Annotated in this window: 45 protein-coding genes, 1 tRNA gene and 2 pseudogenes; 20 read left to right on the forward strand and 28 right to left on the reverse strand. The window is 60.4% G+C overall.

The genetic code is table 11. The features are described 5' to 3' along the window. Positions 1 to 105 precede the first annotated feature (105 nt). Both IE093_RS19905 and IE093_RS19910 read right to left on the reverse strand, forming a co-directional pair. The gene (locus IE093_RS19905; protein WP_189472304.1) at positions 106 to 351 is read right to left on the reverse strand and encodes a hypothetical protein; all 246 of its coding nucleotides are present in this window, start codon (positions 349 to 351) and stop codon (positions 106 to 108) included. Then, positions 348 to 1,577 carry a M16 family metallopeptidase gene (locus IE093_RS19910; protein WP_229803798.1) on the reverse strand — a complete coding sequence of 410 codons (1,230 nt, stop codon included), beginning with the start codon at positions 1,575 to 1,577 and terminating at the stop codon, positions 348 to 350. The genes IE093_RS19905 and IE093_RS19910 overlap by 4 nt, the downstream gene beginning before the upstream one ends. On the opposite strand from IE093_RS19910, the gene IE093_RS22540 reads away from it, so the two are divergent. Beyond that, positions 1,464 to 1,964, forward strand: coding sequence for a hypothetical protein (locus tag IE093_RS22540; protein WP_229803801.1), 501 nt, complete (start codon positions 1,464 to 1,466; stop codon positions 1,962 to 1,964). The genes IE093_RS19910 and IE093_RS22540 overlap by 114 nt on opposite strands. A gap of 412 nt (positions 1,965 to 2,376) precedes the next feature. On the opposite strand, the gene IE093_RS19915 is transcribed toward IE093_RS22540, so the two are convergent. Both IE093_RS19915 and IE093_RS19920 read right to left on the reverse strand, forming a co-directional pair. After that, on the reverse strand, positions 2,377 to 2,829 hold the full coding sequence (locus IE093_RS19915) for a toxin-activating lysine-acyltransferase (protein WP_189472308.1): 453 nt from the start codon (positions 2,827 to 2,829) through the stop codon (positions 2,377 to 2,379). After that, the gene (locus tag IE093_RS19920) at positions 2,823 to 3,980 is read right to left on the reverse strand and encodes a hypothetical protein (protein ID WP_189472310.1); all 1,158 of its coding nucleotides are present in this window, start codon (positions 3,978 to 3,980) and stop codon (positions 2,823 to 2,825) included. Before IE093_RS19920 ends, IE093_RS19915 begins: the two co-directional genes overlap by 7 nt. A 216-nt stretch (positions 3,981 to 4,196) precedes the next feature. Here IE093_RS19920 and IE093_RS22955 point away from each other — a divergent pair. Continuing rightward, positions 4,197 to 4,343, forward strand: a pseudogene (locus IE093_RS22955) (transposase); the annotation flags it as partial. A 173-nt stretch (positions 4,344 to 4,516) separates the two neighbouring features. Here the strand turns inward: IE093_RS22955 and IE093_RS19930 are convergent. The 10 genes from IE093_RS19930 to ffh form a co-directional block, all read right to left on the reverse strand. Continuing rightward, entirely contained in the window at positions 4,517 to 6,322 is a 1,806-nt protein-coding gene (locus IE093_RS19930; RefSeq protein ID WP_229803791.1) for a single-stranded-DNA-specific exonuclease RecJ, read from the reverse strand. A gap of 186 nt (positions 6,323 to 6,508) precedes the next feature. Then, complete coding sequence (gene thrC, locus IE093_RS19935; RefSeq protein ID WP_189472316.1) at positions 6,509 to 7,897, reverse strand: threonine synthase; 1,389 nt, start codon at positions 7,895 to 7,897, stop codon at positions 6,509 to 6,511. 204 nt (positions 7,898 to 8,101) lie between these two features. Continuing rightward, the gene (locus tag IE093_RS19940; protein WP_189472381.1) at positions 8,102 to 9,418 is read right to left on the reverse strand and encodes a homoserine dehydrogenase; all 1,317 of its coding nucleotides are present in this window, start codon (positions 9,416 to 9,418) and stop codon (positions 8,102 to 8,104) included. Positions 9,419 to 9,515: 97 nt separating this feature from the next. Then, the gene (locus tag IE093_RS19945) at positions 9,516 to 10,265 is read right to left on the reverse strand and encodes a DsbC family protein (protein WP_229803793.1); all 750 of its coding nucleotides are present in this window, start codon (positions 10,263 to 10,265) and stop codon (positions 9,516 to 9,518) included. A 2-nt stretch (positions 10,266 to 10,267) separates the two neighbouring features. After that, the gene (gene xerD, locus IE093_RS19950) at positions 10,268 to 11,170 is read right to left on the reverse strand and encodes a site-specific tyrosine recombinase XerD (protein ID WP_189472318.1); all 903 of its coding nucleotides are present in this window, start codon (positions 11,168 to 11,170) and stop codon (positions 10,268 to 10,270) included. 109 nt (positions 11,171 to 11,279) lie between these two features. Then, a complete protein-coding gene (gene rplS, locus IE093_RS19955) occupies positions 11,280 to 11,636 on the reverse strand; it encodes a 50S ribosomal protein L19 (RefSeq protein ID WP_189472319.1) in 357 nt (118 codons plus the stop codon). Positions 11,637 to 11,756: 120 nt separating this feature from the next. After that, positions 11,757 to 12,542: a tRNA (guanosine(37)-N1)-methyltransferase TrmD gene (gene trmD / locus IE093_RS19960; RefSeq protein WP_189472385.1), complete on the reverse strand. Its 786-nt coding sequence runs from the start codon at positions 12,540 to 12,542 to the stop codon at positions 11,757 to 11,759. A 65-nt stretch (positions 12,543 to 12,607) separates the two neighbouring features. Beyond that, the gene (gene rimM / locus IE093_RS19965) at positions 12,608 to 13,174 is read right to left on the reverse strand and encodes a ribosome maturation factor RimM (RefSeq protein WP_189472322.1); all 567 of its coding nucleotides are present in this window, start codon (positions 13,172 to 13,174) and stop codon (positions 12,608 to 12,610) included. 47 nt (positions 13,175 to 13,221) lie between these two features. Further along, positions 13,222 to 13,470 carry a 30S ribosomal protein S16 gene (gene rpsP / locus IE093_RS19970; RefSeq protein WP_189472324.1) on the reverse strand — a complete coding sequence of 83 codons (249 nt, stop codon included), beginning with the start codon at positions 13,468 to 13,470 and terminating at the stop codon, positions 13,222 to 13,224. Positions 13,471 to 13,701: 231 nt separating this feature from the next. Beyond that, positions 13,702 to 15,120 carry a signal recognition particle protein gene (ffh, locus tag IE093_RS19975; RefSeq protein ID WP_189472326.1) on the reverse strand — a complete coding sequence of 473 codons (1,419 nt, stop codon included), beginning with the start codon at positions 15,118 to 15,120 and terminating at the stop codon, positions 13,702 to 13,704. A gap of 344 nt (positions 15,121 to 15,464) precedes the next feature. Here ffh and IE093_RS19980 point away from each other — a divergent pair, with 344 nt between their 5' ends. Both IE093_RS19980 and IE093_RS19985 read left to right on the forward strand, forming a co-directional pair. Further along, positions 15,465 to 16,265 carry a cytochrome C assembly family protein gene (locus tag IE093_RS19980; protein ID WP_189472328.1) on the forward strand — a complete coding sequence of 267 codons (801 nt, stop codon included), beginning with the start codon at positions 15,465 to 15,467 and terminating at the stop codon, positions 16,263 to 16,265. A gap of 78 nt (positions 16,266 to 16,343) precedes the next feature. After that, entirely contained in the window at positions 16,344 to 17,627 is a 1,284-nt protein-coding gene (locus IE093_RS19985; RefSeq protein WP_189472329.1) for an HlyC/CorC family transporter, read from the forward strand. A gap of 5 nt (positions 17,628 to 17,632) precedes the next feature. On the opposite strand, the gene IE093_RS19990 is transcribed toward IE093_RS19985, so the two are convergent. Continuing rightward, entirely contained in the window at positions 17,633 to 19,540 is a 1,908-nt protein-coding gene (locus IE093_RS19990) for an MFS transporter (RefSeq protein ID WP_229803794.1), read from the reverse strand. Then, positions 19,537 to 20,151, reverse strand: a complete 615-nt coding sequence (locus tag IE093_RS19995) for a TetR/AcrR family transcriptional regulator (RefSeq protein ID WP_189472331.1) — start codon at positions 20,149 to 20,151, stop codon at positions 19,537 to 19,539. Before IE093_RS19995 ends, IE093_RS19990 begins: the two co-directional genes overlap by 4 nt. Positions 20,152 to 20,313: 162 nt before the next feature. Here IE093_RS19995 and IE093_RS20000 point away from each other — a divergent pair, with 162 nt between their 5' ends. Together IE093_RS20000 and IE093_RS20005 are read left to right on the forward strand one after the other, a co-directional pair. Continuing rightward, the gene (locus IE093_RS20000; protein ID WP_189472334.1) at positions 20,314 to 21,000 is read left to right on the forward strand and encodes an SOS response-associated peptidase; all 687 of its coding nucleotides are present in this window, start codon (positions 20,314 to 20,316) and stop codon (positions 20,998 to 21,000) included. Next, a complete protein-coding gene (locus tag IE093_RS20005) occupies positions 20,997 to 23,858 on the forward strand; it encodes an insulinase family protein (RefSeq protein WP_229803797.1) in 2,862 nt (953 codons plus the stop codon). The genes IE093_RS20000 and IE093_RS20005 overlap by 4 nt, the downstream gene beginning before the upstream one ends. A 65-nt stretch (positions 23,859 to 23,923) precedes the next feature. Here IE093_RS20005 and sbcB read toward each other — a convergent pair whose 3' ends face one another. The 4 genes from sbcB to minC all read right to left on the reverse strand — a co-directional run bounded on the left by sbcB (position 23,924) and on the right by minC (position 27,342). After that, positions 23,924 to 25,384, reverse strand: coding sequence for an exodeoxyribonuclease I (gene sbcB / locus IE093_RS20010; protein ID WP_189472336.1), 1,461 nt, complete (start codon positions 25,382 to 25,384; stop codon positions 23,924 to 23,926). 92 nt (positions 25,385 to 25,476) lie between these two features. Further along, positions 25,477 to 25,728 carry a cell division topological specificity factor MinE gene (minE, locus tag IE093_RS20015; RefSeq protein ID WP_189472338.1) on the reverse strand — a complete coding sequence of 84 codons (252 nt, stop codon included), beginning with the start codon at positions 25,726 to 25,728 and terminating at the stop codon, positions 25,477 to 25,479. Next, on the reverse strand, positions 25,725 to 26,543 hold the full coding sequence (minD, locus tag IE093_RS20020) for a septum site-determining protein MinD (protein WP_189472340.1): 819 nt from the start codon (positions 26,541 to 26,543) through the stop codon (positions 25,725 to 25,727). The genes minE and minD overlap by 4 nt, the downstream gene beginning before the upstream one ends. A 64-nt stretch (positions 26,544 to 26,607) precedes the next feature. Continuing rightward, the gene (gene minC / locus IE093_RS20025; RefSeq protein ID WP_189472342.1) at positions 26,608 to 27,342 is read right to left on the reverse strand and encodes a septum site-determining protein MinC; all 735 of its coding nucleotides are present in this window, start codon (positions 27,340 to 27,342) and stop codon (positions 26,608 to 26,610) included. A 282-nt stretch (positions 27,343 to 27,624) separates the two neighbouring features. Between minC and IE093_RS20030 the strand changes: the two genes are divergently transcribed. After that, entirely contained in the window at positions 27,625 to 30,402 is a 2,778-nt protein-coding gene (locus tag IE093_RS20030; RefSeq protein ID WP_189472344.1) for a DUF349 domain-containing protein, read from the forward strand. Positions 30,403 to 30,486: 84 nt separating this feature from the next. Here IE093_RS20030 and phbB read toward each other — a convergent pair whose 3' ends face one another. Further along, positions 30,487 to 31,233, reverse strand: coding sequence for an acetoacetyl-CoA reductase (gene phbB / locus IE093_RS20035; protein WP_189472346.1), 747 nt, complete (start codon positions 31,231 to 31,233; stop codon positions 30,487 to 30,489). Between the two features lie 189 nt (positions 31,234 to 31,422). Between phbB and IE093_RS20040 the strand changes: the two genes are divergently transcribed. Further along, positions 31,423 to 31,499, forward strand: a tRNA-Met gene (locus IE093_RS20040). Positions 31,500 to 31,701: 202 nt separating this feature from the next. Here IE093_RS20040 and IE093_RS22810 read toward each other — a convergent pair. Next, a complete protein-coding gene (locus IE093_RS22810; RefSeq protein ID WP_308427218.1) occupies positions 31,702 to 31,872 on the reverse strand; it encodes a hypothetical protein in 171 nt (56 codons plus the stop codon). Positions 31,873 to 31,912: 40 nt separating this feature from the next. Further along, positions 31,913 to 32,320: pseudogene (locus tag IE093_RS20045) on the reverse strand (DUF3750 domain-containing protein); the annotation flags it as partial. 156 nt (positions 32,321 to 32,476) lie between these two features. Here IE093_RS20045 and IE093_RS20050 point away from each other — a divergent pair. Further along, entirely contained in the window at positions 32,477 to 33,409 is a 933-nt protein-coding gene (locus tag IE093_RS20050; protein ID WP_189472348.1) for a thioredoxin family protein, read from the forward strand. 11 nt (positions 33,410 to 33,420) lie between these two features. On the opposite strand, the gene IE093_RS20055 is transcribed toward IE093_RS20050, so the two are convergent. Then, complete coding sequence (locus IE093_RS20055; RefSeq protein ID WP_189472349.1) at positions 33,421 to 34,575, reverse strand: MalY/PatB family protein; 1,155 nt, start codon at positions 34,573 to 34,575, stop codon at positions 33,421 to 33,423. A gap of 49 nt (positions 34,576 to 34,624) precedes the next feature. Between IE093_RS20055 and IE093_RS20060 the strand changes: the two genes are divergently transcribed. The 8 genes from IE093_RS20060 to IE093_RS20095 are packed head-to-tail and all read left to right on the forward strand — an operon-like array spanning position 34,625 to position 39,295. After that, a complete protein-coding gene (locus IE093_RS20060) occupies positions 34,625 to 35,050 on the forward strand; it encodes a hypothetical protein (RefSeq protein WP_189472351.1) in 426 nt (141 codons plus the stop codon). Positions 35,051 to 35,069: 19 nt separating this feature from the next. Further along, positions 35,070 to 35,891 carry a hypothetical protein gene (locus IE093_RS20065; RefSeq protein WP_422731005.1) on the forward strand — a complete coding sequence of 274 codons (822 nt, stop codon included), beginning with the start codon at positions 35,070 to 35,072 and terminating at the stop codon, positions 35,889 to 35,891. 52 nt (positions 35,892 to 35,943) lie between these two features. Next, positions 35,944 to 36,354 (forward strand): acyl-CoA thioesterase, encoded by a 411-nt coding sequence (locus IE093_RS20070; protein WP_189472355.1) that lies wholly within the window; start codon positions 35,944 to 35,946, stop codon positions 36,352 to 36,354. Further along, on the forward strand, positions 36,351 to 36,821 hold the full coding sequence (gene ybaK / locus IE093_RS20075) for a Cys-tRNA(Pro) deacylase (protein ID WP_189472358.1): 471 nt from the start codon (positions 36,351 to 36,353) through the stop codon (positions 36,819 to 36,821). Before IE093_RS20070 ends, ybaK begins: the two co-directional genes overlap by 4 nt. A 54-nt stretch (positions 36,822 to 36,875) precedes the next feature. Next, the gene (locus tag IE093_RS20080) at positions 36,876 to 37,202 is read left to right on the forward strand and encodes a hypothetical protein (RefSeq protein ID WP_189472359.1); all 327 of its coding nucleotides are present in this window, start codon (positions 36,876 to 36,878) and stop codon (positions 37,200 to 37,202) included. Next, complete coding sequence (locus IE093_RS20085) at positions 37,174 to 37,695, forward strand: DUF501 domain-containing protein (protein ID WP_189472360.1); 522 nt, start codon at positions 37,174 to 37,176, stop codon at positions 37,693 to 37,695. The genes IE093_RS20080 and IE093_RS20085 overlap by 29 nt, the downstream gene beginning before the upstream one ends. Before the next feature lie 56 nt (positions 37,696 to 37,751). Beyond that, complete coding sequence (locus IE093_RS20090) at positions 37,752 to 38,303, forward strand: LOG family protein (RefSeq protein ID WP_189472363.1); 552 nt, start codon at positions 37,752 to 37,754, stop codon at positions 38,301 to 38,303. Positions 38,304 to 38,323: 20 nt separating this feature from the next. Beyond that, entirely contained in the window at positions 38,324 to 39,295 is a 972-nt protein-coding gene (locus tag IE093_RS20095; RefSeq protein WP_189472365.1) for an NAD(P)H-quinone oxidoreductase, read from the forward strand. Here the strand turns inward: IE093_RS20095 and IE093_RS20100 are convergent, their stop codons facing one another. Together IE093_RS20100 and IE093_RS20105 are read right to left on the reverse strand one after the other, a co-directional pair. Next, on the reverse strand, positions 39,296 to 39,820 hold the full coding sequence (locus tag IE093_RS20100) for a 3'-5' exonuclease (protein ID WP_189472367.1): 525 nt from the start codon (positions 39,818 to 39,820) through the stop codon (positions 39,296 to 39,298). A gap of 75 nt (positions 39,821 to 39,895) precedes the next feature. Then, positions 39,896 to 40,408 carry a tetratricopeptide repeat protein gene (locus IE093_RS20105; RefSeq protein ID WP_189472368.1) on the reverse strand — a complete coding sequence of 171 codons (513 nt, stop codon included), beginning with the start codon at positions 40,406 to 40,408 and terminating at the stop codon, positions 39,896 to 39,898. A gap of 231 nt (positions 40,409 to 40,639) precedes the next feature. Here IE093_RS20105 and IE093_RS20110 point away from each other — a divergent pair, with 231 nt between their 5' ends. Next, positions 40,640 to 41,671 (forward strand): NADP(H)-dependent aldo-keto reductase, encoded by a 1,032-nt coding sequence (locus tag IE093_RS20110; RefSeq protein WP_189472370.1) that lies wholly within the window; start codon positions 40,640 to 40,642, stop codon positions 41,669 to 41,671. Positions 41,672 to 41,767: 96 nt separating this feature from the next. Continuing rightward, positions 41,768 to 42,550: a peroxide stress protein YaaA gene (yaaA, locus tag IE093_RS20115; RefSeq protein WP_189472372.1), complete on the forward strand. Its 783-nt coding sequence runs from the start codon at positions 41,768 to 41,770 to the stop codon at positions 42,548 to 42,550. A gap of 13 nt (positions 42,551 to 42,563) precedes the next feature. Here yaaA and IE093_RS20120 read toward each other — a convergent pair whose 3' ends face one another. Then, on the reverse strand, positions 42,564 to 43,136 hold the full coding sequence (locus IE093_RS20120) for an isochorismatase family protein (RefSeq protein ID WP_189472374.1): 573 nt from the start codon (positions 43,134 to 43,136) through the stop codon (positions 42,564 to 42,566). A gap of 93 nt (positions 43,137 to 43,229) precedes the next feature. Between IE093_RS20120 and IE093_RS20125 the strand changes: the two genes are divergently transcribed. Beyond that, positions 43,230 to 44,054 (forward strand): Tim44 domain-containing protein, encoded by an 825-nt coding sequence (locus IE093_RS20125; protein WP_189472376.1) that lies wholly within the window; start codon positions 43,230 to 43,232, stop codon positions 44,052 to 44,054. Between the two features lie 87 nt (positions 44,055 to 44,141). Here IE093_RS20125 and IE093_RS20130 read toward each other — a convergent pair whose 3' ends face one another. After that, on the reverse strand, positions 44,142 to 44,339 hold the full coding sequence (locus IE093_RS20130; RefSeq protein WP_189472379.1) for a hypothetical protein: 198 nt from the start codon (positions 44,337 to 44,339) through the stop codon (positions 44,142 to 44,144). Positions 44,340 to 44,562 lie beyond the last annotated feature (223 nt).

Here is a 44,562-nt window from a genome sequence, read left to right on the forward strand (position 1 = left end):
TGAGGGGATCCCGCCGTTTTGCGTTGTCGAGGTCGTTCGGGCTACGCCCTCACGACCTCGACGACACACGATCTCGGCTTTCTCATCTTGATTGTCGCGTGACTCTCACCTTGATTGTCGCTGTACAGCCGCCGCCTTATTGGTATCCTCACGGTAAGCCCAGTCAGTAGGCCAAGCAACATGCATAGCAACATCATCACCTTCAGGCACATGAATCAAAGTGTAATGAATCCCACCAGGGCTGACTTCGCTGCTGGCAGCAGGAGTGCCTTCATTGCTTTCTTCCGAAGAACAAGCAGCAAGGCTGACAATGACGGCAGCCAGTGGAATCAGTCGAATCATTCGAATCATTCGAATCTCTCCTCGGGGCCGATGAAAGCAACGGCAGTTCGCCCTTCCCCGGCTATTTCGTTGAGTAAGGCATTGATCGTTTGGTGAGAAAGGTTGTGCTTGAGGCGCTTCACATCAGAGGATTGTAGCGGCTCGCGAAGCGCAGAGACGCGGTCAAGGACATAGTCAGCCATCCAGCGTGCACTTTCATCGCTGTCATCCCAGTCAGGCCAGAAATGTTCAAGGCGGCTGAAAACACGGTTATAGGTCTCTTCAGGAATACCTATGGCTGCGATCTCAGCAAGTGCTTCCTCAAATTCGGTTCCCATATCGATCAGTGACACTTCACGGTCAGGCGCGGCGGTAAAGCTGAGTTCGATATGACGCTCATCGATAGGCCAGACTTGCACATCAAAACGGCGTGCAATGGCGGCATCAAAACGTAAGGGGCCAGCTAACCCCCCCGGCAAGTTGGTATCGAGGATATCCCGCAACAGCGTTGTGTGCGCCTCAAGCAGATCGAACTGTACAGGCTCGGGCAGCGCGACTACCCTTCGCAAGGTCAAACGCGGAGATGCACTCGCCTGGGGATAGCGCAGCATCGTCTTGGCTGGTGAGGCCAGCTCAAAGATTGGCGGCGCGATATCAGCATTCTCTTTTTCCCACTCTGGCCAGCCAACTCCTTGCAACGCTCGGCTAACCTGCCGTTCGCTTACATCACCGGTCACCACCAGAATGGCATTATCCGGCTGATGGGTAGCCTCGTGCAGCGCGCGAGCTTCGTCATAACCCAGTGTGCTGATGTCGTCTGGCGTGCCAATCACCAAGGACGCTATGGAATTATCAGCATAGAGAAACGCATTCATCGCTTCAGCCGCTTGCGCATCCAGTTTATTGACGGTTTGAGACTCGAATTCACGCAGGATGATATCGCGCTCTTCTTCAGCAAATTCAGAAGGAATGTCCAAAGGGTGAAAAAGGCCCGAAAGGGTTTGCATTATATCTTCTAGCTCGTCAGGTTTACCGGAAAGCCAATAACCGGCAGCATAGCGATTCGTCCAGGCATTGGAGTGCCGGTCAGCGCTTCGCTGTTTAGCACCGACTGTATTCAGCCAAGCGAGATGCTCAACATAATGAGCCAACCCAGAGGCTGGATGGCCATGCCCAATAATGACGTGGGCCTGAATCTCCCGCTCATCGGTACTTTGGACATAGACCTCATGTTCCTGGATCGAAGAACTGTCCACGAAGAAGCGGACGATCAAGAAAAAGGCAACACCCGCGCCCCCCCTAACAACCAGTTCAAAAAAACCAAAGATTTTTTTTGGCAGCCATTACTCCATATACCTATCAATCAACCAATACGCTATCCAGAATATCACCAAGAAAACCAAGATATGGACTTCCTCAGCCATCGGGTATCCGGTTCCAAGAGGGCGATATTGATAAATCACTATCAAAGGGATAATTACAAAAACCCTTGCCAAAAAGACCTTCATCATCATTTCCTCTTTATTATATGGCATACCAATGTGAGGCACACTGGCATGCCATGGTGGAATAATGGCAAATTTATTTACGCATCAATCACCTGTCTCTCCCACCCTTATCAAACCCGCGATATCCTCCAATAATGGACGCGCCTATTTGGGCTGCCCTACCGATGGGTGAAACACTCGCTGCAATGAAACCAGCCGTTACAACATTATGCTGTCTAGGTGTCAAAGGCCCTGTTCCTAATCCATTGCCCGTGCGAGCGGCTTGGTGGTTCCCTGGATCACTCCCGCCTCCGGGTCCTAAGGTAGCTCTTCCCCTACCTCTACTAGAGCCACCGCTACTACCGCCGCCACCGAAGCTGATGGTGCTGTACAGATCAGTCATTGACACTTGATAAACATCCTTCATTTTCTATTCCCTTCTTGTTGCGGGTCGGATCTGTTATCGCCACCGCTGTCGTTGTTTGCTGGGTTTCCTACCCAGCTGCTTCACTGGGTGGGGAGATCGCTATCATCTCTCCACCCACTCCCGCATTTAGCCATGCGGAAATTACACTTCCGTCTCTTTTCGCTTACGACGCAAATTCACACCCGTCCATCGATTGACGCTACGAACCGAGCCATCATGGCAGCGGCGTAGGCTAGTGGCGACTTCGCTGGGAAACTGGTGATGCGTCATATCGTAGAGTACTTCTCGTATATTGCCGTAAGGCGTTATCCAGTCGTTAAAAAACAACCGGTCACCACCACTCCACTCATCATGGTTTAGAGCTCGCCCGGTGGTATGTATATCACGCTCAACTTCATCGGAAAGCCAGGCCCACGTCACCATGCCCGCCGGCAAGCCCTCTGGCGTCAAATAAAAACGCACCTGATTGCACCAGAGTGCAGGCAGAACCTCCGTACAGAAATAGTCTCCAAGTCCGAACTGCCTATGGTATTCAGACTGCGCCAAAAGCTCCAGTGCATAACCCACGCTGGCGTAATAGTCGACACTCACCATACAAGCATCTCCTGAGAAGCATTTCGCGTGTAACTTACCTTTACTCCTTCCATCATACTGACGTGCTTCTCAAGCGCGCGTTGCAGATTAAAGCGTTTTCCCAATAGTGCAGTCTGGCGAGTAAGCGTCACATTATTAGCCACATCTAAACGTATCCATGTTGCGTATCCCACTGGTTTCCGCTCATTGTCCAGTGCAATAAAGGCGGTGCGATTTTCTAGATGTTTTAGAAGCTCCAGATAATAATCATCAATATACGCTTTGAATTCATTCTGACCGTAGCTAATATCAAGCAGCGCCATAACACCCAGGCTTCGATACGCATCGACTGCAGATAGCTCAGCATTAGACTGTGATAAGGGTGGAAAGGAATTTTTAATATCACCTGCGCTTTTCGCCAAGGCGTCTATAGGTAGATATGCCATGGCGTCGCGACCACTTGAAAGAAAAGTAAAAAGCCAATCCTTTTGACCACTGCAATACATTTGCATGGCAGCTAAACGCGCAAGTGGGTAGTTTTTGTAATAGTGATAAGAAATGTCCGTATGATTCAGGGAATCCTCCAGCGCGTCGACACAACTCCCCAGATAAAAGTCGTTCTCACTATACCATACATCCACTAATGCAGGATGCAGATTAGGCAAATGCACTTTAACATAATCAAGGAGAAGCAGTTCGCCTATAAAAGCACAGGTTTCACGTCCAACCGGCGGCATCGTTTCGTGGTTTGATAGAAGTATCTGTAATGCGTGAGCTGTTTCGTGTGCAAGGCACATCAAGTCTTCAACTCGACCGCTCCAATTCATTAAAATGGTCGGTGAATTACCTAGGCCTTTATCAACGGTATGAGGGATAACGTCCCTGCTATTCAGGCTTTGATGTTCAACATTGTTGAACAAGAGGTGTTCTATTTCGCTTTTGTTGGCGAACGCCACTACCAAAGCAGGAATGATAATATCGTTGTAACACTCACATTGAGATTTCAATGCGCCCACCAAGTGAGCTTGATCAGCAACTGCCACTCTACTATGAAAGAGAGAGTGCGAGGGGGGAGGGATTTCAAGGTCTTCAGTATAACAAGCGTAGATCGCACCTTGCACTTGGGATGCGCTCAACCCATGAAGCGCAAGCCAATCAACACATGTGTACATTGTCTCTCCTTTCTCATCCTTGAAAAATTGAGATACTAACTACCAAGCTGATTTTTTCCTGCTTCTGTTTCTCCAACCATCTACATAAGCACCATCTTTAAAAACTATCACTGACACAACAGATGCGCAAGCAGTCGATCCCTTTAAATTTACGGGGTGGACGGTTTGCTCCTCCTCATACAGCATGTAGTAGTGGGCGCTTAATTCGATGACACCATGTTGACCGGATTGGTGGCCGATCGTGACCATCCGCGCACGTACCGCGAGTTCGCTGAGATGTATCCCGACGATGCGACCTGCGCTGCGTGGTTGGGACTACTGCGCTGGCCCAGTGGCTTCATCTGCCCGGCGTGCGGGACTGCTGTGACCCCGCACGCCGAGGGCCACGAACAGGGTCCCCAGCAGCATGGCCAGAAGGTCTTCGTAGAATCGATGCGGGTCGGTAGGCTGCGCCTAGGCGTGAATGGGCGTCCTTCGCGAGCGGGATGGGAGGCCGGCGGAGACACGTCACACGGTTGTGCCGCCGTCTACCAAGCTCAGCCCAGGAGCTCAGCATGCTCCACCATCAACTGCAGCGACTCGCGCCCCTTCCAGCGATTGCGTGACAGTTTGTAGGCGCAATGCAGCCGATCGCCCAGGACGAAGGCCGGCACTTCTCCCGGTGTCAGGGCACGGAACCAGATGGCACGCGCAGCGATTCCCTTCTGTGACAGCTCGAGCATCAGGTGATTACCCTCGCTTCCTACGACACGCAGGTTCTCGACCAGGAATTCGCCCTCGAACAGCGGTGCGTCGAACTCGCGGCCATAGGGTGCAAGACGCTCCAACTCATCAAGCGTGGCCAGCGATAGTTGCTCGGGCAGCAGTTCACCATCGGTGAATACGCATGGATAGAGTTCGCGGGTGCCTAGCTGCTCGCTCACTGCTTGCAGGAAGGCCTCACGGAAGGTATCGAGGTAGACCTCAGGTAAACCGATCCCCGCCGCGCCCCGATGACCACCGAAACGCGGCAACGCCTCGGGCGCCAGTTCATGGGTGCGCTGTAGGGCATCACGCAGATGCAACCCTTCGATCGAGCGCCCTGAACCGGTGAGCATGGAAGGCGCCGCGGCGCGAGTCAGTACTAACGTCGGCCGGCCAAAGGCCTGGACCAGGCGCGATGCGACGATGCCCTGGACTCCGGCGTGCCCGTCTTCGAGAAACACCACCAGCGCCGGTGCATCAACGGCCAATTGCGGCATGGCCAGCGCGCGGGCGGCTTCAGTCATTTCCGCCTCGATGGCCTTGCGCGACTGGTTGTCGGCATCCAACACGTCGAGGTGCTGCTGCGCCGCGCCATCGTCGTCAGCGAGCATGAAGTGCAGTGCCGCGTAGGGATCGTCCAGACGCGAGCGAGCGTTGATGCGCGGCCCCATCTGAAAGGCCAGAGTCTCGGCATCGAAGGGCACGCTGTCGGCACCCAGGCGTGCGGCCATCGCTCGCCAGCAGGCGGCCTCCATGCGATTGATCAGCGTCAGGCCATGTGCCACCACTGCGCGGTTGGCGGCGCTGCCCCCCAACGACACGCAATCGGCAACGGTTCCAAGCGCGACGTAAGAAAGCCAGGGTGAAAGTTTGGGAGTTGAGGCAGGCAATGCGCCCCACCCGATCAACACACTGCGCGTCAACGACATCACCAGCCAGGCCACCATGCAGCCGGCGATGGTCGGGTCGGGATAGTCGCAGTCGTCACGGGTCGGATTGACTGTGGCATGGGCCGAGGCTGGTGGCCCTTCGAGCGGCAGCGCGTGGTGGTCGGTGACGATCACCTCGATACCCGCTTCCTTAAGACGCGCAATGCGCGGCTCGTCGGAGGAACCGCAATCGGCGGTGATTACCAGGCCAGGGCGCGGTGAAAGGCGTAGAGTTCGCTCCACCAAAGGCAGGCTAATGCCATAACCATCATGGATACGATGGCCAATCAAGCTGTGCAGCTTGTGGGCGGGGACGCCGAACAGTTCACTCAGGGTACGCAGGATCACCACATGGGAAGTGATGCCGTCGACATCGTAGTCGGTGAGGATACCGATATGCTCACCCTCGGTCACCGCCTGGGCGATACGCTCGGCGGCACGTCGGGCATCCGCCAGGCGCTCGGGGTGTTCGAGGTGGCGCAGACTGGGCGAGACCAGGGGCGCCAACTCACCGCGATAGCCGGACAACCGGCCAGCCAGAACCCGGGCCTGGAGCTCGCTCAGTCCCTCGGCCTGGGCCCGGGCGTAGAGCGCTTCGTCACGTGGACGCGGAAGGATACGCGTTCTGAGCAGATCCGGGCCAAGGGGCAGGGCGATCTCCGTATCCAAGCGAACACTCCTCTTTTCTTCACTGCCCTCATGGCAAGACCGAGCCGGCATGACAACCGGCGGGGACATGAACGAGCAAAGCTTGTACGGCAAGAATGCCGAACTGGAGCGCCCAAAGATAAACTCACCGCGTCATTGCGATTCATGGTGACGCTAGGCAACATCCGAGTCCGGCGATGACCTCGATCAGCGACGGTTCTCGGCCACGAAGCGCTGCACCGCCGAAAGTTCCGCCGACAGTACCGTGTAACGCTCCTCGCGCTCGAGCAAGTCGTCCATATGCGGCGGCAACGGCACGCCAGGGAAGCCCGCCTTGACCACCGCTTCAGCGAACTTGGCTGGATGGGCAGTGGCTAAGGTGATCATCGGCACGGCGACGTCGTCTCGTACGCGTTCGGCGGCACGGTAGCCGGTGGCGGTATGCGGATCAAGGATCTCCTGGGTGCGATGATGCGCCTCGCGGATCACCTCGAGGATGGTGGCGTCATCCACGCTGTGGCTGGCGAACTTCTCCCGCAATTTGGCCAAGGGAGCCTCGGCGAGTGCCGCTGGCTCGTGCTGGAAGCGCTCGAGCAGTGCCCGCACGGCGTCACCATCGCGCTCGTAGGCTTCGAATAGCAGGCGCTCGAAGTTCGACGACACCACGATATCCATCGACGGCGCCAGAGTGGCGACCAACTCCCGCTTGGAAAAGTCGTTGTCGGCGAGCGTGCGATGCAGGATGTCGTTGGCATTGGTGGCGATGATGAACTGCTTGACCGGCAATCCCATGCGGTAGGCCATGTAGCCGGCGAAGACGTTGCCGAAGTTGGCCGAGGGCACGCAGAAGCTGACCTCGCGATGCGGCGCGCCCAGTGCCACACCAGCGGCTACGTAATAGACGATCTGGGCCATGATGCGCGCCCAGTTGATCGAGTTCACCGCCACCAGGCGCGTGCCATTCAAAAAGCCCTGATCGGCGAAGCTGGCCTTGACCATCGCTTGGGCGTCATCGAAGTTACCCTCGATGGCGATATTGAAGACGTTGTCGGCCAGCACCGTGGTCATCTGACGGCGCTGCACCTCGGAAACTCGATTGTGCGGGTGCAGGATGAAGATATCGAGGTTGTCGCAGTGACGGCAGCCCTCGATCGCCGCCGAGCCGGTGTCGCCGGAGGTCGCCCCCATGATCACCGCGCGTTCGCCGCGCTTTGCGAGGAAGTGGTCGAGGATACGACCGAGCAGTTGCAGGGCAACGTCCTTGAAGGCCAGGGTCGGGCCATGGAACAACTCGAGCAGGAAGTGGTTGGCGTCGAGTTGGTTGAGCGGTACCACGGCGTCGTGACTGAAGGTGGCATAGGCATCGCGGACCAGCCCGCGGAAGGTGTCATCGTCGATCTCGCCATTGACGAACGGCTTCATCACCCGGAAAGCGATCTCGGCGTAGGAAAGCCCGGCCATCGCCGTCAGCTCGTCACGCGAAAGCTGCGGAATTTCCTCCGGCACGTAGAGGCCGCCATCGCTGGCCATACCGGTCAGCACGACTTCTTCGAAACTCAGTGCGGGTGCCTGCCCGCGGGTACTGATATAGCGCATTATCTATTTCCTTGACGCCATGACTGCTGGCCGCCTGCAGTTTCTATCCAGCTAAAGCCCGAAGCCCGAAGCCCGAAGCCCGAAGCCCGAAGCCCGAAGCCCGAAGCCCGAAGCCCGAAGCCCGAAGCCCGAAGCCCGAAGCCCGAAGCCCGAAGCCCGAATCAGGGTGTTTCTTCCAGCTTCCGACTTCAAGCTTCAAGCTAATCATTCATGCTCGTCGAGCGATTCGACGCGGATACGGGTTACCGGACCAGCAATGTCGGCCAGCGACTCGAGTTGGCGAATCGCCTCGTTCATGTGCTTCTCACGAGTACGGTGAGTCAGCAGGATGATCGGCACCAGTTCACCTTCGGTGGCTTCCTTCTGGATCAGCGCCTCGATCGAGATGCCCTGCTCGGAAAGGATCGTCGCCACCCTGGCCAGCACCCCGGGGCGGTCCACCGCCAGCAAGCGCAGGTAGTAGGCGGTAACGATGTCCTCCATGGGCAGCATCGGCAGGCTATCTTCACTGTCGTGGATGCCGCTGAAGGCCAGGTAAGGCACCCGATAGTGGTGATCGGTGGTGATATCACGGGCCACATCGAGAAGGTCGGCGACCACCGCCGAGGCGGTCGGCTCGGCTCCCGCACCAGCCCCGTAGTAAAGGGTCGGCCCCACGGCATCCCCCATCACCGCGATGGCATTCTTGACACCATGCACGTTGGCCAGTAGCCGCTCCTTGGGGATCAGCGTCGGATGCACGCGCAGCTCGAAACCAGCTTCGGTGCGCTTGGAGATGCCCAGGTGCTTGATGATGTAACCAAGGTTGTCGGCTTGTTCGACGTCCTCGGCGGTGATCCGCGAAATGCCCTCGGTATAGGCCTTCTCGAACTGCAGCGGCACCCCATAGGCGATGGAAGCGAGGATGGTCAGCTTGTGAGCGGCGTCGATACCCTCGACGTCGAAAGTCGGATCCGCCTCGGCATAGCCCAGCGCCTGAGCCTCGGCCAGCACGTCCTCGAAGGCACGCCCCTCGTCGCGCATATGGGTCAGGATGTAGTTGCCGGTGCCGTTGATGATACCGGCCAGCCACTCGATGCGGTTGGCGCCCAACCCTTCGCGCAGCGACTTGATCACCGGAATGCCCCCGGCCACCGCAGCCTCGAAGGCAACGATCACACCCTTCTCGTGGGCCGCCTGGAAGATCTCGTTGCCGTGCACGGCGATCAGCGCCTTGTTGGCGGTGACCACATGCTTGCCGTGCTCGATGGCGGTCAGTACCAGTTCACGTGCCACGTCATAGCCGCCGATCAACTCGACGAGCACATCGACATCGGGATTTCTGGCCACCTCGAAGATATCCGCGGTGGTCTTGACGCCGGTCGTATCGCAGTCCGGGTTGTCGCGCCGCATCGCCACCTGTTCGATCACGATCGGGCGTCCCGCACGTCGCGCGATCTCATCGGCGTTGCGTGTCAACACATTGAAGGTACCGCCACCCACGGTGCCCAGGCCACAGATTCCCACTCTCACCGGTTTCAATGTCGTCATCCCCTTGCTTGTATCATGTTGTCGCGATGCCATCGCACGCTCATCAAGCGCTCGAGCTTGGCATTGTCGCGGAAGCATCGCATCAGTATCAGTCGTCCAGGCCGAGCATTCCCGCCAGGCGTTCGGCCGGCACATAGCCCGGCACCATGCGCCCATCGGGCATCACGATCGCCGGCGTGCCCTGAACACCAAGTGCCATCCCCAGATGATACTGGTCCTCGACCGGGTTGTCGCAGTCCGGCGAATTGGATAGTGCCTCACCGCGCTTGGCCGAGGTCATGGCTTCGGTTCGGTTGTCCGCGCACCAGACCTGGCTCAACACTCGTCCACCTTCGGAACCCATGCCAGCTCGAGGAAACGCCAGATAGTGTACCTCGATGCCCATCTCGTTGAGCTTGGGCACTTCCTCGTGCAGTCGCCGGCAGTAAGGGCAGGTGGTATCGGTGAACACAGTGATCGCGGCACGACTTTCTCCGGCACCGCGGAAAATCACCTGCTCGCTCTCTGGCACCTGGGCCAAACGCTCGGCACGTTCGCTGTTGCGACGTTGCTCGGTAAGGTTAACCAATCCCGCTTCACTATTCTCGTAGAGATCGCCTACGAGGAAGTGCTTGCCTTCAGCATCACTGTAGAAGGTCTCGCCACTCTCCAGACGTACCTCGAAGAAGCCATCGATGGGCGTTTCACGCACCTCGGCGACCGGCATGGGATCGCCGTTCACGGTCAGCCGCTCGGCCAGTTGGTGATGGGTAGAGGCCAATGCGGTGGTGACGAGTCCGAGGGTGGTCAGGACGGCGGCGAACAGGCTTCGTGGGGCAGGCATCAAGTGTCGATTCATGGTTAACCTCTAGGATGATGAGCGGCATGCAGCATTTCCAGGCGCGCCTGGGCGACATGCGTGTAAATCTGCGTGGTCGACAGGTCACTGTGACCGAGCAACAGCTGTACGACACGCAGATTGGCGCCATGATTCAATAAATGGGTCGCAAAGGCATGGCGCAGCGTGTGCGGCGACAACGGCTTATCGATACCCGCCACCACGGCATGCACCTTGATACGATGCCAAAAGGTCTGGCGCGTCATGAAGCCATCGCCACGACCGGGGAACAAGGGTGGCCGGGTGATATCGGCCATCAACGCCCCACGTCCGGTTCGCAGATAACGTTCCAGCCAGGCGATCGCTTCTTCGCCGAGCGGTACCAGTCGCTCTTTGTCACCCTTGCCGATTACCCGGATCACGCCCTGACGCAGGTTGATCGATTCCATGGTCAGCCCGACGAGTTCGGAAACCCTCAGCCCGCTGCCGTAGAGAACCTCGAGCATGGCGCGATCGCGCAACCCGATGGCCGTATCCAGGTCCGGCGCTTCCAGCAAACGCTCCACCTCGGCTTCGTCGAGCGTGTCGGGCAATTGCGGCCGGATCCGGGGCAAACGCACCTCGGTCAAGGGGTCATGACCGATCGTACCGGTAGCTAGTGCCCAGCGATAGAAACGTCGCAGACTCGATAGCAGACGGGCATTGGAGCGCAACTGGTATCCAGCGGCGCGCCGCTCGTCCAAGCATTCCGGCAATGCCCCGGGGGGTGGCGCCAGTAGCGAGTGCCCGCGAGTCGCGAGATACTCGCCCCAGGCCTCCAGATCACGCCGATATGCCGACAGGGTGTGTTCGCTTGCACCTTGCTCGAGCCACAGGGCATCGAGAAAAGTCTCCAACAAGCCATCACGCTCGGTCGTGTCACTCATCGGCCACCCTCAGATGCGCCGAAACCCCGCCCCGCGCAAGCGGTGACGGGGTCTCGCAAGGGCACGGGCAGAAGAACAAGCTCCGCACCACTTCGGCCAGTGCTTGCGCTTAGGCCAGCTTTTCCTTGATACGAGCAGATTTGCCGCTGCGTTCGCGGAGATAGTACAGCTTGGCCTGACGCACGTCGCCACGACGCTTGACGTCGATGGAGGCGACCAGGGGGCTATAGGTCTGGAAGGTCCGCTCGACGCCGACACCGTGGGAAATCTTACGCACGGTAAAGGCGGAGTTCAGACCACGGTTGCGCTTGCCGATCACCACGCCTTCGAAGGCCTGCAGACGCTCGCGGTTGCCTTCCTTGACCTTGACCTGCACGACCACGGTATCGCCCGGAGCGAAGGCCGGGACTTCCTTGGTCATCTGCTCGGCTTCGATCGCCTGGATCACCTTGTTCTTGCTGCTCATTGCTTGCTCCTCAATGTTTCCTTCTCCATCGAGCGTCGCTCGATGGTCGTGATCCCGACGTTCGGCCCCAAACGGGCAATGACGCGGGAGTCGACTCTGTGAATGACGCAGCTACCCCGATCAGTCCTGCTCCGGGGGAACCTGCACCTCCGCCTGACTGGCGTATTCCTCGATGAACTCGTCGAGCAATGCCTGCTGCTCGCGAGTCAAGGTCCTGCCCTCTAACAAGTCAGGGCGTCTCAACCAAGTACGCCCCAGTGACTGTTTCAACCGCCAGCGTTTGATTGCCGCGTGATTTCCACTGAGCAGAACCTCCGGCACCGACCGTCCCTCGAATACTTCGGGACGCGTGTAATGGGGGCAATCCAGCAGACCGTCGTTGAAGGAGTCCTCCACCGCCGAATCCTGATGGCCCAGCACGCCGGGCACCAGCCGTGCCGCGGCATCGATCAGCACCATGGCCGGCAGCTCGCCGCCGCTCAGCACATAATCGCCGATCGACCATTCTTCATCGACATCGCTGTCCACGATGCGTTCGTCGATGCCTTCGTAACGACCGGCGATCACCACCAAAGGTGTGGCGCCAGCCAGCTCTCGCACGCCCCGCTGATCAAGAGGTCGCCCCTGTGGCGACAGGTAGATCACCTTGGCGGGGCGGCCTGTGGCGGCCTTGGCCCGAACGCGGGCATCGGCGATGGCTCCGCGCAGGGTCTCGACCTTCATCAGCATCCCCGGACCGCCCCCATAGGGACGATCGTCTACCGTGCGGTGCTTGTCGGTGGCATAGTCCCGAGGGTTCCAGAACTCCAGTTCCAGAACCCCTTGCTTGACCGCTCGCCCCGTCACGCCGTGACGCGTGATCGCCTCGAACATTTCCGGGAATAGCGAAACGACACCAATCCACACGGCAGCAATATCCCGTCGCATCATTCCCGACGGTCACACTCGGGAAACGCTACGTCAGTTTTCGTTCAGAACTCCGGATCCCAATCCACCGTCATGATGCCGGCATCCAGGTCCACATCGTGCACGACCTGATCTGGAAGGAAGGGGAGCAAGCGTTCCCGCTCATCGACGGACTCGGCGTCCCCGACCACGACCATGACATCGTTGGCCCCGGTTTCGAACAAATAGCTCACATGACCGAGAACGGTGCCTTGCAGGGTGACCACCCGCAGACCTTCCAACTGGAACCAGTAATAGTCGCCACGGTCGAGCTCGGGCAATGCGTCCTTCGGCAGCAACACTTCGGCACCCGTCAACTCTTCGGCCTGCTCACGAGACGTCACGCCGTCGAGATTGACCACCAGGCCCTTGCCATGACGTCGCCCCTGCCTGACCAGCCTCGTCTCGACCCGCCCGGCATGCCTCAACACCCATTCGGGGTAGTCGAGAATGCCATCCATGGGACTGGTATACGAATACACGCGAAACCAACCCTTGACGCCGTAAGGGCTAGTCAGCTTGCCCAGTACCACGTACTGGTCGTCACTGCTGTCGATGGCGTGCCCTACCACTGCCAATACCTCGCTGGACATGGTCGTCACGCCTCGCCAATTCTGGCTCGGCCAGCACCGCCGCAGGCTCAGGCCTGCTTGCGGGCTTCCTTGATCAGTTCGGCGACGCGGTCGGAGACCTGTGCGCCCTGGTCCTGCCAGTGAGTGACACGATCCAGATCGATGCGCAGGCGCTCTTCCTGACCACGGGCGACCGGATTGAAGAAGCCGACCCGCTCGATGAAGCGGCCATCGCGAGACTTGCGAGAGTCGCTAACCGTCAGGTGGTAGAAGGGACGCTTCTTGGCGCCACCACGTGCCAGACGAATGGTAACCATTGCGTAAACTGTCCTTCGGTTGAAGTTACTGAATATTGGCGAAGCCCGGTACCTCAGCGGGCTCCTTCATCTGCAGGCTTTCCTGGAGAAAGCCGGGCCTCGGCGAACTCTGCGAGATGCCACCGAGCAGCCTGTTGTCACGACGTGGCGCGCGGTCCTGCCACGAAGAGGCAGCATTCTACGGAAATCGGCGCCAGTTGGAAACCTTTTTCCACACACCACGTCATCGGCTCAACGCCAGGGGAAACCACCTCCCGGGCCACCCATGCCGCCTGGGCCACCTGGGCCACCTGGGCCACCTGGGCCACCGCCCATCATGCCGGACATGCCACGCATCATTTTCTGCATGCCACCCTTCTTTCCGGCCTTCTTCATCATCTTCTGCATCTGCTTATGCTGTTTGAGCAAGCGGTTGAGGTCGGGCACCTGCAGACCGGCCCCCGCGGCGATGCGCCGCTTGCGCGAACCGTTGATGATATCCGGCTTGCGCCTCTCCTTGGGTGTCATCGAGTTGATCAGCGCCTCGAGCTTCGCCAGTTCCTTCTCGGGCCCCGGCCCTTGGGCCAACTCGGCCATCTGCCCCATGCCGGGCAGCTTGCTCATTAGCCCGCCCATGCCGCCCATCTTCTTGAGTTGCTGGAGCTGGTCGCGGAAATCCTCCAGGTCGAAGCCTTCTCCCTTCTTGACCTTCTTGGCCAGTTTGTCGGCCTTGGTCTTGTCGACGGTGCGCTCGGCCTCCTCGATCAGCGACAGCACATCGCCCATGCCCAGGATGCGCGACGCCACGCGGTCAGGGTGGAAGGGTTCCAAGGCATCGACCTTCTCGCCCACACCCATGAACTTGATCGGCTTGCCGGTAATGTGGCGCACCGACAACGCGGCACCCCCGCGGGCGTCACCATCGGCCTTGGTGAGGACCACCCCGGTCAGTGGCAGCGCCTCGTGGAATGCCTTGGCGGTATTGGCGGCATCCTGGCCGGTCATGGCATCGACGACGAACAGCGTTTCCTGCGGGGCAATCGCCTTATGCAGGGCCTGGATCTCGTCCATCATGTCGGCATCGACATGCAACCGGCCAGCGGTGTCGACGATCACCACGTCATGGAACTGGATCCGTGCGTGCTTGAGCGCCGCCTCGGCAATGCCCACCGGTTGCTGGGCACTGGTCGACGGGAAGAAATCGACACCAACCTCCCCGGCCAGTGTTTCGAGCTGGTCGATCGCCGCCGGACGATAGACGTCAGCGGACACCACCAGCACTTTCTTCTTCTCGCGCTCTTTCAAATAGCGCGCCAGCTTGGCCACCGAGGTAGTCTTGCCCGCCCCCTGCAAACCTGCCATCAGGATCACCGCCGGCGTTCCCTTGAGGCTCAGGCCTTCGTTGGGCTCGCCCATGATCGCCTCGAGCTCCTGCTGGACGATCTTGACGAACTGCTGGCCCGGCGACAGGCTGCGCGACACTTCCTGGCCCACGGCGCGCTCGCGCACGCGTTCAACGAACGCCTTGACCACTGGCAGGGCCACGTCGGCCTCCAGTAGCGCCCGGCGTACCTCGCGCAAGGTATCCTTGATATTGTCTTCGGTCAGCTTGGCCTGACCGCTAATGGACTTCAGCGTCTGCGACAGACGCTCTGTCAAACTCTCGAACATGGGCCTCTCCGGCAGCGATGCCTTGGCTGTGGTCAGCGATTATACGCCTTAGCGACGCGAGTCTCCATGCACCTGTCGCCACCCTGGCATTGACTGGGCGCCGCTCCGGGGATTCGGTATAGTGGGCGTTTCCGATCAGTTTCCCATTATCATTTCGCCGTTTCGGGAAACGCTGAATAAACCGACGAGCATGGTCAAGCGCAAGGCGCACGGAGCACAGGAACCGGAGCATATGGGGTATATGTGAGGATCCGACGGTCCGACGCTTCGGCACCGCGCAACGCAGCGATTGATCTGCGCCGGCATTTATTCAGTGCTTCCTTCGCGGCTCATGGACACGATTGATGCAGGCGCTTCCCTTTGCCCTCCTCGCCATCATCTTTTATCTCGGCGCCGCCTCCTGGCAGGGATTGGCGCTGTCACGTCGCGTGCCACAACGCCCGCTCCTCGTACGTGGCATCGGACTGCTGGCGCTAGTCTGTCACGCACTGACGATCATCGCCATCCTGCGCGAGGCGGGCGGGCTGGAATTGGGACTGTCGTCCAGCGCCGTTCTGGCCAGTGCTGTGATCGCAGCGCTATTGCTGGCAGTCAGCCTGGTCAAGCCAGTACTCAACGCGTCCGTAGGGCTGTTCCCATTGGCTGCCATCACGCTCGTGCTTGCGATGGGATTGCCCGACTCCACGCGCGACACCGGCTTGCCCCCCGGTATCGCCTTCCACATCATCAGTTCAGCCCTGGCCTTTTCCCTGTTCGCCATCGCGGCGGTGCAAGCGGTATTGCTGGCGGCACAAAACCAGGCGCTGCGCCATCACCATACCCGCGGCATCGTCCAGTCGCTGCCACCGCTGACCACCATGGAACGAGTACTATTCGAGCTGATCTGGGCCGGGATGCTTCTGCTCACCGCCTCCATCATCAGCGGCTTAGTATTTCTCGATGACCTTTTCGCCCAGCACCTGGCCCACAAGACGATCCTGTCGCTGGCCGCTTGGGCGATATTCTCGGCATTGCTCGCCGGACACCACTGGCTCGGCTGGCGTGGCCTGCGCGCTGTGCGCTGGACGCTAGGCGGCAGCCTCCTGCTGGTACTCGCCTATTTCGGCAGCAAGTTCGCCCTCGAGGTCATCTTCCAGTCGGGTTGAGCGCCGCTTCAATGCCTTGACAGTCTTCCGGGGAATCCCTACAAACGAGCTTGATATGCCATTGAGGATCCATCGATCTTGAGCGACGACTTCCCATTGGGACTGCTGGTTGGCCTTCTCTTCCTGCTTATTTGCCTGTCAGCCTTCTTCTCCAGCTCCGAGACCGGCATGATGTCAATCAACCGCTATCGCCTGAGCCATCAGGCGAACAGCGGCGAACGCGCCGCCCAACGGGTAATGCGTCTGCTGGCCAGACCTGACCGCCTGATCGGCGTCATCCTGATCGGTAATAATCTGGTCAACAACCTGGCAGCAGCCATCGCCACCGTGCTGGCGATTCATTTTTTCGGTGAGGTCAGCGGCCCGGCAATTGCCCCGCTGATCCTGACCATCGTGATCCTGATCTTCGCCGAAGTCAGTCCCAAGACCTACGCCGCGATCAAGCCCGAACGCATTGCCTACCCGGCGTCACTGGCCCTGGAACCACTGCTCAAGCTTCTCTATCCACTGGTATGGCTGGTCAATGTGCTTTCCAACGGCCTGTTGCGGCTTGTTGGGGTCAAGAACCTCGACGGCGGTGCCGACAACCTGACCCGCGACGAGTTGCGCACCGTGGTTCATGAGGCCGGCACCCTGATTCCCCATCGCCACCAGGCCATGCTGCTATCGATCCTCGATCTGGAAAACGTCACGGTGAACGACATCATGGTGCCGCGCCACGAGGTAGTGGGCATCGACCTGGAAGATGACTTGGACACCATCCTGGCCCAGATTCGCACCAGCCAGCACACCCGGGTACCGGTCTACAAGGGCGACATCAACAACATCATCGGCATGCTCCACCTACGCAATGCGGCGCGTTTTCTTTCCAAGCAGGAAGTGACCAAGGCGGCCATCGTCCAGGAGGCCCGCGAACCCTACTTCATTCCTGAATCCACCCCGCTGCATACCCAGTTGCTCAACTTCCAGCGGCAGAAACGACGCATCGGCATCGTCGTCGATGAGTATGGTGACGTGGAAGGGCTGGTGACGCTGGAAGACATCCTCGAGGAGATAGTTGGCGAGTTCACCACCGATGTTGCCGGCATGCACCAGGAGATCCATCGTCAGGACGATGGCAGCTATGTGATCGAGGGCACCGCCAACATCCGGGAAATCAACAAGTCGCTGGACTGGCAACTGCCCACCGACGGCCCCAAGACCCTCAATGGCCTGATCCTCGAACACCTTGAGTCATTTCCCGATGGCCCGGCCTGTATGCAGGTTGGCCAAGTTCGCATGGAAATCCTTCAGGTCAAGGACAAGCTGATCACCTCGGCCCGCTGCTGGCAGCATAGTCGGCGTCCAACACGCCTGAGCTGAATCGTTCAGGACTGCGCCAGCGGCGACTTGCGCCGGGCCTCGACCCAAGCATCGGCATCGGCCTTAAGTTCGCGCACCCGTCTCTCGAGCAGTGGTGATCGTGCTTGGCGCGCCGACAACGGCTCACCGAAGGAGAGCGCTACCCGGGCCCGGAACCGCCGTGGCCACTTGGTCAGGGCCCGCCCTCCGTGGTGGGATGTCCAGGATCCCCACAACCCCGCCAGCCCCGCTGGCACTACGGGTACCGGATCGCGAGCCAGGATCATGTCCAGCCCACGGCGAAAGCCCTGGATCTCGCCATCCGGCGTCAGACGCCCTTCGGGAAACAACATTACCACTTCGCCTTGACGCAGGGCATGACTGACCTCGCTCAGGGCCCGGCGCACATTGCCTGGGTCACGGCGGTCCGAATCCACCGGAATGGCGCCAACGATACGGAACCACCAATTGAGCCATGGCGACTCATAGATCGGCTGATCCATCAGGAAGCGCAGTGGACGGGGGCTGGCGCCGCCCAGAACCAAGGCATCCATGAAGCTGACGTGATTGCATACCACTAGCGCTGGGCCGCGCGCAGGGATGTGGTGGCGACCACGGAAACGCAACCGGTAGAACACGTGTACCAAGGCGAAGACCAGCAGGCGCAGCACCGGGCGAGGGCGGCGCAACAGCAGTACGATGCCCACGACCAGTATCATCAGGCCCAGGCCGGCAATGGCGCCACGTAAGCCGACATCGCGCCATGCCAGTATTGCACCGCCGTAAACGAGAGCCAGCGCCACCGCCAGGGCATTGAACATATTGACGGCCCCCAGCATGCGGGCGCGCCGCTCCTCGCGACTGAGCATTTGAACCAGGGTATACAGTGGCACGCTGTAAAGTCCGGCCCCGATGCCCACCAGCATGAAGCCGAAGAACATCTGCCAGAAGTGGCCAGAACTCAGCAAGCCGGTGAATTCCTCCGCGCTTGCCGCCACTGGTGCCAGACTGGCCAGATACAGGCTTGCGGCACCTGCCAGCAACGCTCCCAAGGAAACCAGCCCCACTTCCAGCCGCCCCGCCGAGAAGTGCGCACAGAGGAAAGAACCGACACCCACGCCTAGAACGAAGGCCACCAACAATAAACTGAAGGCTTCTCCACTACCCGCAAAGTCGTCGCGCACCCAGATGAGCAACAGCAATAACATGCAGGTAACAAGAAACCAGAAGATCGCGACACCCAGCATGGCGGGAAACAAGTGCTTCTCGCGCAAGGCCTGACGCAGCACCTCGTGGTTGCTACGCCAGGGATGCCAGTTTTCGGAGATCCTGTCCCGCGCCGGTGCCACCGGCACGGCGAAGCTCACCAGCAACCCCAGGCTCGCTACACCGACCAGCGTCAGCATTACCGCCACTCGAGCCCAGTGAGTCGGCCATGTCGCCATGGACAAGGCAAGCAACACACCCGCCAGCAGGGCAACGAAGGTTCCCACCCCGATCCAAGCGTTGCCGCTCACCAGTTCGGTGGGGGCAAGGTGCTGCGGAAGGATGGCGTACTTCACCGGACCAGCGAGTGCCGACTGCCAGCCCATCAACAACAGGAACACGAGTAGCATGGCCGCGTTCTCGAACCACACCGCCACCATCGCCCCAAGCGCGACTGCCAATTCCAGCAGCTTCAAGCGGCGAATCAGACGGTGTTTGTCGAGACGGTCGCCAAGCACCCCACCCCAAGACGAAAACACCAGACAAGGCAGGATGAAGCCTGCCGCAGCCAGGCCGGGTATGGGGCCGAGTTCCCAGTCGCGGGGCGATACCGACTTCCATGCCAACAGCAGCAGAACCATGCGCAGAAAATTATCATTGAAGGCGCCCAGCGACTGAGTCCAGAAGAGAGGGGCGAAGCGGCGGCGCACGAGAAGACGTGAATTCACGAGGTCCTCGGGCCGTGCTTGAGCCCGGCAAGAATGGTCGACAGCAATTGATCGAGCAACTCGCCCACTTCCAACGGCTGGCCCTGCCAATACCCTAGACGTTCGTTGAGCCCCAGTTGCACCAGCCCATGCACGCTGCCCCACAGGGTGCGGGCCATACGCCGCGCCTCCAGATCGTCCAATGCCGGCTGGAACTCCTTGAGCGTGGCTTCCACACGCACGAACAGAGCCTCGATCATGTCGTTCTGGCGCTGATCGAGCTCGCCTTCCTGAGCCAGGGGGTAGTCGAACAACAATTGCCAGCGGTAAGGGTCGTGCTGGGCGAACTGCCAGTAGGCGGTCGCCAGTGACTTGAGCCGAGGCTCGGGGTGGGCGTCCGCCATTTCTTCCACCGCGTTACGCAACCGCGCGAGCGTCTCGATATTGACGTGCTGTAGCAGATTGCCGAAGCTGCCATAGAGCTTCAGTAGGGTACTCGGCGCACAGCCGACTTCCCTTGCCAGAGCCCTCAACGACAGCGTGTGCGCAGGATTTTCCCGCAACCAGGCATCACATGCCGCCATGACTTGGGCATGCAACGCCTCAGGCGCATGCTGTCTGGGACGTGCCATCGGCTTCCTCTCGTTGATAGCGACATAGGTCGAACACTGTTTCCGACCAGCATATCGACACCACGCACAAACGCAAGCCCAAGGCGTGGCCAGCATTCCCCTTGGGCTTTCCTGCCTGGGGGGAGTTGGTTACTCTTGGCGGCTGTTCCCTCAGGAGACACCATGGCCGGCCGTCTGTATATCGCGCCCCTCGACCTTTCCCCTGCGTTGCCCGACCTGGTCAGCGAGACACCGCTGATGACCAGCGCCAACCAGGCACCGCGCTCCCCCTTGTCGATCATACGCCTGGATCGCGGGCGACCTCATTTGGTTACGGCATTCTGGGGATTGACCCCGCCCTGGCTCAAGGTGCTCGATCACGCGCCGCATTGCGCGCGCGCGGAGGGTCTATCGTCACGCCCCATGTTCCAGGAAGCATTTGCCGCTCGTCGCTGCCTGATCCCGGTCAGCGGCATCTATGTCTGGAAACCGCAACCCCGTTTCAAGCAGCCCTTCCTGGTGACACGCGTCGACCGAGGCCCTTTGCTGCTGGCCGGGCTATGGTGTCGCTACCACACCACCCTGACAGAGCATAATGACTCCACCGCTCTGATCACCGTGGACACCAATGCCCTGCTGGCTCCCCTGACCGACCGCCTGCCGGCCATCATCGACAACGTCTCGGCCAAGGCCTGGCTCGACCCAGCGACACCGCAAGAGGAGGCTCGCCATTTGCTAGTGACAGCCCCGTTGGAACTGTTGGGCGCTTTTCCGGTATCAAGACGAGTGAACGATCCCTCGCACCAGGACTGGGCCTGCGGCCACCCTACCGGCCCCATGCTTCGCTGGAATACCGCACAGGAGACATGATGCGTATCCCATTCTTCCCGACTGCCGTCACCACCCTTCTGGGAGGCCTCGCTCTGAGCCTGACTCCCATTCTCGCTTCACCGTCACTTGCCGATGATCATGAAGGGCGTGAAGGTGTCACTCGCGTGGAGACGCCGCTTGTCAGCCCCCACGACAACCGCGATTACCGCATTCTGACACTAGACAACGGGCTCTCCGCTCTGCTGGTCAGCGACCCGGAGGCCGACAAGGCCGCCGCCTCGATGAATGTGGGTGTGGGCAGCGCCAGCGACTCTAGCGACCTTGCCGGCCTGGCGCATTTCGTCGAACACATGCTGTTCCTCGGCACCGACGAATTTCCCGAAGCTGATGCCTACCAACGCTACATCAGCCGCCATGGCGGCAGTCACAATGCCTTCACTGCGTCTCAGGACACCAACTACTTCTTCAATATCGAGCCCGACGCCCTGCCCGGCGCTTTGGATCGTTTCAGCCGTTTCTTCATCGCGCCGCTGTTCAATGCCGACCAGTTGGAAAGCGAACGCAATATCGTGCACTCGGAGTTCCAGGCCCGGCTTCGCGACGACGGCCGCCGAATCCATGACGCCCTCAACCAGGTTCTGAACCCTGACAACCCCACTACCGGCTTTGCCGTGGGCAGTCGTGAAACCCTAGCCGATCGCAGCGAGGGAGAGCCCAGCCTGCGCGAGCGAGTCATCGACTTCTACGAGAGCCATTACGGTGCCAATGTCATGCACTTGGCAGTCGTCGCGCCCCAGCCTCTGGACGAGCTCGAAACCCTGGTCCGCGAGCGCTTCGTCGATGTCCCCGACCGCAACCTATCGCGCCCCGAGGTGGAGGCCCCACTGGTGAAAGCCGATAGCCTACCCCTGGCCCTCGACGTTCAGTCAGTGCGCGACAGCCGCCGGGTGCTTTTTTTGTTCCCGATCACCGATCCGATCAACCACTATCGTCACAAGCCAGCCGAGTATCTCGCCAACCTGCTCGGCCACGAAGGCGAAGGCAGCCTGCTGTCGGCCCTGCGGGAGGCGGGACTGGCCGATAGATTGTCCGCCGGTGTCACCCGAGGCGATGGCAATGAAGCACTGTTCTCGATCGATATCAGCTTGACCCGGGCCGGGGCCGACCACTTGCCCCGCATTCAGGCCAGCCTGTTCGAAGCCATCGCCCTGATCGCCGACGACGGACTCGAAGAGTGGCGCTACGACGAGCAGGCCAGCCTCGCCGAGCCGGAATTCCGCTTCCAGCAGTATGGCTCCCCCCTGGATAGCGCCATGCGCCTGGCCATGAACATGGCCCATTTCCCATTGGAGGACGTCAACTATGCGCCTTACCGCATGGACGGCTTCCAACGTGATCAGATCCAGAGCTACCTGGACGCCCTGCGCCCCGACAACCTCCTGCGCGTCTATAGCGGTCCCGATGTCCAAGGCGAAGCCGTGTCGCCTTGGTTTCAGGTTTCCTACCGCGTGCAACAGCCGCAGGACTGGGCCAGTGCCGAGCCGTTGGCGGGCCTAAGCCTACCCGGCCCCAACCCCTTCATCGCAGAAGACCTTACCTTGCTCGAACAGCAGGATGAGAAACCTCAGCACTTGGTCGACGAAGAAGGCTTTTCGCTCTGGCATCAGGCTGATGCTCGCTTCGACACCCCCAAGGTGGAATGGCGCTTCAGCCTGCAGCACCCCAACGCCGCCACCGAAGCCCAGGATGCTGCTCTGTCACGTTTGCTGGCAGGCTGGCTCGGTGACAGCCTGAACGAACAGCTATACATGGCGCGCCTGGCTGGCCAGCGCTTCGAGGCCTATGCTCATGCGCGTGGCATCACGCTGTCGTTCTCCGGCTGGCGCGACGGCCAGGAGCTGGTAATACGGCAGGTACTGTCCCAGTTGATCGAGGGCGAGATCACCGAGGCCAGTGTCGCCCGTGTGCGCTACAGCCTGGAGCGCGAGTGGCGCAACGCACCACAGGCCCCCCTTTACCGGCAAGCCAACCGCACCCTCGGCGAAGCCCTGGTTCGTCCCCAGTGGCCGACATCCACTCTGCTCGAGGCCGTACGCGATTTGAAAGCCGAGGACCTGCGCGAATTTCGTCGCCGCTTCCTCGATGAACTACGGCTCGAGGCGATGGCTATAGGCAATCTGAACGCCGAGTTGGCCAAGCGCGAAGCACGCCTGGTCGCCGAAGCATTACGCCCGAGCCTGTCGAGCGACCAGATCCCTGATCTCGAGCCGCTGCAGGTATCGAACGATCTCCCCCCCCTGCATCCCGAGACCAGTCGTAAGGAATCGTTGGTGCTGCGCTACCTGCAAGGCCCCGACCGCTCGCTGACCAGCCAAGCACGACTGGCCGTGCTCGGACAGTTAATCAGCACCCCATTCTACACACGGCTACGCACCGAACAGCAGCTCGGCTATGTCGTCAATGCCAGCTACATGCCGCTGCTCAACGCTCCTGGCCTAACCCTGCTGGTGCAGTCGCCGGATACTCCGAGTGAGGAGATTCAGGCGCATATCGATACCTTCTTGGAGGAATTCAGTCAGATGTTGGCCGGCCTGGACGAAGAGGCTCTGTCATCCCACCGTCAGGCGGTACGTGACAGGCTCCTCCAACGTGACACTTCACTCGGTAGCATGACCGATCGGTTGTGGCGAAGCCTGGCCTACGGCGATACCGAGTTCAACCGACGCGAGAAACTAGCCGCGCGAGTCATGGAGACTTCCCCCGAGTCACTGCGGGAAAGCTGGGCCACGCTACACGATAAGGGTGTGCTAAACATCACCTTCGACCCCGGCGACTCACCCAGCGACGTGCTGGCCCTGACCGCCGAGTTGTCCCCCCTGCCCCAAAGCGATGGGTGAGAGTCTGAAACGTCGAGACCCGGGCATCCCGGGTCTCGCAGTCTTTCGCCAGGCCGGGCGCTCCCCTAGCCGAAGGCCTGGGCCGGCATGATCGCCTCCACATGCATCACCAACTCTTCGAGAATCTGGCGATCGCGCTCGGATAGATCGACTTGGTTCAGACGCTCGATTTCACGCGCAAACCCAGGCAGGGTCAAACTGCCGAGACTGGCATCGTTCATTCGCGCCCAACGGTAGGCTTCCCACTGAGCCTGCTCATCTGCACTCAAGGTGTCCGGATAGCTGCGCGCGCGGTAGCGGAACAGCATTTCCTCCAGGCGGGGGTCCTGGAAGGCGAACGGTGTCTCGGCAAGCTGCCAGGGATCGGTCTCGCGGACACGCTGCATCTCCTGGCGATCGGTGGGTGAGAAAAAGCCACCGGAATAGAGCATCAGATCCGGGTCGCGAGGCCCCTCCGCTGGCGCCTCGGCGAACACGGCAGCCGCCTTGCGCCCGGCTTCGGCATCCGCGCACAACGCCTGCCAATGCCGTTCGCACAGCTCCCGGTCGAGACCGACCCGTTTGGCCACGTCATCTGTGACGGCTGCGATCGGCAATACCACCGGGCTCCTGTTGATATGAATCACCTTGAGCGGGATACGTGCCTCGCCTTCGGCAAGTTCCTCGGCACCGACGAAGACACGCTCGCGAATTGCCTCGGCCGACAAGGAGAACAGTGGCGCCGGATCCACCGAAAGATCGTAGACAATGACCCCATTGGGGTTAGTGGGGTGCTCAGCCAGGGGCACCACCAACGCAGCACAGCCACGACTGGCGGGATAGCGTCGCGAGATATGCAGCATCGGCTTGCGCGAAGGAACATCCAATAGCTTGGTCACCTCACGCTTGCTGCGCAGCCGCAGCAAATAATCGAACAGCTTGGCATTGCGGGCTCTCAGCAGGCGTGCCAGGGCGATGGTCGCACGTACATCGGCCAAGGCATCGTGGGCACCGCTATGCTCGATGCGATTGGCGGCAGTGAGATGTTCGAGCTTGAAGCTGGGTGCGCTGTCATCGCGACGGGGCCACTCGATCCCTTCGGGACGCAGGGCATGAAAAGCCCTCACCGCATCGATCAGGTCCCAACGCGAATTGCCGTTCTGCCATTCCCGCGCATAAGGATCGAGGAAATTGCGATAGAAGAGATGACGACTGACTTCGTCGTCAAAACGTAGACTGTTGTAGCCCAAGGCACAGGTGCCCCGCTCACTCATCAGAGCATTGATATGACCGGCGAACTCGGCCTCGGGCAACCCACGGCGAAACGCCTGTTGTGGCGTGATGCCGGTGATCAGGCATGCCTGGGGGTGTGGCAGATAGTCATCGGCTGGGCGGCAATAAAGAGTGACCGGTTCACCGACCTCCTGAAAATCGACATTAGTGCGAATAGCCGCGAATTGTGACGGACGATCGCGACGCGGGTCGGCACCAAAGGTTTCGTAATCGTGCCACAAGAAGCTCTGAGGGGCGGCAAGGGGCTGCGCCATGGGCGGTCTCTCCAACGGGCCGGATGCCAGGAGGGCTCAAGCCTAGCACAGTCCACGGCCTCGCTCAGCCACCCTCCAAGCGGGAGCCGACGTCAGGTACGTGGCAACGTCACATTGAGTTCGAGCACCGAGCAGTCTTCGTCGCGGTCGAGGCTAATGTTGATGGCATCCTGATCCACTTTGACATAGCGACGAATCACTTCCAGCAATTCACGCTCCAGCATCGGCATGTAGTCCGGCTGATCGCGCTGGCTGCGTTGGTGCGCCACGATGATCTGTAGCCGCTCCTTGGCCACCGATGCCGTCTTCTTGCGTTCGCCCCTGAGAAATTCCAGCAGTTTCAACGGCGACCTCCTCCGAACATGCGGCTTAGCAAACCTTTTTTCTGAAATTCGTGAAAACGCAGCGGCACGTCTTCACCCAACAGGCGCGACACCGTGTCGGTATAGGCCTGGCCAGCATCGCTCTTGGCATCGTGGGTCACCGGAATCCCCTGGTTGGACGCCCGCAGTACCGCCTCGGACTCGGGGATCAGCCCCAGCAGATCGATGGCCAGAATCTCCTGGATGTCATCCAGATTGAGCATATCGCCATCGTCGACTCGCGACGGGTTGTAGCGAGTAATCAGCAAATGTTCCTTGACCGGATCCTGATTGCGTTCCGCGCGGCGTGTCTTCGACCCAAGCAGGCCGAGGATGCGATCCGAATCGCGGACCGACGACACCTCGGGGTTGGTGACCACGACCGCCTCGTCGGCGAAGTACATGGCCAGTTGCGCCCCGCGCTCGATACCCGCCGGTGAATCACAAATGATGTAGTCGAAATCCTTGCCCAGCATATCCAGGATCTTCTCGACGCCTTCGCTGGTCAGGGCATCCTTGTCGCGCGTTTGGGAAGCCGGCAGGATATGCAGGTTGTCGACCCGCTTGTCGCGGATCAGGGCCTGGTTCAGGCCAGCTTCGCCCTGAATGACATTGACCAGGTCATAGACTACGCGCCGCTCGCAACCCATGATCAGATCCAGGTTGCGCAGGCCCACGTCGAAATCGATCACCACCGTCTTCTTGCCCCGCAGCGCCAGCCCGGTGGCGATGGCTGCCGCACTGGTCGTCTTGCCGACCCCGCCCTTGCCGGAGGTCACTACAATGATCTTGGCCAAGATAAGCTTCCTGTTGCTAGTGGGAGAGGATATTGACTACCGATCCGCATGCGTGGCCCGGTTATCAAGCGAGCGAGGCAATGCTCAACTGGTCATCGCTCAACTGCACTTGAACCGACTGCCCCAGCAGACGGGGATCGATGTCTTCCAATCGCTTGTAGTTGCCGGCCACGGAGAGCAGCTCGGCATGCAGCTCGCGACAGAAGATACCCGCCTGATGGTCGCCATGGATACCGGCCAAGGCACGCCCGCGCAACGCGCCATAGACATGCACGCTACCCGCCGCCAATACCTCGGCACCGGCATTGACCGCACCGATGACCACCAGATCGCCCTCTTGGGCGCTGACCTGCTGTCCCGACCGCACTGTGCCACGATAGATGCGTCCACCACTGGCAGCCCCGACCGGTATCTCAGCTTTGTCGACGGGAGCCTCGGAGACGGCGGCAACGCTTTCCAGGTTGCGAGACTTGATCTCCTGCGGCGGAAACCAGCCAAGCCCCAGCGCCCAAGCTGACTGCTTGACCGGGTCCGTACCTCCGCGCACCGCCACCGGCAGTAGCTTGTGTGCACGGCATACAGCACAGATCCGTTCCAGCGCCAAATGCGGCTCATCGAGCTTTTCCACGCTTAGTACGACGGGCGTATGCTGGAAGAAGGCCGGTGACTGACTCAATTTGCCGGCCAGTTGCTCACGGATCCGCTCGGGATCCGCACTAGTCAGCTCCATGACTGTCATGGGCAGCATGCCCCCCTTGAAGGAAAACGCCATGCTCGCCCTGTCCACGTTCAGACTCATTGCCGGACTCCACGTCAGGTGATGAGGGTAAAACTAAGCGACACGTCTCGCTCCTGCAACTGATCATAAGGCCAGCACGCACCGCTGTCAGTGTCTCCAGAAAGCAACATCAAGCGACTCTAGTGCAACCATCAGACTTTTCCACTTCCTCATCACATGCTTAGATAACAGTTCGTCCGATGCCCTAATAACCACCCAATGGCGCCTGTGCCGACTGCCTCAAGGCACATCTCGCTTCGCCAGTCCACCACAGGGATGCGCGCCACCATGTCAGGATCGTTCATGTCAGGTTGGATTCAACGATTGTTCACCCGCCGCTGGCAGCACCCGGATCCCCGCATCCGGGCTCAGGCCGTGGCCAGACTGGACCCGACGCGAGAAGAGGATCGGCATGCCCTCGAACAGCTCATCGACGATGACGATGCCGAGATCCGCCTGAAAGCGCTGGCGAAGCTACACGACCCGGCGTGGCTGCTCGAACGCCTGTCAGCGGGCTCCGATACCCCTCAGTTGCGCCTTCGCCTGATCGACCTACTAGTGGGGCGGGAAACCGGTATTACCCTGCACGAGCGCCTGTCGCTGGTCGAGCGCCTCGATGACACCCAACTGCTGTCTGACATTGCCATGCAGGGTGACAACCAGCAGCTACGCCTGGCCGCCTTGGCACGCCTGAGCGACGAGGAGGCATTGGTCCAGCAAGCCTGCGAGAACGGTATTGCAGCGGTGCGACATGCAGCCGCCGAACGTGTGAAGAGTGAGGAAGGGCTCACCCGGCTGACACGCCACGCCAGACGTGACAAAAATGTCGCCCGCCTGGCCCGAGAGCGACTCAACCAGCTTCGAGCCGACGCAGCTCAGGTGGTGCAGGCCCATGCCGAACGCGAACGTATCCTGCAGGCACTCGAACAGCATGCCCAGCATACCTGGGAGCCTCTGTATGCCGGGCGTTATCGACATCTGCAGCGAGAATGGGAAGCTCTCAAGAATCTGCCCAGTGCTGAACAGGAACGCCGCTATCAGGATGCCTGCCTGCTATGCCGCAAGACAATCACCGACCATGAAGCACAACGACATGTTCATGAGGTCGCCGATCGACAGCGCGAGGATGCTGCCCAGACCCGCCAGTCGCTCGTGGAGGCGCTCGAAGAGTCGTTGCAGGGACTGCGACTGGGCGAACGCCTTGGCACGCAGGACATCGACAGTCTACGTGCCCAGAAGCGCCTGCTGGCCAGTCGCTGGCAGGCGCTTTCCGATACCCATCCTCCCGAAGATGCCTTGCGTCAACGCTACGATCACGCCCTTGATGAGTATGAGCGTATCGGTCAGGCCTGGGAACGCCTAGGGCAGAAAGCAGAGGCCCTGCAACAGGCCCTGGCCGAGGATGATAGGGCATGCCTGGCGGCCCTTCATGAGGAGTGCGCCTGGCCCGACTGGTTACCACCCACTCCTTTGCTCGAGCGCGTTCGGAATCTACTGCACGAGGATAGCGCCGCTACCTCGCTCAGCCACGACCAACGCCTGCAAGCCTTCGAACGCGACCTGCAAGAGCTAGAGCGCCTGCTCCAGCAAGGAGCTTTCAAGGGTGCCAGTCGCTTGCATCAGAGTCTTCGCCAACGTGCAGAACATCTTCCCGAGAGCCGTCTCCACCCCCTCTTGGGCACACTCAAACGTCTAGGCGCCCAACTCGCCGAGCTACGAGATTGGCGTGGTTTCGTCGCTGGCCCCAAACGCAATCAACTTTGCCAGGCCATCACCGAACTGGCGGCTGATGACAGCATCGTTGATGCCGAACTCGACCGTCGCCATCGCCAACTGGTCAAGGAATGGAAAGAACTCGGCGATGCTGCCGCCGACCGTGAACTGTCCACACGCTTCAGGGCCGCCTCTGACCGCATCCACGAACGGCTCGCCCCCTGGCGCGAAACTCAGAACCGGCAACGTGAACGCAATCTTGAAGCCCGACAAGCCCTCTGCGAGCAGCTCGAGGCATTGCTCGAACAACCTGATCCGGCCGCCGACCCCGACGCCCTGCGCGACATCCGCGACCGAGCCCGGGAGCAATGGCGACGCCACTCGCCGGTGCCACGCGATCAGGCCGAAGCCATTGGCCGCCGCTTCGGGCGAATTCGCCATGGGCTGCAGGCTCTGATCGATCGCCGTGCCCAGGAAATCGCCAGCGCCAAACGCGATCTGATCGAACAGGCCAGGGAATTACAGACATCTTTCCATTCCGTCGGTCAACGCGCCGAACAAATCAAGGCGCTGCAACGACGCTGGCGCGGACTCGGCCGTGCTCCCAAGGGGGAAGAGCAAGCCCTGTGGCGAGAGTTTCGCACCATCTGCGACGCCATTTTCGCCAGCCGTGAAGCTGAGCGCGACAACCGGGCCCAGCGCGCCAAAGCTCAGCTCGATGCCATGCAGGCCTTGATCGATCGTATCGATGCCTGGCAGCCCGACACCAGCCAGGACACTACCCTACTCGACCAGGCCATTGCCGAGGCCGAGTCTCTCGAGCCACTGCCCCAGGGCCGCCGCAGCGAAGGCATGCGTCGCCGCTGGTCGGGCATCCTGCGTGCCCGTCGCGGCCGCCTGGAGCGCCTGGCCGTCCAGGAAGAAGTCGAACGCTGGAAAACCCTCCAGCCACTGCTCAATGCTCATCTCACCGCCGATGAGGCCGTACTGATGGGGCAGGAAGCGGTCGATGTGCCCTCCGATGACACCCTGAGCGGTGACATGATCCAGGCACACCTGCATCGCAATGCTGCCCGCCGCCATCCCCCGACCGATACCGAGGTCGAGGAAACCTTGACAAGGCTTCGCGTACACCTAGCCCTGTTGGCGGGCGCACGGGTCAGCCCGCAGGATGACCCCTTGCGTCTGGCGATTCAGGTCGAGCGTCTGAACAATGGCCTGGGCCGTGAGTTAACCCTAGCCGAGGAACTGCATGGCGTGCTGCGCGAGATCTTCGCCACTGGCCCGATCAGCAAGTCGCTATGGATGCGCGAAGCCAGCGAGTTGGACACGCTGCTGACGAAACTGCTGAGGCTGCCTCCATCGTGACCTCCCTGCCCACCCCATAAAACAAGGCGCGAGGCCGGAGCCTCGCGCCTGATTCCCATGTTCGAGCCTATGTGCCGCGAACAATTAGCCCATGAACTGACCGCCGTTGATATCCAGATTGGCTCCGGTAATGAAACCGGACTCCTTGTCGGCCAGGAAGACAACCGCCCGGGCGATCTCCTCCGGCGTACCGAAGCGCTTGACCGGAATCCCTTCACGGATAGACTCCCGAACCTTTTCCGGGATTTTCATGATCATGTCGGTGGCGATATAGCCCGGCGACAGGGTATTGACGGTAATGCCCTTGGTGGCCGTCTCCTGAGCCAGCGACATGGTCACGCCGTGCATGCCAGCCTTGGCGGCGGCATAGTTGACCTGGCCGAATTGCCCCTTGCGGCCGTTGATCGACGAGATATTGACGATGCGGCCGTAACCCGCTTCCAGCATATCCTCGATCACGCTGCGACAGGTGTTGAAGACACTGTTCAGGTTAGTGTCGATCACCTCCTTCCATTGCTCGGGCGTCATCTTCTTGAGGGTACCGTCGCGGGTGATACCGGCACAATTGACCAGCACGCTGACCGACCCATAGGTGTCGCGGATCTCGCGTACGCCCGCCTCGCAGGCAGCATAGTCGGTCAAGTCGATTCCGGATAATGCGATATTGTCGTATCCGTCGGCGCGCTGCTGTTCCAGCCAAGTCTTGGCTTTTTCGGGGTTGTTGTATCCGGCGATGACCTGATACCCCTCCTTGGCCAGAGCCCGGCAGATTGCTGTGCCGATTCCCCCGGTTCCGCCGGTTACCCATGCTACGGGTGCTGTGTTGGCCATTTCTTATCTCCCTGATTCATGACACTTATGCGACTGACGAGCCTTGCCCGTCATGTCCAAGTCTCGAGTTGGTAGGTGATAGTCTGCTACCACCCACCCCATAGTATGGTCACTTAAGTTACAGGGGCACGAGCGTTGAACCAACCCTTGACGCATCGCAAGAAAAGCGTAGAATGCACCTCACGTTGATGCGGGGTGGAGCAGTCTGGTAGCTCGTCGGGCTCATAACCCGAAGGTCATCGGTTCGAATCCGGTCCCCGCTACCAAATATAGAAAAAGTCGGCACCCAGTGTGCTGGCTTTTTTGTTGCAACACCGGTAGCTCGTCGGGCTCGGCTTTCCATACCCCCAGGAAGGTCATCGGTTCCCTCTTGTTTCAGAATCAGCGGTCCCCGCTACCAAATATAGAAAAAGCCGGCACTCAGTGTGCCGGCTTTTTTCGTTGGAGTAACTCGTCGGGCTCGGCTTCTCACGTCCCCTCCTCCCGCCCCTTGATGGGGGCCGGCATGCCGACCCGGCCGATTCCCGGCAGCTTGAGTGCTGGCCGTATCAGGTCGATTCCCAAGCTCAGCCCCAGCACATTTACCTCCAGCCCCTCTTCGGCGGCGAGCAGAACGCCTGTTGGGACCCGGCCAGACACGATAGCGGTCGGGATCAGGATAGTCGGCCACGGCAGCCTCGATTTGAGGAATCAGGGCCTTCGCACGTTCACCGCGGTAGTCGGCCAGCAGGGTAGGAGAGTTCCCGAACCAAGAGCGATCAGGCTCGTCGTCGCGAGTCACGATCGTTGGGCGCCTCCAGCTTAATACCTGATAGGTTCGATATGTCGACGCCGCCTCCTCCTTGGTCGCGATCCAGGTATGCACACCAAAGGCACCGCGCCAATTGAAGGCTCTCGCCGCATAGATCTGCACCACCGCTTCAGTGGCTTCCGATGCCGGTGGCGCCAAACCCACCGAGGTACGTTCAGCACTACGCCAATGGCTATTGAGGTCGATGCGTTGGCTCGTCAGCATCAGCAAGGGGCCTGTCAGCATCAATGCCAGCCCCAACACGACCAACCCGATTCCGCGCAGCACTTGTCCCATCCTCACTCCTTTCCCGCTCTCTCGACGTCACTTGGACCGTCGTCCGGCGGTGCCACCCATACCCATCTGCCTAGGCCATTTCCGTGAAGGGCTTGAATCGTGGCCATGCCACCCACATCTTTGTGGTAAATTCCATCATGCTTCAAGGTTATCCCTATGCCGATCGTCGATCCACGCAGTGGTGAGCCGCTGACTACGCCCGATACCGATTCTTCCTCCGCACCTTCGGGCGCCGACCCGGCCAGTCATATCATCGACGTCGACATGAGTAACTTCCAGCAGGTCGTGCTGGAGGGCTCGATGAACACGCCGGTCCTGCTCGACTGCTGGGCGCCTTGGTGCGAACCCTGCAAGAACCTGACACCGGTGCTGGAAAAGCTGGCCCGCGAATACAACGGCGCTTTCGTGCTGGCCAAGCTCAACATCGAGGAGAACCAGCAGATCGCCGCCCAGCTTGGCATCCGCTCGGTTCCCGATGTCAAGCTGATCATGCAGGGGCAGCTTTACGACCAATTCCAAGGGGCACTTCCCGAGAAGCAGATCCGCGATTGGTTGTCCCAATATCTCCAGCCGCCGGCCGATGCACCAGAAAGCCCTGAGGAACAAGCTCAGGCGGCGCTCGCGGCCGGTGATGCCGCCACGGCGCGCTCGATCTACCAGCAGTTGGTACAGGACAATCCTCGGCACTACGATTATCAAGTCGACCTGGCCAGTGCCGTGCTTGCCGAAGGCAACGCTGCCGACGCTCGTACCATTCTTGACAACCTGCCTCCGGAGCACCGCGAGGCTCCCAAGGCACGGGGAGTGAGGGCGCGCCTGGAGTTCGGCGAGGAGGCCCCGAGCCAAAAGGAACTGGCTGTCCTGAAGGACCGCGATGATAGTGAAGCCCGCTTCAAGCGTGCCTTGCGCCAGGTTGCCGATGGCGACTATGAGGTTGGACTCGAGGGCCTCTTGGCGCTGATGAAGTCCGACCGTAGCTATGGTGACGATGCTGCGCGCAAGACTCTGCTACGCGTCTTCGATGCGTTGGGTGCGGATCATCCGCTGACGGTCACCTATCGACGCAAGCTGTTTGCCTTGCTCTATTGAGCGGGGGCACATCAGTGCCCCAGAACGCCATCGAGACGCCGCAGTGCCTCGTCTAACTGTACGGCCGTGGTGCCGAAGTTGAGCCTGGCGAAGCCGGGCCAGCCGAAAGCAGCGCCATCAGAGAGAGCGACCTTGGCCCGCTCGAGCAATGCTTGCTGAGGAGTATCGCCCAGACCGGCCTGACGCAGGTCCAGCCAGGCCAAGTATGTCGATTCCGGCGAGGTCATGGCGACGCCGGGCCAACGTGCCACTTGTGCCACCAGCCGCTCACGATGCTCGCTGAGCACCTCGAGCAGCGCCCGTCGCCAGGGGTCGCCATGAGCATAGGCCGCTTCAGCGGCGACCAGCCCAAGCACATTGGCATCCGGCTGCAGGCCACGACAGCGTGCCGCGAAGCGTCGCCTCAGGTCCGGGTCTTCGATCACAGCACAGGCGCAGGTCAGGCCGGCGAGATTGAAGGTCTTCGATGGCGCCCATAGAGTGACGACCCGCTTGGCCAGTGACGGAAACAGCGCTGCCAGTGGCCGATGACGGGCCCCCGCATCAAGCAGCAGGTCACAGTGCAACTCATCGGAGACGATCACCAGGTCATGGCGCTCAACCAATGCCGCAAGGCCGGCCAGTTCGTCCTCTTGCCATACACGACCGGTCGGGTTATGGGGATGACACCACAGCAATAGGCGAGTCTCGGGAGTGATAGCGGCCTCCAGGGCTTCCAGGTCGAGGCGCCAAGGCTCACCTGCACTCAAGGGTTCGCCGAGTGATGCCGTCTGGCTCAGGCGGCCGGTACGCCTGGCGACCTTCAGGAACGGAGGATAGATCGGCGTCAAGGTCAATACCCCGTCTCCCGGCTCCGTGAAGGCCAGACTCGCCAAATGCAGGGCCGGGACAACGCCAGGCAGCCATAGCTGCCACTCCGGCGCGATATCCCAGCCATAGTGTTCTGCACTCCAGGCACACATGGTCTGGCGTAGACTGTCCGGCACCTGACCGTAACCGAATACTCCGTGATCGACGCGGGCCCGCAGTGCCTCGATCACCTCGGGTGGCGACAGAAAGTCCATGTCGGCGACCCATAGCGGCAGAATGTCATCGGCGTAGCGATGCCATTTCTGAGACGGCCATGAATGGCGTCGATCGATGGGCGTGACAAAATCGAAGCGCATGGCGCCTCCTGTCTGGCAATGCGAGTAAGAACCGAGGAATTATGTGAACATGCCTGAAAGCCCTTTCTATGCCAAGGCCATGCGTGGCACCTCTCGTCTGGTCGGCCACTGGTTGATGATCGGCCAGGCCGATTCCGACCGCCTGGCAATGATCCTGGCCGACACCGCCCGGGTCGCCAAGCTGGGAGAGCCCGAGGATACGCCGGATGGCGCCACTCTTCAGGCCTGGAGCGGCGACAGTCAGCCGCCGTTGTGGGCGGCGCGTGCCGCTACTTTCCTGCTGATGCAGATGCCGTCACGCCCCGCCCCACGCGATGAGCTCGAGGCTTGCGCCTGGGCTTATTGCTGGCTGCGCAACCGCCGTTTCGAGAGCTACGACGAGGCCAGGGCAGCGCTACCCGAGCACCTGCTCGACTCGCTCGATGAAGCCTTGAACGAGGCCTGGGCCGACTCTCAGAGCCAACGTCTGATCTGATCGCCACGCTAAGGACATGATGATGGAAGTTCCCCTGATTTGGCAGGCCGTCAAGCTCGTGGTGTCGATCGGTGTGGTGCTGGGGCTGTCGGTCGTCGCCGAACGCGCCAGCCCGCGGGTGGCAGGCCTGTTGTCCGGCTACCCCCTGGGTACCGCCATCGCTCTGTTCTTCATCGGCTTGGAGATTTCTCCGCTCTTCGCCGCCGAAGGGGCGGTGCATACCCTGGCCGGTTTCACTGCCACTCTGGCGCTGGGCGGCGGCTACCTGCTGTGCGGGCGTCGTGATGGCCTGGGCGGTGTCCTGCTGGGCTCTGTCGGCGGCCTGACTGCCTGGCTCGCTGTCGGCGCCCTGCTGACCCAAGTCGACTTCACGCGCATCACTGGCACCCTGACTACGCTCGTGGCCATCGCTGCCTTCCTCTGGCTCTATCGCCAGGTGCCGGACACCCAGGCCACGCCACGTGGAGGTTTTTCCTGGCTGGCCCTGATGCTGCGAGCAGCGCTGGCCGCCGGCATCATCTTCCTGATCACCGGTCTTGCCCATGTGCTACCCGCCGCCTCGGCCGGTGTCATGGCCGCCTTCCCGGTGACCATGTATCCCTTTCTGGTGATCCTGCATCTGACACATGGCGCAGCCCCGGTGGCCACGGCAATCAAACATTATCCGGCCGGCCTCGGGTCATTGCTGTGTTATACCCTCTGGGTCTCCCTGGCCTATCCGGCCTTCGGCCTGGTACTGGGCACCCTGAGCGGTTTCATCGTAGCTTCGCTATGGCTGTGGGGCTGGATGCGACTGCAAGCTTGGCGCACTCGCGCCCGAGCCGCCATGAGCCAGACTTGACCCGGCCCCGGCTTGGAACAATCCTGAGACACCGACCCATGGAGCCCTCTCGATGTTCGTTCGCACTCTGGAACCCGCGTTCTCCGATACCGACGCCCTGGGCCACATCAACAACACACGTTTGCCGGTCTGGTTCGAGCAGGGCCGCACCGACCTGTTTCGTCTGTTCACGCCGGATCTGGATCCGCGCAACTGGCGCCTGATCCTGGCCCGCTTCGATGTCGAGTTCCATGCTGAGCTGTTCTATGGCCTACCGGTGGAAATTCGCACCTACCTCACACGCCTGGGCAACAGCTCGTTCACCGTGACCCAGCAAGCGTGGCAAGCTGGCCGCCTGGCGGCCCAAGGTGATACGGTCATGGTCCATTTCGATCATGGGAGCAAGCAGGCGATACCGATCACTGGTGGACTACGCCAAGCCTTGCAAGAACATATGCTCGAGAGTGGCGAGGCCACGTCATGACACCTGCCGTACGCATGCTGGAGCGTGCCAGCGTGCCCTTCACGTTGAAGGAGTACCCGCACGATCCCAAGGCACCGGCCTATGGCGAAGAAGCCGCCGAGGCATTGGAATTGTCACCTTTGGAGGTCTTCAAGACGCTACTGGCTCGGCTCGACGACGACCGTCTGGTCGTGGCTATCATCCCGGTTGCCGCCAAGCTTGACCTTAAAGCCTTGGCACGTGCCGCCAAGGCCAAGAAGGCCCGCATGGCTGAAACCAGCGAGGCAGAGCGCGCAACCGGCTATGTGGTGGGCGGTATCAGCCCCCTGGGCCAGAAGAAACGCCTCGAGACCTTTCTCGACACCAGTGCCACGAGCCTCGTCATGCTGCATGTCAGTGGCGGCCGACGTGGCCTGGAAATTGCCCTTGCTCCGACCGACCTTCAGCGCCTCACCCAAGCTCGGCTTGTTGAGCTGGCACGCTTCTGAGCCGATTGATGCCGTTCACGGTCACATGCATACGCCCTGCAACAGGAGAGTGCCATGGCGATCCGTTACAACCTGTGGATCGACCCCGACAACATCGCGCAGCACCGCGCCGTGGAAGCCGACCTGGAGCGCTACTTCATGGAGCGTTTTGCCGACTACCCACATATCCGCTTGTTCGGGGCCGACCCCTACGATTATGATGCTCCGTTCAATCGCCTCTACGATATCTTGATCGCCCGAGCCAACGACTATTGCCAGCGGCAATGGCGTTATGTGCCCACCCCGGTGCAACTCAACCAGGCCTTCTTCCGTGCCGTGGGGCGTTCGCCCAAGTTTCTGCGAGACCCGCAAGATGGTGATCCACACCGATCAGATTCCTGACTCACGACAACTGGCGATCATCACCGAGCAGCTGGGCCGCGCGCCACGCGGCATCCAGACCGTGAGCGCCACCGATGGCAACGGCACCCCATTGGTGTTGCGAATGGAGTCCCTCGTTGACGGTAAGCCCTTTCCCACGCTGTTCTGGCTGTGTTCCGAACGTCTCAAGATCGAACTGTCGCGAATCGAAGCCGACGGCGTGATCAAGCAACTCGAAGCGCGCTTGCGCGAAGATGCGGATTTCCTTGCTGCTTACCACCGTAGCCATCGTGACTACGTCGAACGACGCTGGCGGCACATGTCGAGCACCCAGCAGGCTGAGGTCGAGCGCCTGGGATATGCGACGCTGCTGCGCAAACGAGGAGTGGGCGGCATTAGCAACTGGGATCAGGTGCGCTGCCTGCATACTCAGTACGCCCACCATCTGTGCGGCGACAATGTCATCGGTCAGTGGTTGGATGCCGAGTACGGTGTCGCCGACTGCCTGCCCTGAGCCCCTCTTGCCGCCAAGGGCCTGTTAGAATCGAAGGCCTCATCAAGGAGGACAGCATGGCGAACATTTGTGTCTATCTGGGATCGCGGGAGGGGAAAGGGCTAATGTTTCGCGAAACGGCTGAGGCGTTGGGTCGCGAGATCGCCCAACATGGCCATGGTCTGGTCTATGGCGGCGCTCGCATCGGCCTGATGGGCGCCTTGGCCAACGCCGTGATGGCCGAAGGTGGTGAAGTGATCGGAGTGATGCCCGACCACTTGGTGGAGCGGGAACAGGCGCACCTAGGACTGACTCGCCTGATCCGTGTGGCCAATATGCACGAGCGCAAGGCCAGCATGGCGGCACATGCCGATGCCTTCATTGCCCTGCCGGGCGGCATCGGCACCCTGGAAGAGTTGTTCGAGATCTGGACGTGGCAATATTTGGGATTGCACGACAAGCCTATCGGGGTTTTGGATGTCGCCGGCTTCTATACGCCACTGCTGAACTTTCTCGATACCACGGTGGAGAACGGCTTCCTCGACGCCAGCACTCGTCAGAGGCTGTTCGCCGCCGACCGGCCCAAGCCACTGATCGAGGCACTGGAGCAACGACTTTCCACCCCCTGAATGCAATGCAGGAGGTCTTCATGCATGCCATCGCTCTCGACGAAGATCGGCTAATATGGCGTGAACAGCCATCCCCAGGTGCCATTGGTTCCGACGAAGTCCGTCTACGAGTCGCCTGGGCGGGCATGAATCGTGCCGACATCATGCAACGTGCCGGCCACTATCCGCCGCCTCCCGGAGCCTCCGAGATCCTGGGCCTGGAAGTCAGTGGCACGATCACGGAAGTCGGCCCCAAGGTCGAGCGGTGGCGCGCCGGCGACCGGGTTTGCGCCCTGCTAGCCGGCGGCGGTTACGCCGAGGAAGTGGTGGTGCCAAGCCAACAGGTGCTTCCACTTCCCGAGGGCGTCGGTCTTCGCGATGCCGCAGCGCTTCCAGAAGTCTTCGCTACCGCCTGGCTCAACCTGTTCATGGAGGGAGCACTCAAACCCGGAGAGCGGGTGCTACTGCATGCTGGCGCCAGCGGCGTGGGCACCGCCGCCATCCAGTTGTGCAAGAGCTTCGGGCATCCCTGTTTCGTTACCGTGGGCAGCGATGACAAACTCGGGGCCTGTTTGAGGCTGGGAGCCGAAGCCGGCTGGAACCGCCATCAAGGCAGCTTCGTTGAAGCGGTCAGAAAATGGGGGAATGTCGACTTGATCCTCGATCCCGTCGGGGCGAGTTACCTGGCCGATAATCAGCAGGTGCTCAATGCAGACGGACGGCTAGTACTGATCGGATTGATGGGCGGACGCAGCGCAGAATTGGACCTAGGCCGATTGCTGATGAAGCGTCAGCGGCTGATCGGCTCAACCCTGCGCGCACGCCCACCCCAGGCCAAGGGCATGATCCTTGATGCCCTGCACACACATGTTTGGCCGCGCCTGGCCAGTGGCGAGATTCGTCCCATGATCGATCGTACCTGGCCCATCGACCAAGCCGATAAAGCCATGGACCACTTAATGAGTGACGTCACCATCGGAAAGGTGCTGCTAGCGGTAAGCGGCGAGGGCTGATCATGCTCCAGGACGAGGCTGTCCCTTCTCGGCCTCGACAAGGATTCGGGTACGCTCAAAGGTTAGCTGCAGTAAACGGGCATCCTCGCCAGCACGATGGCGTTGGATGCCACGTTCGCGGATCAAGGCTTCCTTGGTCGCCTTCCACACTCGGAGCTGCCGCTCACTCAATAAGCGTCGCAAAGCCTCCAGGCGAAAGCGCGGCAACATCCCTGCATGATGGAACAGCAGCGACAGCCAAGTGTTGTCATAGCCCCAGCTATCACTGTATGCCACGCCTACCTCGGCCAACTCATCATTAAGCCAGCGCGCCACCTCGAGCACCGGATGTCCCTCCCGCAAAAGTCGTTCCCGCGAAATGCCATGCAGCAACTCGGCCTTGGGATCCCAATGGGTCCACTCCGGAAGCGGCTGAATCAGAAAGGCACAACTGCTGCCATCGGCGCGAGCCAGGCCAATCTCGATCGGATAGCTGCCGCGCCCGAACCCGGACGCTTCGATATCTAGCAGGGTGGGCAGCGTCACGTGATCGGCATCCTCTGTCGTGGCGGTGTGGGTCCTTACCCGTTCAGCCTAAGGTGAAAGCGGGTGTAGGTCGACTCAATGGTGGACCGGCTGTTCCAGTTCGGCAGCATCGGACAGGGAGAGGTGCTGGTCGGCCAGTTCCTGCCAGTAGGCCGCACACCGCGAGTCCACGGCCAATCCCAGCTCGCCACGGCGATAAGCCTCGGCAAGGCGCTTGGCCGCCAAGGGATGGCCTGCCTCGCCAGCCCGGGCATACCAGGTAACGGCATGGTCATCGCGTTGCGGGTACTGCGCGCAACCGTGCTCATAGATACGGCCAGCCTGGTATTGGGCACGTGCGTCCCCGCTATGCGCAGCCTGCAGCACATAGCTAGCCCCCTTAGCCTTGTCCTGAGGACTAACGGCACGGTGGACCAGCATATGGCCATAGAGCGACAAGGCCGCCGTATGGCCTGCATCGGCACAGCGCTGAAAAAGGCGCATGGTCAGTCGCTGGGTGCGCGGTGAGCGCGGCAACCAGCGGGCATGAAAGAGCTGCTCCGCCAGACGATATTCAAGGCGAGTGAACAGAGAAGATGCCTGCGGCATGGCAAACAACCTCGGGTCCTATGTACTTGAAGACGACACTTGCGGTACTCCCCTGTACCTGGCGCCATCGACTCACTGCGCTATTGGCCAACCGGGCTCCGGCCGGGGCAACGGGGTGGCAAGGATACGCCCACCTCACGACCGACTCAACCCCTCACATTTGCCGCGTTGGCATACCCCGGCTACCATGCGACTTCATTCCCTTCTCTTTACTTTGACCTGGAGCGACGAATGCAGATCCGACCCCTCGGCGATACTGGCATCGACGTCAGTCGGCTGTGCCTCGGCACCATGACCTTCGGGGAGCAGAACAGCGAAGCCGAAGCTCACGAGCAGCTCGATCGCGCCGTTGCCTTCGGCATCAACTTCATCGATACCGCCGAGATGTACCCCGTGCCACCCAAGGCCGAAACCCAAGGGCGTACCGAGGCCTATATCGGTAGCTGGCTGAAGCGTCGCGCCTCGCGTGACGACGTGATCATCGCCACCAAGGTCGCAGGGCCCGGGCTGGAGCACATTCGCGGCGGTCCCCGCTTGACACGGGAACACATCCATCAGGCAATCGACGCCAGTCTCACACGCCTGCAGACCGACTATATCGATCTCTATCAGCTTCACTGGCCCGATCGCAGCACCAACTTCTTCGGCAAACTCGGCTATCTCCCCGACGAGGAGGAGGAAGCCACACCGCTGGAGGAAACCCTCGCAGCGCTGAAGGAACTGGTAGATGCCGGCAAGGTACGCGCTATCGGCCTGTCCAATGAAACTCCCTGGGGAGTGATGCGCTGCCTGCGCCTGGCAGAGACCATGGGCGTTCCTCGCGTGGCCAGCGTGCAAAACCCTTACAACCTGCTCAACCGCAGTTTCGAGGTCGGGCTGGCCGAGATTGCCCACCGCGAAGGGATCGGCCTTCTGGCCTATTCACCTCTCGCCTTTGGCGTACTGTCGGGCAAGTATCTGGATGGTGCACGCCCTCCCAAGGGACGCTTGACCCTTTATGAACGCTTCCAGCGCTATACCTCCGAGGTCGCCGAAGAGGCAACGCATGCCTACGTGCGTATCGCCCGAGAACATGGCCTCGACCCGACCCAAATGGCGTTGGCTTACGTCAACTCGCGCCCATTCCTGACTAGCAACATCATCGGGGCCACGACGATGGAACAACTCGAGTCCAACCTGGCAAGCGAATCGCTGAAACTTGACCAGGAGGTACTCGATGCCATCGAGGCGGTACACAAGCGCTTGCCCAACCCCTGTCCTTGAAGAGCGCAAGCGGCCCGGGGCTATCGCATCGATAGCCCCATCGAATGCAACGTCTTGATATACTGCCCCATAGTTCATGGCTTACAGGAGCGCCACATGCTGAGCGTGATTTCTCCCGCCAAATCGCTGGATTTCGAGACGTCGCCCACCACGACGACCTGCACGCAACCTGACTTCCTCGACAAGAGTCGGGAGTTGATCGAGATCCTGCAGGACTATTCGCCACAACAGCTCTCCGAACTGATGGGCATCAGCGACAAGTTGGCTGGCCTCAACGCCGCACGCTTCGCCGAGTGGCAGCCGCCTTTCGATCTCGACAACGCCAAGCAGGCGGCTCAGGCTTTCCAGGGCGACGTCTACGTGGGACTGCAGGCATCGTCCTTCAACGAAGACGACAATGCCTTCGCTCAACGGCACCTGCGCATTCTCTCTGGCCTATACGGCCTATTACGCCCATTGGACCTGATCCAGCCCTATCGCCTGGAAATGGGCTCCCGTCTCCCCAACTCCGCCGGCAAGAACCTTTACGCTTTCTGGCGCGATACGCTGACTGTGGCACTGAACGAAGCCATAGCAGCAAGCGGCAGCCCTGTGCTGATCAACCTGGCATCCAACGAGTATTTCAAGGCCATCAATACCAAACGGCTCGGCGCCAAGGTTATCTCGCCAGTATTCAAGGATGCCAAGAACGGTCAGTACAAGATCATCAGCTTCTATGCCAAGAAGGCGCGCGGCCTGATGAGTGCCTGGATGATTCGCCAACGTCTCGACGATCCGGAAGGACTCAAGGACTTCGATGTGGCCGGTTATCGCTACAATGCCGCCATGTCCGAGGGCGATACATTAGTATTCACCCGCGACGAGGAGACCATTTCCTGAACGGCCTCCTCCTTCAGAACCGCAGAGGTCGTGCCGAGCGCGCTTTCAGGAAATTGCGATGGGCCCGTTTGAAGCGATCACCGTCACAGCGTTCGAGCCATTCGTAAGCCACCATGTCGGCACTCACCGCCACTGCCCCGGCGCTCGTGACTCGGGCCATTGCCAGCCTGGTTTCCTCGCGCCGGCGGCTGGCGATGGCCTCCGTCAACCAATAGACTTCGTAGCCCGCTTCCAGCAAGCCAAGCGCTGTCTGTAACACGCAGATATGCGCCTCGGCTCCACACAGAATGATCTGCCGCCGCCCACACTCAGCCAGAACCCGTGCCAATACCGGGTCATCATGAGCACCGAAGTGCACTTTCGACCAGCGACGTGCATTGGATAGCGCCTCCAGCAAGCGTGGATCGCTGTCTCCCAATCCTTCGGGGTACTGCTCGGTCAGCCACACCGGCACTTCCAGATCCAGTGCCAATGCTCCCAGCCAGGCCGCTTCGTTGACGGCCTGATCGGCCCCATCGATGACCGGCAGCAGCTTGGACTGCAGATCCACGATCATCACCAGACTACTTTCCCGCCTTATCCGCATATTCTTATCCCCTCTCTTATCCCCAGAGCCGAGAATAGCCGGTAAACTAAGAGACCTCGACTCTCGAGCACCAACACGGAGACATCCATCAAGATGCGCAACCTCTTCATCATGTTGCTGGTGAGCATGCTGGGCTTCGGCCTCGCCATCGAGCATGCCGACGCCCGTCGCCTAGGTGGAGGCAAGAGCTTTGGCTCATATTCACGCTCCGCCAATACGACCTCTTCCACGCTTAACCGCACGGCGACCGCCCCACAGCGCCAACCATCCAAAGGACTGTCCCGCTTTGCCGGCCCTTTTGCAGGCCTGCTCGCCGGTGGCCTGCTGGCCTCGCTGTTCTTCGGTGGCGCCTTCGATGAGCTGCGCCTGTTGGATATCCTACTGCTCGGCGGTGCTATCTGGCTTGCCTTCCGTATGTTCCGACGCCGGCGTCAACCCTCCCCGGCTTCAGGCCCACAGGGCTATGCTCAACAGGACAACCGAACAAATGAGCAGCCGCTCCACGCCTTCACTGCAGCCGATCTCGGCAGTAGCGGCGTATCGGTGCATCCACCCTGGTTCGACAAGGAGCGCTTCCTGGGCGGTGCCAAGGAGCATTTCATGACCCTGCAGCGGGCTTGGGACAACAACGACTTTTCTGGCATCCAGGAGTACGTCACCCCCGAGCTCTACAACGCGCTGCGCGAAGAGCGAGCCCGGCATCCAGCCAACAATCGTACTGAAATCGTGCGCCTTTTTGCTGAACTTGGCGATGTACGCGAGTATGGCCAACATGCCGAAGCCTCGGTGATCTTTCACGGGATCATCGATGAGAATGGGGAACACAACGAATTCAACGAAATATGGCACTTGATGCGCGATATTCGAGATGGGGCTCCCTGGTACATTCAAGGCATCGAGCAAAATCCCTCCAACTGAGAGACCTTGAGACACTCCTGGTAGCCAACGATAAGAGGCCGGACACTTCGCCCGGCCTCTTCAGTCCGCCACTCAATAGATCAAGGGTCAGTTCTGCGCCTCTTCGGCAGACTCCTGAACATCTTCTCCCAGATCCTCCATACTCTCGCCGGCATCTTCCATCGCCTCATCGATGTTCTCGCCGGCTTCTTCGGCAGGGCCCTCATTGTCACAGGCCACTACCCCGCCCAGCATCAGGGCAATCATCGATGCAAAACCCAATTTACGCAGCAAGCTCGCCTTCATCGCCGTCTCCTCCTGAGATCTCGATAACACCAATACCACCGCTTCTACCTTAGCGGGCCCAACTTCGATTCTCCAGCCAAGACAGGCAAGTCTTTGTATCTCGAAGTATCTGCTTACCACAGATACAAAAAAGCCCCGGGCGCTGGTCGAGCCCGGGGCCGCAAACATGAAAAACCCCCGGCCTCGCGGGAGGCTGGGGGTTCGAAGAGGTGCCTGACGATGA

Source organism: Litchfieldella qijiaojingensis (genome assembly GCF_014651875.1).
Taxonomy (GTDB): domain Bacteria; phylum Pseudomonadota; class Gammaproteobacteria; order Pseudomonadales; family Halomonadaceae; genus Litchfieldella; species Litchfieldella qijiaojingensis.

What these genes read in the sequence shown, in the direction of transcription:
- IE093_RS20065 (WP_422731005.1), top strand. Translation starts at nt 35,070, where the DNA reads ATGATGGAAGTTCCCCTGATTTGGCAGGCCGTCAAGCTCGTGGTGTCG.
- IE093_RS19995 (WP_189472331.1), bottom strand. Translation starts at nt 20,151, where the DNA reads ATGGCACGTCCCAGACAGCATGCGCCTGAGGCGTTGCATGCCCAAGTC.
- IE093_RS19905 (WP_189472304.1), bottom strand. Translation starts at nt 351, where the DNA reads ATGATTCGAATGATTCGACTGATTCCACTGGCTGCCGTCATTGTCAGC.
- IE093_RS20055 (WP_189472349.1), bottom strand. Translation starts at nt 34,575, where the DNA reads ATGCGCTTCGATTTTGTCACGCCCATCGATCGACGCCATTCATGGCCG.
- IE093_RS20095 (WP_189472365.1), top strand. Translation starts at nt 38,324, where the DNA reads ATGCATGCCATCGCTCTCGACGAAGATCGGCTAATATGGCGTGAACAG.
- IE093_RS20110 (WP_189472370.1), top strand. Translation starts at nt 40,640, where the DNA reads ATGCAGATCCGACCCCTCGGCGATACTGGCATCGACGTCAGTCGGCTG.
- rplS (WP_189472319.1), bottom strand. Translation starts at nt 11,636, where the DNA reads ATGAGCAGCAAGAACAAGGTGATCCAGGCGATCGAAGCCGAGCAGATG.
- ybaK (WP_189472358.1), top strand. Translation starts at nt 36,351, where the DNA reads ATGACACCTGCCGTACGCATGCTGGAGCGTGCCAGCGTGCCCTTCACG.
- IE093_RS19915 (WP_189472308.1), bottom strand. Translation starts at nt 2,829, where the DNA reads ATGGTGAGTGTCGACTATTACGCCAGCGTGGGTTATGCACTGGAGCTT.
- IE093_RS20130 (WP_189472379.1), bottom strand. Translation starts at nt 44,339, where the DNA reads ATGAAGGCGAGCTTGCTGCGTAAATTGGGTTTTGCATCGATGATTGCC.
- xerD (WP_189472318.1), bottom strand. Translation starts at nt 11,170, where the DNA reads ATGAGTGACACGACCGAGCGTGATGGCTTGTTGGAGACTTTTCTCGAT.
- IE093_RS20080 (WP_189472359.1), top strand. Translation starts at nt 36,876, where the DNA reads ATGGCGATCCGTTACAACCTGTGGATCGACCCCGACAACATCGCGCAG.
- IE093_RS20105 (WP_189472368.1), bottom strand. Translation starts at nt 40,408, where the DNA reads ATGCCGCAGGCATCTTCTCTGTTCACTCGCCTTGAATATCGTCTGGCG.
- IE093_RS20060 (WP_189472351.1), top strand. Translation starts at nt 34,625, where the DNA reads ATGCCTGAAAGCCCTTTCTATGCCAAGGCCATGCGTGGCACCTCTCGT.
- IE093_RS20090 (WP_189472363.1), top strand. Translation starts at nt 37,752, where the DNA reads ATGGCGAACATTTGTGTCTATCTGGGATCGCGGGAGGGGAAAGGGCTA.
- IE093_RS22540 (WP_229803801.1), top strand. Translation starts at nt 1,464, where the DNA reads ATGAGCCAACCCAGAGGCTGGATGGCCATGCCCAATAATGACGTGGGC.
- IE093_RS19980 (WP_189472328.1), top strand. Translation starts at nt 15,465, where the DNA reads ATGCAGGCGCTTCCCTTTGCCCTCCTCGCCATCATCTTTTATCTCGGC.
- IE093_RS20070 (WP_189472355.1), top strand. Translation starts at nt 35,944, where the DNA reads ATGTTCGTTCGCACTCTGGAACCCGCGTTCTCCGATACCGACGCCCTG.
- IE093_RS20120 (WP_189472374.1), bottom strand. Translation starts at nt 43,136, where the DNA reads ATGCGGATAAGGCGGGAAAGTAGTCTGGTGATGATCGTGGATCTGCAG.
- IE093_RS19945 (WP_229803793.1), bottom strand. Translation starts at nt 10,265, where the DNA reads ATGAATCGACACTTGATGCCTGCCCCACGAAGCCTGTTCGCCGCCGTC.
- IE093_RS20000 (WP_189472334.1), top strand. Translation starts at nt 20,314, where the DNA reads ATGGCCGGCCGTCTGTATATCGCGCCCCTCGACCTTTCCCCTGCGTTG.
- IE093_RS20050 (WP_189472348.1), top strand. Translation starts at nt 32,477, where the DNA reads ATGCCGATCGTCGATCCACGCAGTGGTGAGCCGCTGACTACGCCCGAT.
- minC (WP_189472342.1), bottom strand. Translation starts at nt 27,342, where the DNA reads ATGAGTCTGAACGTGGACAGGGCGAGCATGGCGTTTTCCTTCAAGGGG.
- IE093_RS20005 (WP_229803797.1), top strand. Translation starts at nt 20,997, where the DNA reads ATGATGCGTATCCCATTCTTCCCGACTGCCGTCACCACCCTTCTGGGA.
- IE093_RS20085 (WP_189472360.1), top strand. Translation starts at nt 37,174, where the DNA reads ATGGTGATCCACACCGATCAGATTCCTGACTCACGACAACTGGCGATC.
- rimM (WP_189472322.1), bottom strand. Translation starts at nt 13,174, where the DNA reads ATGTCCAGCGAGGTATTGGCAGTGGTAGGGCACGCCATCGACAGCAGT.
- phbB (WP_189472346.1), bottom strand. Translation starts at nt 31,233, where the DNA reads ATGGCCAACACAGCACCCGTAGCATGGGTAACCGGCGGAACCGGGGGA.
- ffh (WP_189472326.1), bottom strand. Translation starts at nt 15,120, where the DNA reads ATGTTCGAGAGTTTGACAGAGCGTCTGTCGCAGACGCTGAAGTCCATT.
- IE093_RS20030 (WP_189472344.1), top strand. Translation starts at nt 27,625, where the DNA reads ATGTCAGGTTGGATTCAACGATTGTTCACCCGCCGCTGGCAGCACCCG.
- IE093_RS19920 (WP_189472310.1), bottom strand. Translation starts at nt 3,980, where the DNA reads ATGTACACATGTGTTGATTGGCTTGCGCTTCATGGGTTGAGCGCATCC.
- IE093_RS20125 (WP_189472376.1), top strand. Translation starts at nt 43,230, where the DNA reads ATGCGCAACCTCTTCATCATGTTGCTGGTGAGCATGCTGGGCTTCGGC.
- sbcB (WP_189472336.1), bottom strand. Translation starts at nt 25,384, where the DNA reads ATGGCGCAGCCCCTTGCCGCCCCTCAGAGCTTCTTGTGGCACGATTAC.
- rpsP (WP_189472324.1), bottom strand. Translation starts at nt 13,470, where the DNA reads ATGGTTACCATTCGTCTGGCACGTGGTGGCGCCAAGAAGCGTCCCTTC.
- yaaA (WP_189472372.1), top strand. Translation starts at nt 41,768, where the DNA reads ATGCTGAGCGTGATTTCTCCCGCCAAATCGCTGGATTTCGAGACGTCG.
- thrC (WP_189472316.1), bottom strand. Translation starts at nt 7,897, where the DNA reads ATGCGCTATATCAGTACCCGCGGGCAGGCACCCGCACTGAGTTTCGAA.